We start from the raw sequence: 53,496 nt of genomic DNA, 5'->3' as shown, positions 1-53,496 counted from the left end.
CCCCCTGTCCCGTGGCCTTAGACAGGGCCCCCAACCCCCTCCCCACGGAGGTGGTGGATCACGAGGATGCTTCCTTATTCAGCGACGGGGATCGACTGCGCCTCGAGCGTCGAGACGGTCGACGACTGCGCCGACTCGAGCGCCTCGAGGAGCGTGCCCTGCCCGGTGACGGCCTTCTGGAAGCCGTCCGACACGTCGGCGTAGGTCTGCGTCATGGTCGGGCCCCACACGAAGTCGGGGTTGACCTCGGCGGCAGCTTCGGCGAAGACATCGTAGATCGCCTGGCCGCCGTAGAACTCGACGCCCTCCTGCAGCGAGGGCAGGTCGAGACCTGCGGTCGTCGCGGGGTAGATGTTCGCCGACTCGTTGAGCGCGGTGAGCGCCTCCTCCGACGTGTTCAGCCACAGGGCGAACTTCGCGGCCTCGTAGACGTGCTCGCTGCCCTTGAAGACGGCGACGGACGAGCCGCCCCAGTTACCGGCCGCGGTGTCGCCGGCTTCCCACTGCGGGGCGGGAGCGACCGACCACTTGCCTGCGGTGTCGGGTGCGCCGCTCGAGATCGAGTTCGCGCCCCAGACGGCAGAGGTCCAGCTCCAGACCTGGCCGGAGTTGTAGGCGTTATTCCACTCTTCGGTCCACGCCGGGTAGGTGGCGACGAGGTCCTCGTCGAGGAGCTCCTGCCAGTAGTCCGCCACCGTCGTCGACGCGTCGCCGGTCAGGTCGACCGACCAGGCTTCGCCGTCGTTGGTGAACCAGTCACCGTTCGCCTGCCAGACGAAGCCGGCGAACTGGTTGATGTCGGCGGTGGAGAAGTTGGTGATGTAGCCACCCAGAGCGCGGATCTGCCGAGCGGCAGCCTTGTACTCCTCCCACGTCGTGGGGACGGGGATGGCGTTCTGCGCGAACAGGTCGGAACGGTAGAACAGCGCCATGGGGCCGGAGTCCTGCGGAATGCCGTAGACGCCTTCGCCACCGAGGGTGACCTGGTTCCAGGTCCACGGGATGAAGTCGGCCTCGGCCGCCACGACGTCCTCGCAGTTCGAGAGGTCCTCGAGGCCGTCCTGCACGCGGAAGCTCGACAGCGCGTCGTACTCGATCTGACCGAGGTCGGGCGCGTTGCCGGCCTCGAGCTGGCTGAAGAAGTTCTGGTACGTGCCGGAGTTGCCGTTCGGGCCGGTCTGCACCTCGACCTGGATGTCGGGGTTCTGCTCGTTCCACATCGCGGCGGCATCTTCGATGCCGGGGATCCACGACGTGAACTCGAGGGTGACGTCGCCCTCGGACGGCGCGCACGCGGCTGCCTCGCCGCTGGTGTCGGTCGATCCGGTGGAGCATCCGGCCAGCGCGATCGCGCTGAGCAGTGCGACGCCCATGGCGACTGCTCTCTTGGTGTGCTGCATGTTCTTCCTCACTTGTTGGGTGGTGCAGGGGTGCGAAGGAGGCCGTCGGGCCGAAGCCGTCGGGCGGGGGTCTGTGGGACGAGCTGCTACTTGACGGAGCCGCTGCCGAGCCCGTTGCGCCAGAACCTCTGGAGCAGCAGGAACGTGACGATGAGCGGAATGATGCTCAGCAGCGACCCGACGAGCACGTAGGTGCGCAGCTCCGGGATCTGATTGAGCTGGGTGTTCCAGGCGTAGAGGCCGTAGGTCACCGGGAAGAACTCTTCGCTGCGCAGCATGATCAGCGGCAGGAAGAAGTTGTTCCAGATGGCGACGAACTGGAAGAGGAACACGGTGATGAGCGCCGGCGTCATGAGTCGCGCCGACACCGTGAAGAACGTGCGCACTTCACCGGCACCGTCGAGTCGGCTGGCCTCGATCAGTTCGTCGGGCACGCTCGCCGCGGCGTAGATGCGGCTCAGGTACACCCCGAACGGGCTCACGATGCTCGGCAGGAGCACCGCCCAATAGGTGTTCGTGAGGTTCACCTGGCTGAACAGCAGGAAGAGCGGCAACGCCAGCGCCGTGGCCGGCACGAGCACGCCACCGAGCACGACGTTGAAGAACAGCTCTCGACCCGGGAAGCGGTACTTCGCCAGCGCATACCCGGCCATGCTCGCCACGACCGTGGCCAGGAGGGCACCGAGCCCCGCGTACCCGAGGCTGTTCAGCAACCAGCGGAAGTAGATGCCGTCGCCGTACGCGGCGAGGGCGCCGATGTTCTCGAACAGGTTGAAGTCGGCGAACCACAGCGACGGGGTGGTCAGCAGCTGGCCGCGGTCTTTCGTAGAGGCGATGAACAGCCACCAGATCGGCAGCAGGAAGTAGAGCGTGAACACGCCCATGACGATCAGTGCCGCGGAGCGGGAGAACAGGCTCTCGCGCGGGCCCCGACGTTTGGGTGCGGTGACGTCGTCGGATGTCGCACCTGCGGTGCGGGTGAGCAGGCTCATCGGTCGGCCTTCCGCTGGGTGAGCTTCAAGAAGGCGAACGACAGGATGAACGTCGCCAGCGCCAGCACGACGGAGAATGCCGCCGCGAGGTTGATGTTGGGGATCGAGTTCGTCGCGTACACCGTCATGTTGGGGGTGAACGTGCTCGACACCGCCGAGCTGAAGGAACGGAAGACCTGCGGCTCCGCGAGGAGCTGCAGCGTGCCGATGATCGAGAAGATCGCCGTGAGGACGATCGCGGGGGCGACCATCGGGATCTTGATCGACCACGCGATCCGCACCTGTCCGGCGCCATCGAGGCGGGCGGCCTCGTAGACCTCCTGCGGGATGGCGAGGAGAGCGGAGTAGATGATCAGCATGTTGTAGCCGACGTAGACCCAGGTCACGACGTTCGCGATCGACCAGAGCACGAGCTCGGGCGAGAGGAACCCGATCGACTGGGTGACCCCGGTGAACGGCGACAGATTGGGCGAGAAGAGGAATCCCCACATGATCGCCGCGATCACGCCCGGCACCGCGTACGGCACGAAGAACGCGAGGCGGAAGAAGCGCTTGCCCTTCAGCGCCGGCGAGTCGAGCAGCAGAGCGAAGAGCAGCGCGAGACCGAGCATCACCGGAACCTGCACGGCACCGAACGTCAGAACGCGACCGACCGACTCCCAGAACGGGCCGTTCTGGAACACGAGCGCGTACTGGGCGAACCAGCCGAACACCTGGCGCGGCGCACCGTAGGTACCGTCGCGCTCGACGACGAGCAGCGACTGCCAGATCGCGTACACGATCGGCAGCAGGTAGAACAGGCCGAACAGCACGCCGAACGGCGCGAGGAACATGGCGATGGCACCCTTGTGGGCGACCCGTCGTCTGCGTTCCCTCGGGGGGCGGGTTCCCGCCCTGACAGCGACGCTCATACCAGCGCCTCCTCTCGGATGATGCGGACGCTTCCGCCCGGGATCTCGATCTCGCCGGACACCGCAGCATCCGTCACCAGGTCGTGTCCGGTCGCCTCGGCGACCGCCACATCGCCACCGTGGTTGATCACGAACAGATAGTCGGCGTTCTCACCGCGGCGGCGTACGGTTTCGACGTCCGACCCCGCCCGCACGCGCGCCGTGGCGGTGACTCCGGCCTCGGCGACCACACGCGCGAAGAGCGCACGGTAGTCCGCCGCCGAGGGCAGGGTAGCGACGTACCACGCCGCCCCTTCGCCCCACGTGTTGCGGGTGATGGCCGGGCCGCCCGCCGACGGGCCGTCGGCGAAAGAGTCGATGACCGCGGCGGTGGTGGCGCGGAACCGTTCCGACCACAGCGATGCGGTCGCTCCCGACGTGAGACGCAGCGGCTCCCCGGCCGCGACCGGTGCGAACTCCTCGACGGCGACCCCGAGCGCCTGCCGGAACGGACCGGTGTAGCCGCCCGTCCACACGCGGTCGTTCTCATCGACGATGCCCGAGTAGAACGTGACGACGGCCGTGCCGCCGGCGGCGATCCAGTCGGTGATGACGGATGCTTCGGCGGCCCGCACGAGGTGCAGACCCGGCGCGACGACCAGACGGTAGCCCGACAGGTCGGCGCCCGGCGCGACGACGTCGACCGAGACGCCCTGGGCGTACAGCGCCGCGTAGGCGGCGTGCATCTGCTCGAGATAGCCGAGTTCGTGACTGGGCCGCGATTCGGTCTGAGTCGCCCACCACGCCTCCCACGAGAAGACGATCGCGACCTCGGAGACGACGCGGGAGCCGGCCACCTCGGCGATGCGATCAACGATGCCGCCGAGCTCGACGACCTCGCGCCAGAGGGCGGAGTCGGTGCCGGCGTGCGGAAGCATCGCCGAGTGGAACTTCTCGCTCCCCTGCACCGAGGCGCGCCACTGGAAGAAGCAGACCGCGTCGGCGCCGCGAGCGACGTGGGTGAGCGAGTTGCGGATCATCTGACCGGGGGCCTTGGCGCGGTTCAGCGGCTGCCAGTTGACCGCGCCCGTCGAGTGCTCCATGAGCAGCCACGGCTCGCCGCCGGCCAGTCCACGCGTCAGATCGGCCGCGAACGACAGCTCGGTCCGGGGATCGGAGAGGCGGTTGTCGAGGTAGTGGTCGTTGGCGATGACGTCCATGTCAGCGGCCCACGACCAGTAGTCGAGGTTCTCGATGTGCGCGGTGACCATGAAGTTCGTCGTGACCGGCTTGTCGCTGATCGCACGGATGATCTCTGCCTCAGCCCGGAAATAGTCGAGCAGCGTGTCGGAGCTGAAGCGGTGGAAGTCGAGCTGCTGCCCGGGGTTGCGTGTCGAAAGGGTCGCGCGCGGCGGAAGGATCTCATCCCATTCGCGGTAGGTCTGGCTCCAGAACGCGGTGCCCCAGGCGGAGTTGAGCGCGTCGATCGTGCCGTAGCGGGCCTCGAGCCAGACACGGAAGGCCGCGGCGCTCGTGTCGCAGTAGCAGAGGGCGTTGTGGCAACCGAGTTCGTTCGAGACATGCCAGAGCTCGACGGCCGGGTGCGAGCCGTATCGGCGGGCCACGGCGTCGACGAGCGCGAGGGCAGCCTCGCGGAACACGGGAGAACTCGGGCACCAGGCCTGACGCCCGCCCGGGTAACGGAGCGTGCCGTCTTCGGTCATGGGCAGGATCTCGGGGTGCAGGCGCGTGAGCCACGGCGGGGTCGACGACGTACCGGTGCCGAGGTTGACGCCGATGCCCGCGGCGGCGAGAAGGTCGATCACCCGATCGAGGGCGGTGAAGTCGAACTCGCCCTGTCGCGGCTCGATGTGCGACCACCCGAACACGTTGATCGCGACGAGGTCGACACCGGCCTCGGTCATCAGCGCGACGTCTTCGGCCCAGACCGACGGATCCCACTGCTCGGGGTTGTAGTCGCAGCCGTAGGCGATCCCGTCGTGAACGAACGGGCGGCGGGCGGTGGTCATCGAGCTCCTCGGTTGTGTGAACGTGCACAGACCGAGGCGCTGTTCCTCTGCGCTGAGGTTCTGTGAACGTGAACAGAGTATGTCTCGCTCCCACGGCTGTCAACATGAGCCGCCTGGCATGTGCGCGTGCACATACGATGGGCCACATGGAGGCAACGAGGCGACGACGCGCCACGGTGAACGACGTCGCTGTCGAAGCCGGAGTCTCCCGTGGAACGGTGAGCCGCGTGCTCAACGGGCAGCGCTACGTCTCGGACGAAGCCCGCTCGGCGATCGACGCGGCGATCGCGAAAGTCGGTTTCACCCCGAACCGCGCGGCTCGCAGCCTCGTCGTCCAGCGCTCCCAGGCGGTGGGCTTGATCGTGCACGAGCCGCACTCGCTCTTCGTCGAGGACCCCAACATCGCCTCGATCCTCCTCGGCGCGAACTCCACGCTCTCCGACGCGGATTACCAGATGGCATGCCTCATCGCCGACAGCGCCCGCGACGTGGATCGCCTCACCCAATACCTCAGCGGGGGCCTCATCGACGGCGTGATCGTCGTCTCCGCGCGCGTGGGCGACCCCATCACGAAGGCCGTCCGCGATCTCGGCATCCCCGCCGCCTTCGTCGGGCACCCGCGCGACCTCGGCACCGCCGCGTACGCCGCGATCGACAACCGCAGCGCGGCACGGGAGATCACCACGCGCTTGGCCGCAACCGGGCGGCGGCGAATCGGCATGGTCGCGGCAGCCCTCGACCGCGACTCCGGAGCCGATCGATTGGCCGGATTCGTCGATGCCCTCGGCAGCGATTTCGACCCGTCGCTCGTGCAGAGCGTCCCGCTGTACTCCTACTCCGACGGACAAGCGGGCATGCGCCAACTGCTCGAACGCGCCCCCGACCTCGACGGGGTCTTCGCCTCGAGCGATGCCGTCGCCGCCGGCGCGATGGAGGTGCTGCAGTCCTCCGGTCGCAGCATCCCGGGCGATGTGGGAATCGTGGGCTTCGACGACAGCTCTTGGGCGCTCCGCTGCGACCCGCCGTTGTCGACCGTGCACCAGCCCGCGACCGAGCTCGGCAGCGCCGCGGCGAGGTCGGTGCTGCATCAGCTCAGGGGCGGCGACCCCGAGCCGATCCTGCTCGATTGCCCCGTGGTCTGGCGCGCGTCGGCCTGAGTGCGGAATGCGGGTGCCCCCTCCGCCGTTGCACTCCGCGATGACTACTCAGCCGCTCGCCCTCTCCGTTCTCGACCTCATTCCGGTTCGGGCCGGCCAGACGAGCGCGCACGCCGTCTCGGCCTCGCTCGATCTCGTGGCCCGCGCCGAGGCGCTCGGCTACCGCCGTTACTGGTTCGCCGAGCACCACAACATGCCCGCCGTCGCGTCCACGACGCCGCCGGTGCTCATCGCCGCCGCGGCCGGTCGCACGTCTCGCATCCGACTGGGCTCGGGCGGCGTCATGCTGCCGAACCACTCCCCGCTCGTGGTGGCCGAGCAGTTCGCTGCGCTCGAGGCCGTCGCGCCGGGTCGCATCGACCTCGGCATCGGGCGCGCACCGGGCTCCGACCCCGTCATCACGCAGCTGCTCTTCCGCTCGGGCACAACGAGCGATGTCGAGCGCTTCCCCGACCACATCCGCGACATCCTCTCGCTCACCTCCCCCGAGGGGGCGACCGTGCGCTTCAGCTCGGGCGGCGAGTACACCGTGCACGCCACCCCCGCCGCCGACGGGGCCCCCGAGGTGTGGCTGCTCGGATCGAGCGACTACTCGGCGCAACTCGCCGCCGCGCTCGGGTTGCCCTACGTGTTCGCGAACCATTTCTCGGGCCAGGGTCTCGAACGCGCGCTCGACCTCTACCGCACCGCGTTCCAGCCGAGCGCGACCCTCGCCGCGCCCCGCACCTTCCTCACGGTCAACGCGGTCGCCGCGGCCACCGTCGAAGAGGCCGAGGCCCGCGCGCTGCCGCAGCTGCGCATGATGGCGCGCCTGCGTTCGAACATGCCCCTCGTACCGCTCGAGAGCGTCGAGCAGTCGCTCGCCCACCCGTTCGACGGCATGGCCGACTCGCTCATGACGCAGACCCGGGCGACCTGGTTCGTCGGAACGGGTGATTCCGTCGCGTCGGAACTCACCACCTTCGCCGCCCGTCACGGGGTCGACGAGATCATGCTCTCGCCGATCGCCGGGGCCTACGACGCCGAACCCCTGGATTCGGCCGACGGCCGCGCCCAGACCCTCGACCTCATCGCCTCCGCCGTCTCGGTTCCCGTCGCGGCCTGACGTCGCGGCCTGACAGCATCGCCTGACAGCGCCGACTGACGCCGCGCAGCATCCGGACCCCAGAGGGGCGGATGCTATGCGCTCAGTTCGCCGCTGATGAGGTTGCGCAGCCAGTCCCGCGCTTCGACGAAGACATCGTCGGAATAGCGGTCGGGGTAGCGGATGATGGCGCGATCGGCCCGTGCGTAGGAACCCAGGAAGATCACTTTCGGGCTGAAACGGCGGAGGCCGAGCAGTGCGTCGGCCATGCGCTCGTCGTGCACGTGGCCGTCCGCGTCGATGACGAAGCGGTACCGGCCCAGAGCGTCGCCGATCGGGCGCGAGGCGAGAAGGCTGAGGTTGATACCGCGGGTCGCGAACTGCTCGAGCAGCTCGAGCAGTGCGCCCGGGTGATCCTCGGGCAGTTCGACGATCAGCGAAGTCTTGTCCGCGCCCGTGGGCGGGGCGGGGGCGACCGTGCGGCTGACCAGCACGAAGCGGGTCACGGCGTTCGGGTTGTCGCCGATGCTGTCGGCGAGGACCGCCAGGTCGTGGTGAGCGATGATTCCGGGCGCGGCGATCGCGGCGTCGGCGTCGCTGGTGCCGTCGAGCATGCCCAGGGCGCTGGCGATGTTGCTCGCCGCGGGGATGTGGGCGTGCGCGGGCAGGGCGTTCGTCAACCAACCCAGGCACTGCGCATACGCGACGGGGTGCGCGGCGACGACCGACACGTCGTCGAGCACGGTGCCGGGCCGCCCCACGAGGATGAAGTTCACGGGCACGAGATACTCGCCGACGATGCGGATGCCGGGCATCGTGGCCAGGGCGTCCTGCGCGGTGGAGACGCCGCCGTCGACCGAGTTCTCGATCGCGATCATCGCCGCATCCGACCGCCCCTCGACGACGTCGGCGAGCGCCTCGCCGACGTTGCGTACCGCCCGCCAATGCTGGTCGCGCGCCTCGGGTACCTGCGCGAGGGCCGCTTCCGTAAAGGTTCCCGCGGGGCCCAGATAGCTGTAGGTGCGGCGGGTGGGCGCGGTCTCGGGAATCACGGCGATCAGCCTAGCCCCGTCGGGGGTACCGAGCCCTCGGGGCGCGAGCAGCGGGATTGCTGCGGGGAGGTAGTGCGCCCGCGAGGACTCGGGCCGTCGAAGCGACGCGCCCCACGCTAGGGAATCGCGACTCCGCGCATCGGCACAGAACCACCGAAAGTGGTGGCCGGAGTGCCGGATGCGTGCGCCGACCCGGGTCGACAATGTGACGCGGCCTCTCCTACCCGAGGAGCACGGTCGCAGCTCACCCCGCGTCCGCATCCCCCGGGAGCGCACGACGGAAAGGTCTCGTCCGCATGACACGTTCCCCACGCCCGCGATCACGCACCGCCTCGAGGCTTCGCGCTCGGCGGCCGGACCTCACCCCGCGACCCCTGCACGCTCGTCCGACCGGCGCGACCATCGTGCGCGCCCGTTTCGCTGCCGTGCTCTGCGTCGCGCTCTGGCTGCTCTACATGACGACCGTCGTGATCACGCTGTCCCGCGGCGGGGCTCTGACCGACGCCTGGCACCTCATCGGCACCGTCCTGTTCCTCGTCTCGGTGACGATGCTCACGTTCTCGGCCTGCATGTACCTCCTGGCGCGGGCGGGGGCGCTACCCCGCTTCGCGAACCACCGTCGAGATCGTCGCGCCGACATCGACGGCTTCTTCGCCGAGAACCCGACGCGCGTGCTCGCGCTCATTCCCTCCTACGACGAAGACCCGGCCCTCGTACGCCTCGGTCTGTGGTCGGTCGCGCTCCAGGAGATCCCCCATCTGCGCGTGGTGCTGCTCCTCGATGACCCGCCCACCCCTCTCGACCCGGCCACACGAGAGCGGCTCGACCGCACCCGCCAGCTCGCCGCCGAGATCGCCGAGGCCCTCGCGCCCATCCGCGACCTGGCCCGGCACGCACTCGGCGAGCTGACGGACGCCACCGACGATGCCGTGGCGGCGGCGCGCGTCGCCGAGGTGCACGATCGTGCCACCGCCTGGCTGAGACGCATGGCAGAGGCAGAACCCACCACGACGCACATCGAGCAGTTCTTCGTCGATCAGGTGCTGCGCGCGCTCGCCGACGACCTGGCAGCCTCGGCCGCCGCTCTTCGCGAGGCGCAGCACGACCCCGATTTCGCCCTCGACCGGGCACGCGTCACCCAGCTCCTCCAGCGGGTGGTCTGGATCTTCTCGGCCGAGACCGACGTCTTCGAGCGCAAGCGCTTCTCGTCGCTCTCGCACGAGGCCACGAAGGCGATGAACCTCAACGCCTACCTGGGTCTGCTCGGCGGGCGCCACCGGCTGCGCATCGCCGGAGCCACCGACTCGACGCGTTCGGCGGAAGAACGCTACGAGATCGTCGACGTACCGGAGTGCGACTTCGTTCTGACTCTCGACGCCGACTCGATGCTGCTGCCCGAATACGCGCTGCGCCTGGTCTACCGGATGCACGCTCCCGGCGCCGAGCGCGTCGCGGTCATGCAGACCCCCTACTCCGCGTACCGCGGGGCGCAGAGCCGCCTCGAACGCCTCGCCGGCGCGACGACCGACCTCCAGCACATCGTGCACCAGGGGCTCACCGCGTTCTCCGCGACGTTCTGGGTGGGCGCCAACGCGATCATCCGGCGGACGAGTCTCGAAGACCTCCGCACCACCACCGTCGAAGACGGCATCGAGGTCACCCGGTTCATCCAGGGCGTGACGGTGATCGAAGACACCGAGTCGAGCATCGACATCGTCAGCCACGGCTGGACGCTCGTGAACTACCCCGAGCGACTGAGCTACAGCACGAGCCCCGCCGACTTCGGCACCCTCGTCATCCAGCGCCGCCGGTGGGCGAACGGCGGCCTGCTGATCCTGGCTCGCCTGCACGCGCTCGTGCGCCAGCGACAGGCGAGCGGACATCCGGTGAGCTTTGCCGAACGGATGCTGCGCGCGAACTATCTCGGCTCGATCGCCTGGGTCACCGTGGGGCTCCTCGTCCTCATGACGGTGTTCCCGCTCGACGGGGAGCTCGTCAGCGTCGTCCTGCTGCTGATCGCCCTGCCGTACTTCGTCGAGATGGCCCACGATCTGCGTTATCTCGGCTATCGGCGATCCGACGTCATCGGCATCTACGGCCTCAACCTCCTCCTCGTCGCGGTGAACCTGGCCGGCACGATCGGCTCGATCTCACAGGCGCTCTCGGGCAGTAAATCGGCGTTCGCGCGCACTCCCAAAGTGCCGACGCACACCCCGGCGGGGGCGCTCTACATCCTGACGCCGCTGGCGATCGGTGTCGGGGCCGCCGTCATCGGCGTGCGCGCCGCGTCGGAGGGAGCGTGGGTGGCCACCGCGTTCGCCGCGTTCACGTCCCTGTGCGTTCTCGGCGCCATGGTTCGGCTGATCGGTGTGCGTTTCGCGGTCTCCGATGCCTGGAACGGCTGGCTGGAGTGGATCTGGGTGGATGCTGCGGAGCCGACCCGTCCGGTGTCGATCGCGCCGGCGCTCCCGGCGTGGCGGAGCGTGCTCGACGATGCCCTCGAACCCGCGGCGGTGGCGCGATGAACGCAGCGCGGCCTCGGCGAGGAACCCGTTTCGCCGGGCGGAGGCTCTCTCCCGTCCGGGCGATCACGAGTGTCGCCGGAACGCTGGCCCTCCTGGCGGTCACCGCGGGCGCGGTGGCCTCGCCCTTCCTCTCGCCTGCCGTGACAGGAGTCTCGACGGACGGCCGCTGGTTCGCCGGCTATTACGACGTCACCCTCGAGGACGGCGAGAAGCTGGCGCGCAGCAACCTCGGCGTGACGCCGGGGGGCGTCGTCCTCTCGTTCGTCGTCGCCGCCGGTACCGACGACTGCACCCCCACGTGGGGCAAGGCCTACGGACTCGACGAAGCCGCGAGCCTGTTCGAACTCGACCGCCGGGTTGCGAGACTCACCGGCGAGGGCCGCCCCGTCGCCGTGTCGTTCGGCGGCGCGATCAACACCGAACTGGCCGTGGCCTGTTCGACCGTCGCCGATCTGACCGAGGTGTACCGCGATGTGATCGATCGTTACGGCGTCGACACGATCGACCTCGATATCGAGGGCAGGACACTCTCCGATACCGGGGCTGCCGCACGGCGCGCGACGGCCGTCGCCGCGCTGCAGCGGGAGCGCGCCGACGACGGCAAGCCCCTCGCGGTGTGGCTCACCCTGCCGGTGGCCCCCGATGGGCTCACCGCCGAGGGCATCGCGCTCGTCACCGGAATGCTCGACGCGGGAGTCTCGATCGCCGGCGTCAACGTGATGACGATGAACTACGGTCTCCAAGCGCCCGGGTCGCTCGCCGACGTGAACGCGGGAGCCCTGCAGGCCACCGCCGACCAGTTGACTGCCGCCTGGCGCCAGCGCGACGTCGCGCTCCCGCCAGGCGGCGTCTGGAGCATGATGGGCGCGACGCCCATGATCGGTCGCAACGACGTGGCCACCGAGGTCTTCTCGCTCGACGATGCCCGGGCGCTGAACGCGTTCGCTGCGGAGAAGGGAATGGCCCGGCTGTCGATGTGGTCCACGAACCGCGACCACACGTGCGGCACGAACTACGCCAACAGGGCGGCCGTCTCCAACGAGTGCAGCGGCGTCGAGCAGGCCGGCGTGAACTTCGCCGATCTTCTCGCCGACGGCTATACCGGCGACGACGATGTTCCTGCCCGGACCCTCATCGCCGATGATCCCGAGACCAGCCCGTATCCGATCTGGTCGTCGATGACCTATTACTCGGCGGGCGTGAAGATCGTCTGGAACGGCTCCGTCTACATGTCGAAGTGGTGGAACGAAGACGGCCCCAGACCCGACGACCCGTCGCTCGACCTGTCCGCATCCGCGTGGACCTATCTCGGCCCGGTTCTCGAGACCGACCTGCCCTTCACCCTGCCCCAGCTGCCCCCCGGCACGTATCCCGAGTGGGGCGTCGACACCCTCTACAACCAGGGCGATCGGGTCATGTTGGAGGGCACGGGGTACGAGGCGCGCTGGTGGTCGCGGGGCCAGAGCCCCGATCGCTCGGTGCTGGATCGGGACTACTCGCCGTGGAAGATGCTGGAGGCCCCGTGACGGGCGTCGGGCTCTGACTCGCCGAACGCCGACACCCGTCCGTCCACGAGCGCTTGCGCCTGATGGGCACGACCGGGTGGCAGCAGCCGACCGACGAATCTCTGCTCGGCGAGCGCGAGCTGCGACCCCATCCAGGTCGTCACCGCGGCGAGGTGCGACTCGTCGAACGACTCGTCGCCCGCATCGTCGAGCAACAACACGTCGACGCCCCGCAGCCGCGCTGCCATGGCGGCATCGACCGTCGCCGCACGGAGGAGTCGGCCACCTCGGTAGCCGTCACGAAGCCGACCCTCTATCGCCCGCGCGAGGGCCCGGCCGCCCTCGTCGAGAAGCTCGCCATCCGCAACCCGCTCCAGCAACGGGCGCGCGAAGCGATCCACCTCGACCGCGTGCGCGTCGAGTTCGCGCTGCGATGCCGCGCCCCACGCTCGGCGCCGCGCCGACTGCAGCGCTCGATCGGCTGCGGCGATCGTCGACCGCCGCAACCGCACCAGCACGATCGATACGGTCGCCCCGAGCCCGACCACGACCGCGGTGCGCACCGCGGCACTCATCAGTTGCACCGGTGCCCCTCCCCGCGCGAGGGCGTCGACCGCGAGCACGCCGATCAGGGCGACCGCCCCGGCCACCGCGATCCAAGGTCGCCCCCGCAGCGCTACGAAGACCAGCACGAACCCCGCCGCGGGCAAGAACCATCCCGTGCCGTACATGATCGGCGCGGGAGTGGCGAGGAGAGCAGCGGCGACGACCACTCCCAGCACCGTCGTGGTCGCTGCCGCACGCCGTACCGACAGCCGCTGCCCCGGGGCGCGTCGAACGATCTCGGCGGCTGACAAGATGCCGGCGAGTGCGGCCGCGGCAGTCACGGGCGACCCACCCCAGACAGCGGCGGCAGCGGCGACGAGCACCTGGGTCGCGACGAAGAGAACGGCGATGCCCCTCATTCCGACCATCAGGGCGCCGCGGGGCACGTCGCCCAGGTGCGAACCCACGTCGGGCGCCTGCCACGCGAGGTGCACGACCACCCCTTCGCCCCGCGCCGTCTCGAGGCTCGCCGTGCCTCCCTCGACGGCAGCCATGGTGCCGACGATGCTCACGTCGATTCCGAGCCGGTCCGCGGCGACGGACCCCGGGTCGAAGCCCACGCCGTCGTCACCGACCTCCACGCGCACGGCGTCGCCGTCGGCCGCGACCCTGATCCAGCGGCGGCATTCCCCCGCGTGCCGGAGGCTGTTGTCGAGCGCCTGCCGCGCAGCGTTCACGAGCGCGCGAGCCGCCTGGTCGTCGACGAAGACGGCGTCTCGGACGCCCGTCGCATCGAACGCCGCCCCGGCACCGCCCGCCGCCTCCCGGAGGCTCTCGAGCCAATCGGCGTCGCCCCCACCGTCGTCGACGATGCCCGTCGCCCGGCGTGCCTGCCGGCGCACGGCATCGGCGGTCAGCGGCAGGCCGTCGGCCGCGCCGCGGAGCGCTGCGAGAACCTCGTCGTGAATGAACGCGGCGGCCTTCGCCCGAGCCGCGAGCCTGCCGCGTTCCGTCGCCTCCCGCTCGACCGCGGCCTCTGCCCCGGCCACCGCCTCGTCGAGTTCGCGAGCCGCCCGCAGCACCGTGCCGCCCACGACGCACAGCGCCACCGCCGACAGGAGCGCCTGCGCGTCGTTGGCGAACCCGCCGAGCGTGTAGCCGCCGAGGAGCAGACGGTAAGACGCGAGCGTGACCGCCCACGAGGCGATGACGACCCAGCCGAGGCGTGCCCCGCCCGCGACGACCGCCGCGAGCGCGATACCGCCGATGCCGGTGAGCGCCCACGGCACGGTACCCGCGCTCGTGCCGCCCGAGAGCAGCCCGCTGGCCGGCGCGAAGGCGACCAGCGCCGCCGCGAAGACGACGACACCCGCTCCGGCACCGAACCGGAGCATCCGCGCCGTCATCCACGGAGCCGCGACACCGACAACGACGAGAAGGCCGTACGCCGCGACGGTCAACGCGGGATGCCATGGCGGCAGCGCCACTCGGCCGCTCGGGTCGGCGACCACGGTGCCGACGAGCGCCGAGAGGATCGTCGAGATCGCCACCGCGCCGATCAGCAGCCTCAGCGTTCTGAGTTCGGCCTGCCCCGCGGTCATGGGCCGTCAGCCGCGACGCGGGACCGGGACGAATCCGTCCTCGATTCCCCGACGGTACAGATCCACCTTGGTCGTCGCGGGGCGTCCGACGAGGCGGTATACCGAACGAATGCGGCGGAGGTGGTCGTTGACGGTGTTCTCGCTGACGAACAGCGCGGTCGCGACCTCGCGCGCTCCCATGCCCGACGCGTACAGCGACAGCACCTCGCGCTCCCGCCGGGTGAGCGGAGCAGATTCGAGGATCGGGTCGGAGTCGAGCGCCGAAGCCCACTCGGTGCTGGGAACGTGCTCGCCCGCCGCGGCCGCGGTGATCACCGCGATCAGATCCTGCCCGGGTGAAGACTTGCGAGCGACCCCGAGCGCATCGGTCCGGGAGGCCTCGCGGACGAGGAAGGGGTTCTCGCCCGAGGTGAGCACGAGAACGTGCGCACCCCAGGCGCGCAGCGCCGAGACGTTCTCGTGCGGCGTGCTGTCGTCGCGGAGGCTCAGGTCGAGCAGAACCAGGTTCGCGTCGAGCGCCGAACGCACCATCTCGGGCACCGACCGCTCGTGGCGAGCGAACTCCAGCCCGGGCGCCCGGTCGACGAGACTGCGAATCGCCAACCCCACCAATTCGTGGTCATCGACGATCGCGACGCGTGCCCCCTGCCCCATTCGTCCGAGTATGGCCTAACCCCGCCCCCGCGTGACGGAGCCGTCGACCACCGAAACCGGGACTTCCGTGTCAAACGTCTGCCGCAACCTCGCGTCAGCGGGCAGACTGTTGCAATGAGCAGTCGCGCAGGACATCTCGCCGAAGCATCCGATCTCATCGACATCGATGAACTGATCTCGGCCTACTACGACCGCAAGCCCGACGTGACGATCGCCGCGCAGCGGGTCGCCTTCGGCACCAGCGGCCACCGCGGCTCGTCGCTGTCGACGAGCTTCAACGAGAACCACATCCTCGCCACCACGCAGGCGATCGTCGATTACCGGGCCGCACAAGAGATCCACGGCCCGCTGTTCCTCGGCCGCGACACCCACGGGCTGTCGCTGCCCGCCGAGCGGAGCGCGATCGAGGTACTCGTCGCGAACGGCGTCGACGTGCGCATCGATGCGCGCGACTCCTGGGTTCCGACACCGGCGCTGAGCCTGGCGATCCTGAACCACAACCGCGGCAAAGACGCGTTCGACCCCTCGCGCGGCGACGGCATCGTCGTCACCCCGAGCCACAACCCGCCGCGCGACGGCGGCTTCAAGTACAACCCCCCGCACGGCGGCCCCGCCGACACCGACGCGACGAGCTGGATCGCCGACCGTGCGAACGAACTCATCGCCGCGGGCCTCGAGGGTGTGCAGCGCACCCGCTACGCCGACATCGACGGCGACGCGCTCGGCGAGTACGACTTCCGCGAGGCGTACGTGCGCGACCTCGAAGGAATCATCGACATCGACGCGATCAAGCGCGCCGGTGTCCGCATCGGCGCCGACCCGCTCGGCGGCGCGTCGGTCGAGTACTGGCAGCTGATCGCCGAGCACTACGGCCTCGACCTCACCGTGGTGAACCCCGACGTCGACCCGACCTGGCGCTTCATGACGCTCGACTGGGACGAGAAGATCCGCATGGATCCGTCGTCGCCGTCGGCCATGGCCTCGCTCGTCGCCCGTCGCGACGAATACGACATCCTGACGGGCAACGACGCCGACGCCGACCGCCACGGCATCGTCACCCCCGACGCGGGACTGATGAACCCCAACCACTACCTCGCCGTCGCGATCGACTACCTGTTCGCGCACCGACCCGGATGGCCGGCGGATGCTGCGGTGGGCAAGACCCTGGTCTCGTCGATGATCATCGACAAGGTCGCCGCCTCCCTCGGGCGCACGCTGCTCGAGGTGCCGGTCGGGTTCAAGTGGTTCGTTCCGGGCCTCCTCGACGGCTCCGTCGCCTTCGGTGGCGAGGAGTCGGCCGGCGCGTCGTTCCTGCGCACCGACGGCACCGTCTGGACGACCGACAAAGACGGCATCCTGCTCGCGCTGCTCGCCGCCGAGATCCTGGCCGTCACCGGCAAGACGCCCTCGCAGCGCTACGCGGAACTGACCGACACGTACGGCGTCTCGGCCTACCAGCGGGTCGACGCCCCGGCCACGCCCGCGCAGAAGGCCGCTCTGGCGAAGCTGTCGCCCGACGCGGTGACCGCGACCGAACTCGCCGGCGAGCCCATCACCGCGAAGCTCTCGCAGGCGCCGGGCAACGGCGCGCCGATCGGCGGCCTCAAGGTGCAGACCGAAGACGCCTGGTTCGCGGCCCGCCCCTCCGGCACCGAAGACGTCTACAAGCTCTACGCAGAGTCGCTCCGCGGCGAGGGGCACCTCCGCGAAGTGCAGGAACAGGCCCGCGCCGTCGTGTCCGAGGCTCTCTCCGGAGCGTGACCCCGCAGCATCCGCGCACGCAGCTTCCCCGACCCCTCAGCATCCGCTCGCGTCGCCTCGCCGAAACCACTGCGGCGTGCCCAGCCGGCGTCCCTCCGCCGAGCGGAGGGGATACCGCCGGGGGAGGACAGAAGTAGCGGGGTTGCACCCGCCGCCGGGCATATGCCCTCCGCCCAGCGAAGGGGCGGAGGACATATGCGCGGCGCGCCGAGACCCCCACGGGCATCCCGGCGCGAATCGCGTTTCTCGTGGGGTCAGATCGTGGCCGCGTCGATCACGAAGCGGTAGCGCACGTCGCTCGCCAGAACCCGCTCGTACGCCTCGTTGATCTGCGAGGCGTCGATGAGCTCGACCTCGGGCGCGATGTCGTGCTCGGCGCAGAAGTCGAGCATCTCCTGCGTCTCGCGGATGCCGCCGATGCTCGAACCCGCGAACGACCGGCGGTTCGAGAACAGCGTGAACACCTGGATCGGGAGCGGCTCCGGCGGGGCACCGACGTTGACCATCGTGCCGTCGAGCGCGAGCAGTCCGAGGTACTGCTTGAGGTCGAGCGGCGCGCTGACGGTATTGACGATGAGGTCGAGGCTGTTCTTGAGCTTCTCGAACGTCTCGGGGTCGCTGGTGGCGTAGTAGTGGTCGGCTCCCATCGCGAGACCGTCGTCTTTCTTGCGGAGGCTCTGCGACAGCACGGTCACCTCGGCGCCCATGGCGTGGGCGATCTTGACGGCCATGTGTCCGAGACCGCCGAGGCCGACGATGGCGACCTTCTTGCCGGGGCCGGCATTCCAGTGGTGCAGCGGCGAGTAGGTCGTGATGCCGGCGCACAGGAGCGGGGCCGCCTTCTCGTAGGGGATCGACTCGGGCACGCGCAGCACGAAGTCTTCGTCGACGACGACCTTCTCGGAGTAGCCGCCCTGGGTGATCGACCCATCGCGGTCGACGTTGCCGTAGGTGCCGACGTTGCCCTTGAGGCAGTACTGCTCTTCACCGGCCAGGCAGTTCTCGCACTCGCGGCAGGAGTTCACCATGCAGCCGACGCCGACACGGTCGCCCACGGCGTGGCGCGTGACATCCGACCCGACCTCGGCGACCGTGCCGACGATTTCGTGACCGACGGTCAGGGGGTACGCGACCTCACCCCACTCGCCGCGGATCGTGTGGATGTCGGAGTGGCAGATGCCGGCGTAGGCGATGTCGATGAGCACGTCGCGGGGCCCGACCTCGCGGCGTTCGATGGTCGTGGGCTCGATCGGGGCGGTGGCGGATGCTGCGGCGTAGGCGCGAACGGTGTTCATGGTCTCCTCCGGGTGTGGGTGTCCGAGCGTACCCGCCGCTCGAGAAAGGTCGGCGGTGCTTGCGCGAACGCCCGGAGTCGTCGCGCTCTCGTCGCGTCGGGGTCACCGAGACAGCGAGCGCGTGCTCTCGCGCATCACGAGGCGCGGTGGCAGCGACACCACGGGGTCGGGCTGTTCGCCCTCGATGAGCGCGATGAGTGTGGCGACGGCGCGCGCCGCGAGCTCGTCGAAGTCTTGGCGGACGGTGGTCAGCGGCGGGCGGAACTCCGCCGCGTCGACGATGTCGTCGAACCCGACCACCGCGACGTCTTCGGGCACGCGCCGCCCGGCATCGGCGAAAGCCCGCAGCACCCCCAACGCCATCTGATCGTTCGCCACGAAGACGGCCGTGGCCGCGAGGAGCCCGGCCGCGGCGCGGTGTCCGGAATGCGAGGTCCAGTCGCCGCGGACCAGCGGCGGCACGGTGAACTGGGCACCGGCGAGCGTCTCGCGCCAGCCCCGCTCGCGCTCCGCCGCGGCGAACGACCCGGCGGGGCCCGCGAGATGATGCACGGTGTCGTGTCCGAGGTCGAGCAGGTGCCGCGTCGCGGTCGCGGCCCCCGCGGCGTGGTCGGTCTGCACGATGGCGAAGCGGTCGTCGGCGGCCGAGTCGACGGCCACCAGACGCATTCCCGCGGGCACCGCCGCGTCTCGCGTGAGCGGGGTCGCCTCGTTGAGGACGATCGCCCCGTCGACGCCTTCGTCGCGAAAGCGCTCGAACGCGGTAACGACATCGCGCTCGCCGCGGGCCGTGGCGACCGTCAGCGCATAGTCGTCGGCGGCCGCGATCTCGGCGATCGCCTGCAGCATCCGCGAGTTGCCCACCGAGTCGAGTGTCGACACCACGAGTCCCATGGTGCGCGATCTACCTGTTCGGAGGGTCCGTGCCGCACGGTGCATGCGGTAGCCGAGCGCGGTCATGGCGGCTTCGACCCTGGCGCGTGTCGAAGGATCGACCCGAGGGCTCCCGTTGACGACCCGCGAGACCGTCTGCGCCGAGACGCCCGCGCGCTCGGCGACGTCTGCCATCGACACCCGCGACATGACGACCCCCGTTCGATGTTGACGATATCACGCGCGCCAGCTAGCGTGTTATCGTGAACATCACCGAGCTCCCCGGTACTCCCCTGGGCGCGGGCGTCGTCAAGCGACCGACCCGCCTCGCCGACGGCCGCGAACTGATCTACTTCGACGATCCCGACACGGCGCTCGAGAGCATGCGACTCGTCGACGAGCGCACCCTCGACCCCCGCCCGGCGACCGCGAGCATGCGCCAAGACGTGCTCACCGGCGACTGGATCTCGATCGCCTCCGCGCGGCAGAACCGCGCCTTCCTCCCCCCGGCGAACCTCGACCCGCTCGCCCCGCAGACGCCGACCAACCCGTCGGAGATTCCCTCGCGCTACGACGTCGCCGTGTTCGAGAACAAGTCGCCGTCGTTCGGTCCCGCGCTCGCGGCCGCGACGGGCGATGCCCCGGCCGGTGCGGATGCGCCGTCCGGCGACGACGACCTCGTCGAACTCGGCCTCGGCCGCAGCCGAACGTCGATCGGGCGGTGCGAGGTCGTCTGCTTCAGCCCCGAGCACGAGGGGTCGTTCGGCACGCTCGGCGTCACCCGGGCGCGGACGGTCATCGAGGCCTGGGCCGACCGCACCGCCGCGCTGTCTGCGCTCCCGGGCATCGAGCAGGTCTTCCCCTTCGAGAACCGCGGCGAGCAGATCGGCGTGACCCTCAAGCATCCGCACGGCCAGATCTACTCCTATCCCTACGTCACTCCCCGCACCCGTCGGCAGCTCGACGCCGTCGAGCGCGTGGGCACCGACCTCTTCGCGCAGATCCTCGAGTCGGAGCAGGCATCGGAGCGCGTGGTGCTGCGCGGCGAGCACTGGACGGCCTTCGTCCCGTTCGCGGCGCGCTGGCCCATCGAGGTGCACCTGCTCCCCCACCGTCACATCCCCGATCTCGCGGCGACCGACGACGCCGAGCGCGACGAGCTCGCCCCGCTCTACCTGCGGCTTCTGCGTGGCATCGACGCCCTCTACGACACTCCGACCCCCTACATCGCCGCCTGGCATCAGGCCCCGGTGCGGGTCGGCCGCGACGGCATCCGCCTCCACCTGCAGCTGACCTCGCCCCGCCGCGCCGCCGACAAGCTCAAGTTCCTCGCGGGCTCCGAGTCGGCGATGGGCGCGTGGATCGCCGACGTCACACCCGAATCCCAGGCCGAACGCATCCGTGCGGCCATCGCATCCGTTCCCGAGGTATCCGAATGACAGACTCCACCGCCGCCGCTCTGACGTTGCTCGGCACTCTGACCGATCGCGCCCCGGAGGGCACCTGGTCGGCGCCCGGCCGTGTCAACCTGATCGGCGAGCACACCGACTACAACGAGGGGTTCGTCCTGCCCTTCGCGATCGGCCACCGAACCGCCGCCGCCGTGGCGCTCCGCGACGATGACGTCGTCCGGGTCGGCAGCACGTTCTCCGACGACGTCGTCGAGGTCTCGCTCGCCGACCTCGACGGCGTCATCGCCGCGCGGTCACTCGACTGGGCGGCGTACCCCCTCGGCGTCGCCTGGGCGTTGCGCGCCGCGGCACCCGAAGGGGTCGCCCGCGGGGTCGACATCGCGATCTCGTCGGACGTGCCGATCGGTGCAGGACTCTCGTCGTCGGCAGCGATCGAAAGCGCCGTCGCCTCCGCTCTCAACGACGTCTGGGCGGCGGGCCTGGATCGTGTGGCCCTCGCCCGCGTCGGCCGCATCGCCGAGAACGACGCGGTCGGTGCGCCCACCGGCATCATGGATCAGATGGCGTCGATGCTCGGCCGGCCGGACGCCGCGACCTTCCTCGACTGCCGCACGCTCGAAACGGCGTCGATCGACCTCGGCTTCGCTGCCGCGGGGCTCGAGGTGCTCGTGATCGACACGCTGGTCTCGCACGCGCACGCCTCGGGCGGGTACCGCGAGCGCCGCGCATCGTGCGAGGCCGGCGCCGCCGCCCTCGGCGTCTCGTCCCTGCGCGACGTCTCGGTGACCGACCTCGACCGGGCACGGACCGTGCTCGACGACGAGACGTTCCGGCGCGTCCGTCACATCGTGACCGAGAACCAACGCGTGCTCGACACCGTCGCCGCGCTGCGCAGCGAAGGACCCCGCGCCATCGGCGACCTCCTCACGGCGTCGCACGCATCGATGCGCGACGACTTCGAGATCTCGGTCGCCGAACTCGACCTCGCCGTCGAGACGGCTCTCTCCGCCGGTGCTCTCGGGGCACGGATGACCGGCGGAGGCTTCGGTGGAGCCGCCATCGCTCTTATCCCGAAGGACCGGATCGCTGATGCTTCGACGGCCGTCGAGCGCGCGTTCGCCGCATCCGGATTCCGCGCACCGCACACCTTCACCGTCACGGCTTCGGCGGGGGCTCGGCGCGACGCCTGACCCCTTCTCGAGCGGGGGCCGTTACAGCGTGAGTCGGCCCGCGGTGATATCGGCGGCGACCGTACTCAGGCGGGCCTGGGTCGAACGGGCGTGCGCGCGAATGAGGGTGAACGCGGCCTCCATGTCGACGTCGTGGCTCTGAGCGATATAGCCCTTGGCCTGCTCGATGACGACGCGGCTGTCGAGGGCGCGCTGCAGCTGCCCCTGCGCGACGACCGACTCCTTCACGAGACGCTGCTGCAGGATGCTGATCGTCGCGATATCGGCGAGGGTCTTGGCCGCGGCCGCGTCGGTCTCGTTGAGTTCGCCGACGCGATCGCGGAACAGATTCAGCGACCCGATCACCGAGTCGCGCAGTCGCATCGGGATCGCGTGGATCGACGAGAAACCCGACCGCAGGGCATCGGCGGAGAAGTGGGGCCAGCGGTCGGTGATGTTGCCCAGATTCTCCACGGAGACGACACGACCCGTCTGAATCGCTTCGACACAGGGGCCTTCACCGGCGCGCAATTGCATCAGTCCGACGAACTCGCTGCGCTCGCTGGTCGAGGCGATCACCTCGAGCACTCCGGCCGGACTGACGAGCAGGATTCCGGCCGCTGTCGCATCGAAGATGCGCGCGCTTTCTTCGACGAGGAGCTGGAGGAGGTCGACGATGTCGAAATCGTCGACGAGCGAGTCGGCCAGCGTCGACACTGTCTTCAACAGCTGATCTTCTCGGGTGCTCATAGTTGAGTGTAAGACGCGAGACGTCTCATTTTTCGAAGGACAATCGTCGGGAGACGACCTCGGCGGCGATCTCGGTCACGGTTCGCCCCGAGGCGAACGCCCGGCCGCGCAACACGAGCAGCGCATCGTCGACGCCGATGGAGAGCTGGGCTGCGACCATGCCCGATGCCTGATGCATTTCGCGGCGCGAGTGGGGGCCGTCGGCGATGCCGTCGTCGACGTTGTCGACGTCGTCGAGGGCCCGGCGAAGAAGGTGACGCGACGTGATCTCGGCCAAGACCGTCGCATCGTCGACGGCCCGCTGCGTCAGCCGACGCGGCGAGTCCGAGTACAGACCGACCGACCCGACGTTCAGATCTCCGACGAAGAGCGGAAATGCGTAGAGACCGCCGAAGTCGAGCGCGCGGAACGCTTCTCGGGCGAGCGGCCAGTTCGCGCCGCCGCGGCGTTGCACGTCGGATTCGAGCACGGGGCGCCGCATCCGCAGCGCATCCCACGAAGGCCCCTCGCCCAGATCGATCTGAATCTCGTCGATCCGCGCGGCGAGGTCGGTGCTGGCGCAGACGGTTTCGCTGCCGAGGGGCCGCCCGAGGGTCGAGATCGATGCTCCGGTCACGCCGACGGCCTCGACGAACGGACCGCAGAGGTCACCGTTCCGACCAGCCGCGGTGAGCAGCGTGAGAGCCCGCGTGAAAGAAGAGCGATCGTCGCCCGGCACTGAAAAAACCATCAAATTCCGCCTGCCCTGTCGAATGACTAGGCGCTTGGTCTGGGTGCCGTAAGCGCGAGGCTATCAGTGAATGCTGCGTATCGACTCCGGCGGTCACGACGCGCGCCTCTGCGCGACGAGGGGGCAGTCGAACGGATCGCGCTCACCGAGTCCGACGCGGTTGATGTAGCGCACCACGATTCCGTACGAGGCGAGAAGGCCGGTCTCGGTGTACGGAATGCCGAGACGGCGGCAGTACGCCCGCACGATCGGGGCGGCATGGCGAAGGTGAGGTCGGGGCATCGAGGGGAAGAGGTGGTGCTCGATCTGGTAGTTGAGTCCGCCGAGAGCCGTATCGATGAACCGGCCGCCCCGGACATTGCGACTCATCAGCACCTGCCGTCGCAGGAAATCCAGCTTCAGCGTTGCCGGAACCACCGGCATGCCCTTGTGATTGGGGGCGAAAGACGCACCCATGTAAAGACCGAACAGGCCGAGTTGGACGGCGAGGAACACAGCGGCGATCCCGGGCGACAGCACCGCGAAGACGAGCGCGATGAACCCCCCGATCCGCACCACGAGGAAGAAGATCTCGAACCACCGCCGGTCGACGGGGTCGCGATGGAGCACGCGGGCGATACCTGTCACGTGGAGCGAGATGCCCTCGAGGAGGAGGATGGGAAAGAAGAAGGCGCCCTGGTGGCTGATCAGCCACCTCATCACGGGCAGACGGTGACGCGCCGCCTGCTCGGCGGTGACCGTGATGACGGGCAGCTCGATGTCGGGATCGGCGCCCATCTTGTTCGGGTTGGCGTGGTGACGCGTGTGTTTGTGACGCCACCACCCGTAGCTCATGCCGACGAAAAGATCGCCGATGATCAGGCTCGTCCAGTCGTTCCAGCGTCCTGAGACGAAAATCTGCCGGTGTGCGGCGTCGTGGCCGAGGAAGGCGATCTGAGTGAAGATCACCGCGAAGGCCGCGGCCATGAGGAGCTGCCACCAGCTGTCGCCGATCCGCACGAAGACGGCGATCGCCGCCGTCAGCACGACGGGCACGAGGAGCAGCTTCGTCCAGTAGTACCCGTATCGACGCCTCATGAGCCCGGCACCCTGGATGCGGGCCGCGAGCTCGGTGAAATCGCTCGTGCCGGAGGCCCTGACCCGCACGGCACGCCGTTCGACCGCGGGGGCGTTTCCGATAGTGCCCATGACTGCTCCAGTCGTGCGCGTTCGCGCGTGTAGACGGTGGAGTCGACCGGGGTCTGGGGCAACTTGTGCTGACCGTACGACGCCGCCCGCGCGCGGGCAACCCCGTGGCGAAGAGTTCATCGGCCCGACTCGTGGGCCGCGGCCGGGGCGATTGTGAGATGGGTCGCATGCCTGTAGCGTCGGTCGTAGTTGCCCCAGACCCTGGTCGACGCCTCGTCCATACGCGCGTCAATCCTGACCGGGAGGTCATCGTGGGGTACTTCATGTACGACAACATCACCAAGACCGAGATCGATGATCGTCTGCTCGCTCATCTGCAAATCGTCATCGGCACGAAACTGCGGCGCTCGGAGAGTTTCTTCTTCACCTGGAAAGAAGACGTCAGCCTGGGTTCGGGCCGGACGGCGGTCTGGGTCCACCCCGGCGCCGGGTTGCGGTTCAAGTTCCACGGCAGCCGGCAGCCGGCGATCAGTCGGCCGTGGCTCGAGGCCTTGACCCACACGGCCAACTCCCCCACAGGGCTTTACGCCGTTTCGGAGCCTGCCGACGAGCTGGCCGTCGCCCGCTCGGATCTCCGCATTCTGGCCTGAACCGCGGCGGTCAGGGCGCGAGAGCGCGTCGCACGAGACCACGGATGCGTGCCGCGACCGCCTCGCGATCGCCGGCATCGGTTCTCGCGAGTTCGGTCGCGAGCATGCCGGTCGCCAGGAGCACGTCTTCGACCTCGACGTGCTCTCCGACGTGGCCCGCAGCACGTTCTCGTTCGAGCAGGCGCACCACGACCCCCCGAAAGCGGTCACCCAGGTGTAAGACGTTCGGATCGTGACGGTTGGCCGTCGTCAACTCGATGAAGGCGCTGGACTCCAACGCCTGCGCGACGATTTGATCGAAGAGGCCTTCCAACGTGACGTCGGGGGGCTGGGCGAACCGCTCCAGGTCGGCGACGTTCTCTTCGAAGACCGCGGACGCGAGCGCGAGCCGATCGGGGAAATGGCGATAAAGGCTTCCCTGCCCTACGCCCGCCCGCCGCGCCACCGCGCTCAACGGTGCACCCAGCCCCTGCTCCTGGAAGATCGCGCGCGCGGCGTCGATCAACGCGCGGCGGTTCTCCGGACCCGCGGCGGGCCCGCGATTGGCCTTACCGGCTCTTCCCTGCGGCTGCGACACGGGGGTAGCCTATAACCGGACAGAACAGTCCGGTAGCTATCGAAGGAAGAATGAGATGTCTGACGCACAATCCCCCACCCCCGCTCCCGGCGCCACCCCGGCGTGGACGGAACGCCTCGACCACGGGCGCTTCGCTGGAAAGACCGTCATCGTGACGGGCGCGGGCTCCGGCATCGGCCGCGCCACCGCGTCGCGCATCGCCCGCGAGGGCGGTCGCGTCATCGCGGTGGACGTCTCGCAGGAGCGGCTCGACGAGTTCGTCGCCGCGCACTCCGGCGCCGACATCGAGGCACTCGTCGCCGACATCACCGACGACGAGGCGGTCGCGCGCATCATCGCCACCGCCGGCGACGTCATCGACGGGCTTGCGAACATCGCCGGGATCATGGACGACATGACCCCGGTGGCCGAGATGAGCGACGCCGTCTGGCAGCGGGTGTTCCGGGTCAACGTCGACGGCACGATGAAGCTGATGCGCGCCGCCATCCCCGTCATGCTGACCGCGGGCCGCGGGTCCATCGTCAACACCGCCTCGGAAGCCGCCCTCCGCGGTTCTGCGGCGGGCGCCGCCTACACGGCGTCGAAGCACGCGGTCGTCGGGCTCACGAAGAGCACGGCGTTCATGTACGGACCGGCCGGCCTGCGCGTCAACGCGGTCGCGCCCGGACCCGTCATCACGAACATCCAGGCGACCTTCGGCTCACCCCTGGGCGCCGAGCGTGTGCAGCGGGCGATGGCCCTGCTCCCGACCCCGGTCGAGGCGGACGCGCTCGCAGCATCCATCACCTTCTTGCTGAGCGACGACGGCGTGAACGTCAACGGCGCCATCCTGGCCAGCGACGGCGGCTGGTCTGCCGCCTGAGCGACCCCGTCGCGCGATGCGCATGCGACGCTAGATGACATGCGCATCGCACTGACGGGATCATCCGGAAAACTCGGCACGGTCGTAGCCCGCGAGCTACGCGACCACGGACACGAGGTGATCGGCCTCGACGTGGTCGGCACCCGTGGCCCCGGCTTCGTGCAGGTCGACCTCACCGACTACGGGCAGGTGATCGACGCGCTCGGCGGCGTGGGCGACCAGCACGACGGCGTCGACGCGGTCGTGCATCTCGGCGCGATCCCGGCACCCGGAGTCCGCTCGGACGTCGCCACCTTCCACAACAACATCGCGGCCACGTTCAACGTGTTCTGGGCGGCCGTCCGGCTCGGCATCACGCGGATCGTGTACGCGTCCAGCGAGACGGTGCTCGGCCTGCCCTTCGACGTACCGCCGCCCTACATCCCCGTCGACGAGGACTACCCGGCGCGACCGGAATCGGTCTACTCGCTCGTGAAGCACCTGGAAGAGCAGCTGGCGATCGAACTCGTGCGCTGGAACCCGGCACTGTCGATCACCGCTCTGCGGTTCTCCAACGTCATGGTTCCCGACGACTACGCCGCGTTCCCCTTCGACGATGACGCGAGGGCGCGCAAGTGGAACCTCTGGGGCTACATCGACGCGCGCGACGGCGCCCACGCGATCGAGCGCGCGCTCGATGTGGCACCCGCCGGTTTCGACCGTTTCATCATCGCGGCGGCCGACACGGTGATGACGCGTCCGAACGCGGAGCTCATCGCCGAGGTCTTCCCCGACGTGCCGCTGCGCGGCGAGTTCGGCGATCACGACACCCTGCTGTCGATCGACAAGGCTCGACGGCTGCTCGGCTACTCCCCGCAGCACTCCTGGCGCGACGAGCGCTGACACGGCGGGGTCCCGGACGCTTCGCGGCCGGGACCCTGCATCGTGGTCAGCTGAGCGCGGGAACGACCACGCGCTCGAACAGGTCGACGCCCGAGCGGTCGTACGCCGCCTCCGGGAAGTAGTGCAGCGCGTAACCGAGGCCGGCCTCGGCCCGCTCGGTCAGGCGCTCGATGATCTGCTCGGGGGTGCCGAAAGCGGGCGACTCGCGGTAGTCGCGCTCCATCTGCGCTGCCCGCTCTTCGCCGACGTGGGGAGTCAGGCGCGCGATGACCGCTTTCAGACGGTCGGATGCTTCTGCCTCGGTCTCGGCGACGATGGTGTTGAAGTTCGTCGACCGGGTGATCTCGTCGAAGTCGCGTCCGATGGCATCGGTGTGCCCGCGGAGCACCTCGGACTTGTGAGCGAACTCCTCGATCGAGCTGCCGAAGTTCGTGTACGAGGCGTACTTCGCCGCGATCTTGAGCGTGACCTTCTCGCCGCCGCCGGCGATCCACAGCGGGATGCCCCCCTCTTGAAGCGGGAGCGGACGCACGATCGCACCGTCGACCTGGTAATACTTGCCCTCGAGCGTCGCAGACCCCGTCGTCCACGCCTGGTGCATGATCTCGACGCCCTCGCGGAGCCGCCCGAGGCGTTCGGCGATCGGCGGGAAGCCGTAACCGTAGGCGCGCCACTCGTGCTCGTACCAGCCACCGCCGATACCCATCTCGGCGCGTCCACCCGAGATCAGGTCGACGGTCGCGGCGACCTTCGCGAGGTAGGCGGGGTTGCGGTAGCCCATGCACGTGCACATCTGGCCGAGCCGGATGCGATCCGTCGAGGCCGCGAAGGCCGACATGAGCGTCCAGGCCTCGTGCGTCGCCTCTTCGCTGGGCACGGGAGTGGTGTGGAAGTGGTCGTAGACCCACAGCGACTCCCACGGGCCTTCGTCGGCGTCTTGGGCGAGGGAGGCCATGACGCGCCAGTGGTCGGCCGGGGCGATGTCGACGAGGTCGAAGCGCCAGCCTTGGGGAATGAAGAGTCCGAATCGCATGGGCTCAGGCTACGGGGGCACCCGCGACTTCGACCACGGCCGCGCCCGGCATCCGCGCTCTCATGACCGCGATCGCCGCGGGGTTGTCGTCGACGAGAACGGCGTGGCGACCGAGGGCCGCGGCGACCGCGCCCGTGGTGCCGCTCCCGGCGAACAGATCGAGCACCCGATCACCGGGACGACTCGACGCCTGAACGATCCGCCGCAGCACCCCCTCGGGTTTCTGCGTGGGGTACCCCGTCTTCTCGCGCCCGGCCGTGGGGACGATCGTGTGCCACCAGACGTCGGTGGGGAGCTTTCCGCGGGCCGCCTTCTCGGCGGTGACCAACCCCGGCGCCATGTACGGCTCGCGGTCGACCGACTCCGAGTCGAAGAAGTACCGCTGCGGGTTCTTCACGTAGACGAGGATCGTGTCGTGCTTCGTCGGCCAACGCCGGCGCGATTTCGCCCCGTAGTCGTAGGCCCAGATGAGCTCGTTCAGAAATCTCTCGCGCCCGAACAAGGCGTCCATCAGCACCTTCGCGTAGTGCGCCTCGCGGTAGTCCAGGTGCAGGTACAGCGTGCCGTCATCGGCGAGCAGCCGCCACGCCTCGGCCAGTCGCGGCTCGAGGAAGCCCCAGTAATCGTCGAACCGGTCGTCGTAGGCCCGGAGGTCTCCGCGCAGCCGCTCGTACTCGCGCCCGTGGAACCCCCGCCAGACGACCGTCTCGGCGGCGCCCGCAACCGTACTCAGGCTGGATGCTGCGGCGACCCCGGCTTGGACGCGGATTTCCGCGGGTGCGGCGATGTCTTCGGCGCTTTCATCCTGAGTTAGTGCGGCCGCGGTGCGGGCGGTCTCGACCGAGCGCTCGCGCGTGCGGCCGGTGTTGAAGGGCGGGTCGAGGTAGACCAGCGTGAACGCGCCGTCGGGGAGCGTCGCCGCGGCGGCGAGATTGTCGCCCGCGACGATCTGCACCGATCCGGCGGCGGGGCCGGGCGTCACGGCACCCGGTGCAGCCACGCGTCGCTCGAGAACTTCGTCGCGACGAGAGCCTCTGCCTCGGCGTACTCCTCTTCGGTGATGCGTCCGGGTACGGCGCCGTAGAGGGTAGAGAACGTCGAGATGAAACGGTCGATGATCTCCGCTCGCGCCAGACCCGTCTGGCTGCGGAGCGGATCGACCCGCTTCGCCGCCGAGACGGTTCCCTTGTCGCTGAGCTTCTCTCGGCCGATCCGCAGCACCTCGGTCAGCGTCTGGCCGTCCATGTCGTAGCTCAGCGTCGCGTGGTGCAGCACGCCGCCGTTCGCGAGCCGCTTCTGCGCGGCTCCGCCGATCTTGCCGTGCGGGCCGGCGATGTCGTTCAGCGGCTGGTAGGTCGCGTCGATCCCGAGCGAGCGCAGTGCCTGCAGCACCCAGTCGTCGAGGAACGCGTAGGAGTCGGCGAACGTCATGCCCGCGACGAGGGACGCGGGCACGTAGAGCGAGTACGTGACGATAGAGTTCGCGGCCATCATCATGGCGCCGCCGCCCGAGATGCGCCGCACCACGTCGAACCCGTGGCGGGCCGCCCCCTCCGGGTCGACCTCGTTGCGGTACGACTGGAACGACCCGATGACCACGGCGCTCTCATCCCACTCCCACAGGCGCAGGGTCGGTCGGCGGCGACCGTCGCCCACCCGGGTCGTGAGCACCTCGTCGAGGGCGAGGTTCATGCGGGGCGACACCGGCTCCTCGTGCAGCACCTCCCACTCGAAGTCCTTCCACCCCGGCGCCGTGATGAGCGCGCGCCGCACGGCGGTGGCGACGGACTCGGGCGTGAACCCCAGCAGCTGCGCCCCCTCGGGGAGGGCGGCACGGATGGCCGCGGCGATCGTCGGAACGTCGGATTCGACGGCCAGGCCGTTGACGGCCGCGTCGATGTCGTCGAGCGCCATGTCGGGCTCGAGGAAGAAGTCGCCCGCGAGGTGGAACCCCGAGATCCGGCCGTTCACATTCTCGAGGTCGACCACGACGAGCTTTCCGCCGGGCACCTTGTATTCGCCGTGCATGAGGAAAGCCTACGGCGGTGGCGCGCTCTGCGGCGGGGCCGATCAGCGCCCGCCGAGGCGGGTGGTCAGCTGGTGCGCGTGGGCGAGCAGGGTGCGGCCGAGTTCGGCCTGCCGCTCGGCCCCGAAGCGGAACTCGACGCCGGTCAGGCTCAACGCCCACTGCGGGTCGCCCTGCCTCGTGAAGACCGCGGCCCCCATGCCCCAGCTGCCCTCGACGATCAGGCCGGGGTTGACGGCGAAACCGCGCTCCTGCGTTTCGCGCAGGCGCGTGCGCAGCCGTCGATCGCCGTGCGACGCACCCCATCGCTCCGCCAACTCCGGGTGCCGCTCGAAGTACGCGTCCACATCGTGAGGCGGGAGGAATGCCAGAATCGCGAGCCCCGCCGAGGCGACGCCGAGGGGAAACCGCACCCCCTCCGACAACACGAACGACCGGATCGGAAAGCTCCCCTCCTCGCGAACGAGGCAGACCGTCTCGTCACCTCGGCGGACCGACAAGAACGCACTCTCTTCGGTGCGCACGGCGAGGGAGCGCACGATGTCGCGCGCGGCAGCGGTGATGTCGAAGCGCGCGGCGGCGACGGTTCCCATCAAGTACAGCTCCGGTCCGGGCATCCACCGTCCCGTTTCGTCGTCGCGGTCGACGAGCCCCTCGTGGCGGAGGGCGGCGAGCAGGCGATGCACCGTCGGGCGGGTCAGGGCCGAGCGCTGCGCGAGGTCGGCGTGCGTGGCCCCCTCAGCCCCGGCAGACGTGACGAGTCGTAGGAGCAGCGCGGCGCGCGCCACCGCCTGGGCGCCTGCGACGGCTCCCCCCACCGAGACCTCCGCCTGCTTGCTGTCCACGATATGGACGGTAGCCGCCTGCATCTCCACATGGCAAGAGCGGATGCTGTCGCGACCGCGGTTTCGACGAAGGATGAACCGATGCCTCTCGAACGAAGGAGTCCCGAGTGATCGACAAGGCCCTCCCCTCGGCCGCCGACGCCGTCCGCGACATTCCCGACGGCGCGTCGCTCGCCGTCGGTGGCTTCGGGCTCTCCGGCAATCCCCTCGCCCTCATCGACGCCCTTCTCTCGCAGGGCACGACCGACCTCTCGGTCGTCTCGAACAACTGCGGGGTCGACGACTGGGGCCTCGGCATGCTGCTGCGAGCCCGCCGCATCCGCAAGATGACCTCGTCGTACGTCGGTGAGAACAAGGAGTTCGAGCGGCAGTTCCTCTCGGGCGAGCTCGAACTCGAGCTCACTCCCCAGGGCACGCTGGCGGAGAAACTCCGGGCGGGCGGGTCGGGCATCGCCGCGTTCTTCACGCAGACCGGTGTGGGTACGCAGGTGGCCGATGGCGGCCTGCCCCGCAGGTACGACGGCGCAGGCGGGGTGGCGGTGGCGTCGCCCGCGAAGGACGTCCGCACGTTCGACGTCGCGGGGCACCCCCGCGAGTTCGTCCTCGAAGAGGCGATCGCCACCGACTTCGCCCTCGTGCACGCTCTCCGAGGAGATCGCCACGGCAATCTCGTCTTCAACAAGGCTGCGCAGAACTTCAACCCGCTCGCTGCGATGGCCGGTCGGGTGTGCATCGCCGAGGTCGAGGAGCTCGTCGAGCCGGGCGAACTCGACCCCGACAGCATCCATCTTCCCGGTGTCTTCGTGCACCGGATCGTCGAGGTCGGCACCGCCCTCGAGAAGCGCATCGAGAAGCGCACCGTCTCACCGGCCGGAGGACACTGACATGGCACTCACCCGACAAGAGATGGCCGCCCGTGCGGCGCGCGAGCTCGCCGACGGCGCGTACGTGAACCTGGGGATCGGTCTGCCGACGCTCGTTCCGAATTACGTGCCCGACGACATCACCGTCGTGCTCCAGTCCGAGAACGGCATTCTGGGGGTCGGGCCGTACCCCACCGAAGACGCCGTCGACCCCGACCTCATCAACGCCGGCAAAGAGACCGTCACGACCTTGCCGGGCGCCTCGTTCTTCGACTCGGCCACGAGCTTCGCCATGATCCGGGGCGGCAAGATCGACGATGCCATCCTCGGTGCGATGCAGGTGTCGCGCGACGGCGACCTCGCGAACTGGATGATCCCCGAAAAGATGGTCAAGGGCCCGGGCGGTGCCATGGACCTCGTGCACGGCGCCGCGCGCGTGATCGTGCTCATGGAGCACGTGGCCCGAGACGGCACCCCCAAGATCGTCGACGCCTGCTCCCTGCCCCTGACGGGGAAGGGCGTGGTCGACCGAATCATCACCGACCTCGCGGTGATCGACGTGACACCCGACGGGCTCGTCCTGGTCGAGACCGCACCGGGCGTGACGATCGAAGAAGTCGTCGCCGCCACCCAACCCGAACTCCGCATTCCCGCGGCGCTTAGGGTGAACGCATGACCCCGGACGACGTCGTTCTCGTATCCGCCGCTCGCACCCCGCAGGGGCGACTGAAGGGGCAGCTCTCGTCGCTGGCGGCCACCGAGCTCGGCGCGATCGCGATCCGCGCCGCTCTCGAACGCGGCGGGGTCCCCGCCGATGCCGTCGACGCCGTGCTCGCCGGTCAGGTGCTGCAGGCCGGCGCGGGGCAGAACCCGGCACGCCAGGCGGCGCTGGGGGCCGGCATCGGGTGGAACGTGCACGCCGCGACGGTCAACAAGGTGTGCCTCTCGGGGCTCACCGCCGTGATCGACGCGAAGCGCATGATCGACGCCGGCGATGCGACCGTCGTCGTCGCGGCCGGCATGGAGTCGATGAGCCGTGCACCCCACCTGCTGATGGGTTCGCGCGAAGGCTGGGCCTACGGGTCGGTCGAAGCGCTCGACCACATGGCGCACGACGGCCTCACCGATGCGACCGATCACGAGAGCATGGGCGCTTCGACCGAGCGGGCGAACGAGCGGTTCGGGGTGACCCGTGAGGCTCAGGATGCTGTCGCGGCGCGCTCGCACCAGCGTGCGGCCGCGGCCCAGGAGGCCGGCGTGTTCGACGACGAGATCGTGCCCGTCGAGGTTCCGCAGCGCAAGGGCCCGCCGGTGGTCGTCTCCCTCGATGAGGGCATCCGGCCGGGGACGACGATCGAGACCCTCGCCGCCCTCCGACCGGCCTTCGCCGAGGGCGGGTCGCTCACTGCCGGCAACTCCTCCCCCATCTCGGACGGCGCCTCGGCGGTCGTCCTCACCACGCGCTCCCACGCCGCCGAGAAGGGATGGCCGGTGCTCGCTGTCGTCGGGGCGGCCGGTCAGGTCGCCGGTCCCGACAACTCCCTGCACGAGCAGCCCGCCCGAGCGATCGAGGCCGCCTGCGCGAAGCAGGGCATCACGGCGGGCGATCTCGACGTCGTCGAGATCAACGAAGCCTTCGGGGCCGTCGTCGCCCGCTCGCAGGCCGAGCTCGGCCTCTCCGACGACGTGGTGAACATCCACGGCGGAGGGATCGCGATCGGACACCCGATCGGCGCCTCAGGCAACCGCCTCGTCGTCCACGCGGTGCACGAACTGGTGCGGCGCGGATCGGGCACGGCGGTCGTGGCGCTCTGCGGCGGTGGCGGTCAGGGAGACGCCCTGATCCTCACGCGCTAACTGTCGCTCGGTCGCTGCCTCAGCCCGAGGCGAGTGTCTCCTTCGCGGTGGTGATCGCCGACATGGCCTTCGGCCAGCCGCTGTAGAACACGAGATGCGTGATGGTCTCGACGATCTCGTCTCGGGTGAGCCCGTTCTCGACGCCCAGCTTCAGATGGAAGGGAAGCTGCTCCACGTTGCCGCCCGCGACGAGAGCCGTGATGGTCACCAGACTGCGGTCTCGCGCCGACAGACCGTCTCTCTTCCAGACGTCTCCGAAGAGCACGCCGTCGGTGAGCTCGACGAGCTTCGGAGCGAATCCGCCGATGAGCCGCTGCGCCGACGAAGGCTGGGGGTCGCTCATACGTGGTTCTCCTGACGAGTGCCCCGGTAGTCGGCGTCGGTGATGTGCTCGAGCCACGTGGTGGTGGTTGCGGCGTCATCGGCGTTCTCGGTCATCGCGATGTGCTCCATGAAGGTGTCGTCGGCCGACGCGTGCCAGTGCTCCTGCCCCGGCGGGGTGTAGATCGTCTGACCGGCGCGGGCTTCGATGATCTGTCCGTCTCGGGTGCCGAATCGGCCGACGCCCTGCGTGATACGGAGGTACTGACCGCGCGCGTGGGAGTGCCAGGCCGTGCGGGCCCCGGGAGCGAAACGGACGGTGGCGACCGTCATGTGCTGGGTGTCTTCGTGCGGGACGGCGATCATGTCGAGCCACACGCCGCCGGCGAACTGCTCCGCCGGATTCTTCGTCGTAGGGGTCGTCGGTTCGATGTTCATCGGGTTCCTTTCGTCACGGGAGCGGTGCGGATCACAGGGCGATCATCACCTTCAGGGATTCCCGCTCGTCCATGGCGCGGTAGGCGTCGGGCACGGCGTCGAGACCGACGGTGCGGTCGAAGACCCTCCCCGGATCGACCGTGCCGTCGAGGATCGCGGGCATGAGCTGTTCGATGTAGCCGCGGACGGGTGCGGGGCCACCGGTGAGGGTGATGTTGCCACCGAAGAGGCTGCCGAACCCGACCGGGGCGTCTTCGTACTGGGGAACGCCGACCCGGCTGATGACACCGCCGGGACGGACGATCTGGAAGGCCTGCTCGTAAGCGGGCATGTGACCGACCGCCTCGAGCACCTTCCGTGCGCCATGTCCACCGGTGAGCTCGCGGACCCTCTCGATGCCCTCTTCCCCGCGTTCGGCGACGATGTCGGTCGCACCGAATTCGATCCCCAGGTCGGTGCGGTCCCTGTGGCGCCCCATGAGGATGATCTGTTCCGCGCCGAGCTGCTTCGCCGAGAGCACGGCCAAGAGTCCGACCGCACCGTCGCCGATGACGGCGACCGTGTCGCCCGCGGTGACACCGGCGCGGTGCGCGGCATGCCAGCCGGTGCCGTAGACATCGGACAGCGTCAGCAGCGACGGCAGCAGCGGGGAGTCCTCCGACATGCCGGGCACCTTGACGAGGGTGCCGTCGGCGAAGGGCACGCGGATGGCCTCGGCCTGGCCGCCTCCCACACCGGGCGCATCCCAGAACCCGCCGTGCAGGCACGACGTGAACAGGCCTTCACGGCAGAATTCGCACGTTCCGTCGGAGTAGGCGAAGGGGGCGATGACGAAATCGCCGGGAGCGAGAGTGCGCACGTCGCGGCCGACCTCCTCGACGACGCCGATGAACTCGTGCCCCATCGACACGCCCTCGGATGCGGCTTCCATGCCGTGGTACGGATGCAGGTCGGAACCGCACACGCAGGCGCGGACGACTCGGACCAGGGCATCGGTGCTGTCGTTCAGAACCGGATCCGGCGCATCGATGACGCGGACGTCGCCGGGGCCGAACATGTAGGTGGCGTTCATGATGATCTCCTCATAGTTGTCGAGCGATGTCAGGCGGTGCAGCCTGAAGGGGTGGTTCAGTCCGCCGCGCGGATGGTGACGACGACTTCGTCGGTCTCGGCGCGGTCAGAGGCGAGACGGGAACGCGTTCCGGCGCCCGTAGACGGTCAAGAAGAGGGCGGCGATGCCCGAGACGATCATCACGACGGCGAGGATCAGCCCGTCGAAGTGGTTCAGCAGAACGGCGCCCAGAATGCCGGCGGTGAAGATCGCCAGGTTGAAGGCCACGGGGAGGAACGAGTTGGCGACGTCCGAGTCGGGGCCGCCCGTGGTCGTGAGGGCGCCTTGGAGCTGAGCCGAGGCGCCGCCGAAGGTCATGCCCCACAGCACGGTCGCCACGATGATCGCCGGTGTCCAGGCATGGCCGACCAGCAGGATCACCGCGGCGGCGACGAAGACGACGACACTGCCGTGCAGTAGCGGCCGGGGGTAGCGGTCCAGCAGGGCACCCACGATGACGATGCCGACGACGGAGGCCACGCCGAAGATCAACAGCTCCACGTCTACGGTGAGGAGGCTTCCCGTCGCCCGCAGGTAAGGGGAGATGTAGGTGTAGATCGTGTTGTGCGCCAGCATCCAGGTGAAGATCACGGCCAGGATGACGGCGATACCGGGTATCCGGAGCACCCTCGCCAACGGAAGCCGCGAGGCGCCGGGCTGGCCCGCAGCGTGGGGGGCGATCAGGGCGATGATCGCACCGGCTGCGACGGCGACGGCGGTCAGTCCGACGAACGCCCAGCGCCAGTCGAACGTCATCCCCAGCCATGACCCCAGGGGAGTGCCGAGGGCGAAACCGACGGGTGCGCCGACCGACACGATCGCCAACGAGAGACCCGCGCGCGACGGCGGGCTGATCTTTCGGCCGTACGCGGCGAGCATGCCCCAGATGACGCCCGAGAACGCCCCCGCGATGAAACGGGAGACGAGCGAGACCACGACGTCACCCGAGACGGCGGTGATGGTGTTGGCCACGATGAGGCCGCTGACCGCTGCGAGCAGCAACGGCTTACGGCTCATTCCGCGGGTGAGGGTGATCGCGGGGATCGTGACGATGACCGTGCCGAGGGCGTAGGCGCTGATGAAGAGTCCGACGGTTCCTTCGTTCGTCCCGAGAGCGGTGGCGATCTCCGGCAGCAGGCCCGCCGGCATGGTCTCCATGGCGACCAGCACGAAACCGATCACGGCCAGGGCGACGAGAGTGGCGAGCGGGAGCCGATCGGGGACAGCGGTGATCGGCGGGGTCGGCGAGCGAGGGGTGGCGTGCAGCGCGCTGCGCGACGCGGGTTCCATGGAGATCGATCGCCTTCCTGACGGTGATGGTGGCTGCGCCCAGTCAACGCGCCGCCGAGCGGTCGAGGGAGTCCCTGCCGAGGGGTGTACCGACAGGGCACCCCACGGATGCGGCGAGGGACGTACTCTCATCGGCATGGACAATCACTCCGAGGTGCGCGAGTTCCTCATGTCCCGTCGCGCCAAGGTGACGCCCGAGCAGGCGGGGATCTCGGCCGGTGCGAACCGACGGGTCGAAGGGCTTCGTCGTACCGAGGTCGCAGCTCTCGCCGGGGTCAGCGTGGAGTACTACGCCAAGCTCGAGCGCGGCGCGATCGGCGGAGCCTCGTCATCGGTGCTCGACTCCATCGCCCGGGCGCTCCAACTCGACGACACCGAACGGACACACCTCTTCGACCTCGCTCGCGCCGCAGACGGCGTGCCGCTGTCGGGGCGGCCACGTCGGCGCTCCGCGAAGGTCGCCGCCACCCGACCCAGCCTGCAGTGGGTGCTGAGCACCATCACCACCGGCGTCGCCTTCGTGCGCGACTCGCACCAAGATCTCCTCGCCACCAACGAGCTCGGCCGCGCCTTCTACTCACCCCTCATCGGCGACGGCGGCCGCACGCCCAACCTCGCGCGATTCCAGTTCCTCGACCCGGCGTCCCGCGACTTCTACCCCGACTGGGATGCCTTCGCGCAGATGTGCGTCGCGATCATGCGCAGCGAAGCGGGGCGCGATCCGCACGACAAGGGCCTGCACGATCTGGTCGGTGAGCTCTCGACCCGCAGTGACACGTTCCGACGCCTGTGGGGGTCTCATGACGTCCGCACCCACGGCTCCGGCACCAAGCGTTTCCATCACCCGGTCGTCGGCGAGCTCACCCTCGCGTACGAAGAACTCACCATCACGGCCGATCCCGGCTGCATCCTGATGATCTACACCGCCGAACCCGGCTCGCCCAGCGCCGAGCGGCTCCGCCTGCTCGCCAGTTGGTCGGCATCGCGTCCGCTCTCGGTCGACCCCTCGCTCCCCGCCGGCACGGTCGCCCGGGACACGTGAATCGCGGGGCGGGCGGATGCTGAGGGCCACCAGTTCCATCGACCCAGAAGCGTCATCGCCGCCGGCAGCAGCAGGCCGCGGATGATGGTCACATCGAGGATGACGGCAACCAGCATCCCGATCCCGATCTCTTTCATCGCGACGAGCTCGCCGATCGCGAACCCGAGGAAGACGACGCTGATCGCCGCGGCGGCCGTGGTCACCACGGGGCCGGTCTGCGTGATTCCGTAGAGCACAGCCTCGGCGTTCGCGGTGCGCGGGTCGGCCCCGGCGTCGCGTTCGCGCCACCGCTCATGGATGCGCGCGAGGAGGAACACCTCGTAGTCCATGGTCAGCCCGAACGCGAGCAGCCCGATGAACAGCGGCGTGGTCACATCCAGGGTTCCGAGGGCCTCGAAGCCGAGCAGCGTGCTCCCCCATCCCCACTGGAAGATCGCGACGAGCACGCCCAGGGTCGCCGCCATCGTGAGCGTACTGAGAGCCAGGGCCTTCAGCGGCACGACGATCGAGCGCGTCAGGGCGAACAGCAGGGCGAAGCTGGCGATCGCCACGACCCCGACGGCGAGCGGAATGCGCTGGATCAGGTGCGCCTGCGTGTCGACCAGGGCCGCGGCGGGGCCGGTCACCTGCACGGCCAGGTCGGTGTCGACTGCGCGCGCCGCGTTCACGAGGCGTTGGGCGGTCGCACTCGTCGCGCTGTCGCCGACGGGGGTGAAGTCGACCGCGGTCACCTCGGCGGGCAGATCGGCGACGAGGTCGGCGTCTGCCACATCGTCGAGCGCCGCGATCTCATCGAGCAGGGCGACCACGGCGGGATCGCCGACGGGGCCGTCGACGACGACCGTCACCGGTTCGATCCCGAAGCCCGTGAAGCCGGTGGTCGCCGCCTCGTAGGCGCGACGCTCCTCGGCGGCCGGTGGCAGCGAGCGGATGTCGGAGCTGTCGAGCGCGAGCGAGGCCAGCGGAGCCGCGAGCGCCAGCAGCAGTGCCGTCGCCCCGATCACGACGCCCACCGGACGCCGCTGCGCGAACCCGGCGGAGCGCGCCAGCCATCCGCGACGGGCGATCGCTTTCTCACGAGACCACGGCCGCGCCCAGGTGCGCACGCCCCGCGCGGGCAGCCCGCGGTGCACGACGGCGAGCGCCGACGGCACGAGCGTGAGACCCGCCGCAGTGGCGAACACCACGACGATCGCCCCGCCCAGCGCCATCCCCGACAGGAGCGGTTCGCCCAGAAGGAAGATGCCGAACAGGGCGATGAAGACGGCGAGACCCGAGATGAGAACGGCGCGACCGGACGAGCGCACCGTGCGACTCATCAGCGCCTCGAGCCCCGCTTCGGGATCGGCCTGCCGCTCCTCACGGAAGCGCAGGATCATCAGCAGGCTGTAGTCGACCGTCAGGCCGAGCCCGAGGATCGTCACGATGTTGATGGCGAACTCGTTCACGGGAATCACCCGCACGACGAGGCTGAGCACGAGAAGGGTGGCGGCGATCGCCGCGAGGGCGACCACGATCGGCAGGACACCGACGCGGAAGCCGCCGAGCACGATCACCAGAACGATCAGCAGCACCACGATCGCGAGACCTTCGCCGATGGCGGCGTCGGTCAGGGCGCGGTCGACGAACGCTTGCTCGGCGAGCAGCTGCCCGCCCACGAGCACCTCGGGGGCGGCGATGCTGTGGAGCTTCTCCGATACCGAGGCGGCCACGGCGAGCGCCTCTTCTTCGCCGAGGTCGCCCGCGAGCTCCACGGCCACCAGCGACGATCGTCCGTCATCGCCGATCGCGCCCCCGGAGGTGTACGCATCCGACACGTCGACCACTCCGGGAAGAGCGCGGATCTCTGCCATGACGGCGGTGGCGCTGTCGCGGAGCGCGGGGGCGAAGAAGTCCTCGCCCGAGATGACGGCCGTGACGATCTCGCCCTCCGGATCGAGCTGGTCGAGGCGGGTCTGCGCGACGAGCGACTCGGCACCGGCGGGAGCATCGTCGACCGAGGTCATGCGGTCGAAGACGTCACCCGCGAAGACCATGCCGAGAACGACGAGCAGACCCCACGCGCCGAGAACGATGAAGCGCCGTCTCACAGTGAGTCGGCCGAGGGTGGCGAGCATAGGGGTCCTCCCCGCGGTACGGGAACAAAGAGGGACCCTCCGGTGACGAACGCGAGCGTCCGCCACCGGAGGGTGTGGGGTGTTGGTGCTTACTTGCTCAGCTGCAGCTCTTCGCGGCGTAGGCGGTGGTCGCCTCACCGGTCCTGCTGGCTCCGGTCGCCGAGACCGTTGCCGATCCCGCCGGAACGGCAGCCTGACGAGTGGTGAAGGTGTGGAACACGGTGGTGCCGGGCTTCACTGCCTTGATCACTTTCTCGCCGTACGACGACTTCAGCGTGACGTCCACAGGAACCGTATCGGAGTTCGTCGCACGAACCGTGAGCGAACCCTTTCCGGCGATGCAACGCACCTCGCTGGTCGCGCTCACCGCGAGCGGTGCCGGGGCGGTCAGATCCTTGACGCGGATGTTGCGGTACGAGACCGCCTCACCAGGGCCGTGGTTCTGCACTCCCACGAAGCCCGAAGTGAGATCGCGCGCAGCTTCTTTGTTCGTGAAGTCGTTCACGAGTGCGCCGTTGAGGTAGACCTTGATGTTCTGCCCCGACACGACGAGCTCGTACGAGTTCCACGAACCGACCGGCTTGAGCGCGGCGGCGACCGCCGCGTTGTCCGCTGCCTGGAACGTGTAGATCGATCCGGTGGTCCGGTCGACGGCGTCCGTCGCGTCGATCTGGATCTCGTACCCCTGGTTCACTCCGATCCACGGGTCGTTCCCCGGGTCGGGGAAGCCCACGAACACGCCGCCGTTGTGGTCGGCGACGAGCTTCCAGTCCAGCTTCAGGCTGTACTTCTTCAGCTCTTCGGCCTTGTACCAGAGGAGGCCGAGACCACCCTCGCCGCGGATGCTGCAGTCGTCCTGACGCCCGAACCCACCGGGGCCCGCCATCCGCCACTTGTCGAGGCTGGCGAGCGTGCCGTCGAACATCGCGCGGTAGCCCTCCTCGGCCTGCGCCGGAGCGCAGATGTCAGCCGCACCGATCGACAGCACGTCGACGTTGATGTTGCCCTTGTTGCCGGTCTCGTACTTGAGGTCGATGGTGTTCGCTCCGGCGACGAGGTTCAGGTTGCGCGTGTTGGTGGCCCACGTCTTCCAGTCACCCGTCGATGCGAAGTTCCAGTTGTCGACCTTCGTACCGTTCACGTACAGCCCGACGTCCTTCGTACCCGGAGCCGGGTTGGGCCCGTTCGAGTACCGCACGTTGACGGGGTAGGAGCCCGCAGCATCCGCGTTCACGGTGAACGAGAAGGCCGTTCCGGGGTTCCACATGCCGCCCGCGAAGCCTGCGCCCGAGTAGCCGCTGTGCTCCATGTCGACCTTGGCGCCACCGGTCAGCGTCGCGTCCTCGGCCTCGTACCAGCCGCGGTCGGCGGGCGAGACGAAGCCGGGAAGCGTGTTGAGCGTGTACCAGGCTTCGGTGCTCCACAGCTTGGCACCCGATGCCGCCTCGAAGGGCTGCGGCGAACGGACGTGCACGACGCGACCCTGCTTCAAGCCGTCGAGCTTGAGGGTCACGGTCTTGCGATCGGTCGACACCTGAGCACTCGAAACAGCGAGCGGCTCTTCGTCGATCTTCGGCCCGCCGTAGGTCGTGGTGGGCAGGTAGCGCCACTGCTCGGCCCGGTAGGACGTCGCGATATTCGCCACTGTCTCATCGGAGATGGGCTCGGTGTACTCGATCTGGAAGCCCCCCTCGACGACCTTCATCGACTTCATGTCGAAGGTGTCGGTGTTGGTGGGAACGAGCTTCTGCAGACCGTAGGTCAGCTTGCCCGCCTCACCCCAGTTGCCGCCTTCGCCCGTACCGCCGATGTACAGCGACTTGTCGGGGCCCTCGATGACACGGTTCACGCCGACCTCGAACCCGGCGGAGTGGCGGAAGACCGCACCCTGGAACTCTCCGTCGACCTTCTCGAGGAAGGCGCGCTGCAGGCCACCGTACGTGACGTCGCCGAACATCATCTGGCCGGCGAAGGGGCCGTCCTTCAGCATGATCGGCGTGCTCGGCGAGTTGCCGATCTCGTTCTGCGGGATCCACACGGCCGGCTGCGTGACGGGCTTCGAGTCGAAGAGGCCCGCCTTGCCCGCGGCGTCGGTGGTGTAGTGGTTGAAGAACCGGTCCTGCTTCACGTGGACGAGCTTGTTAGACGGAAGCCAGGCACCCTGGTTGTCCATCGCGAAGAGCTCGTTCTCGGGGCCGAACGCGATCCCGTTCGGGGTGCGCAGGCCGCCCGCGACGTAGGTCAGCTGACCCGTGGTGCGGTTGATCTTGACCGAGGTGCCGCGGTTGCTCGCGGGCTGCGGGTTCGTCGTCGCCCCGCCGTTGTCGATCGCCACAGAGAGGTTGATGTAGAAGTTCTCGTCGTCGTGGATCAGACCGAAGGCGAACTCGTGGAAGTTGTTCCCCGAGGGGTAGTCGGCCACCTTGCGCTTGGTCGTGAACTGACCGTCGCCGTCGGGGTCGCTGAGCTCGGTGAGCTGGTAACGCTCCGAGACGTAGATCTTGTCGTCGATGACGTCGATGCCCATCGGGTTCAGAAGACCGTCAGCGACCTTCTTCGCCGTCACGTCTTCCGGTCCGTCTGCCGTCTGAGCGCCCGAAAGCAGGTAGACCTCGCCCGACTTGGACGTGTCCCACCCGCCGGAGTTGACCGAACCCGTGGTGAGCACGGCCAGGCGACCGTCGCCCATGAAGCCGAGGCCCGAGACCTTCGGGGTGAAGCCCGCCGGACGCAGGTTCACGAGGGTGTAGTTGGGGTTGACCGCATCGAGACGCAGCCCGTCACCGGCAGAATCCGCGCTGCCTTCGCAGTACTTGGTTCCCGGGGCCGTGACGCGCACGACGCCCGCTTCGGTGCTGAGCACGCTGTTCGGGACGAGCACGAACGAAGAGGTTCCGGGAACCTTCCATTCCAGCTTCAGCTCCTGGCCGTTCGTGGCCTCGAACATCTCGACGAAGAGGGAGTGGACGCCGACGTCCAGGTCTTTCGTGGTGCCCTCGACCGCCGCCGAGCCGTGCAGGCCGTCGTTGTCGATGACCTGCGTCTCGTCGATCGTCAGGCGCGAGCCGTCGTCACTGGTCAGGCGGAAAGTGTAGGCACCGGGGGTGGACAGCGTCAGGTTCGCCGTCACGTGCGTGATGAAGTTGTCGCTGCCGCCGAACTCTTCGTCGGTCGTGAAGTTGATGTTCTGCATGAGCTTGTCGACGTTCGGGGTCTGACCGGACTTGAGCGTGCAGAGTTTCGTGAGCGGAGGCGTCGAGTACGTCCGCAGTGTCACCCCCTGGTCCTGCTTCGGCAGGTCCGCGGCGGTGGCGGGCACGATCGCGCTGGCTGCGACCAGCGCGGCGCCGATCACCCCCGCGACCAGTGTTCTCGCCACTCGGCGAGTGCTGCGCCGGCGACGGCCGGACAAGACAGCATTTTCGGGCATCTTTGCTCCTTTGGGTCAGTGTCGCCGCGACGACGACACTGCATCAGAGCAACACCGACGTCGACAGCAAACGTCGCCATCGTAGGCAGCTTTTACCGACTTGTCTACAAAACTTGCCCAATGAACGGTGTTCTGCGCCAGAACAGTCCGAAGGCCCAGTCATCGACGATGCGGATGCTTCGACCGAACCGCGAGAGAGGCCCTGAATTCGAGGGCGAAGCGTCCGAATCAACATTTGATGCCGAACACGCACCTTTTGCCTGAGAGGTGCCATGCATCTGCTTGACGAGTACCTGTCGACGCATTACTGTCACAACGAACCCGAAGAAACCGATACTCGTGACAGCGCGGCCACGAGACCTCTCAGTCTATCGACGCCCGCTCCCCCGACCGTCGGCGCCCACGACGTTCATCGAGCTGTGACGCGCAGCCCGATCCCCGAAGACGTCGCTGCCGAGACCTCGGCTGCACACCTGCGGTCCGTCGTTCGACGGCCAGAGAACGGAGCAACACCCATGATGAAGTCCACCCGCAGCGGGCTGGGGGCTCGCATCGGCGTCGCCGCCCTCGGCGTCGGCATCCTCACCGTCCTCGGCGCCGGTGTCGCCACGGCGGCCACCGAAGATTCCGTCGACGTCAGTGTCGAGATCGACCCGAGCGTCGCGCCCGGCGCACTGGCCCTCACGGTCGCCGGTGATTCCGCAGCACTGACCGAGACCGACCCCATCGGTACCGACCGCATCTTCACCGGCACGCTCCCGACCGTCACGGTCACCGACACCCGCCTCGCGGAGGACGTCGATCCCGCCGCATTCTGGTACGTCGTCGGGTCGATGACCGATTTCACCGGCGATGACGGCCAGGCCGACATCATCGCGGGCGACAGCTTCGGGTGGACCCCCGCGATCACCGCCGGAAACCCCGAAGACGGTAGCCAGCTCGTCGGCGAAGGCGACGAGGTCGCTCCCGGCGACGGTTTCGGACCCGACGACAAAGAGCTCCTCGCTCTCGCCGACAACTCGGCCGCCGCGGCTCCCGGCGCCTACTCGGCGAACGCCGAGTTGACCCTCCGCACCCCCGGCACGGTCGAGCCCGGCAGCTACGCCGCGACGCTCACCCTGTCGCTCTTCGAGGACTGAGACCGACCGGACACTGTTCACCGTGGGTTTCTTCGGATCATCGTCAGCGCGGGCCAGGTTCTGGCCGATCGCTCTCCTCGTGGGTGCCGCCGTCGGCGCACCCGCGGGGGCGGCCGTCGCGACGACGGCAGAAGAACCCACGGTGACCTGGTCGGTGGCCCCCGCCGACGAGAACGGCCCCGACGGTCGATCGTCGGTCGACCTCGCTCTCGACCCGGGCACGTCGACCACCGAGAGCCTCGCCGTCCGCAACTTCAGCGAGCAGGAGGTCACCTTCGCGCTGACCGCCGCCGACGGCTACTACACCTCCACCGGTCGCTTCAACATGCTCGCCGCGAGCGACGAGTCCATCGACGCGGGCACGTGGATCTCGGTCGAACCCGCCCTCACGCTCGCCGCCGGCGAGACGCGGGTCGTGCCGTACACGATCACCGTGCCGGCGAACGCGACGCCGGGCGACCACGCCGCGGGCATCGCCGCGTCCGTGCGCACGACCTCTGCCGACGCCGATGGAACGCAGGTCGGCGTCGACAGTCGCGTCGGGTTCCGCGTCTCCACCCGCGTGACCGGCGACCTCGCACCGGCTCTCGAGGTCTCCGACGTCCGAGCCGACTACCGGCCGTCGTGGAGCCTCTTCGCCCCGGGCAGGGTCACCATGTCGTATGTCGCGACGAACACCGGCAACACCACGCTGGCCGTCAGCGACACCCTCGGCGCAACCGCATCGGAGCAGGGCAACCTCCTCCCGGGCGAGAAACGCAATGTCTCCGTCGCCGAGATTCCCGCGTGGCCGCTCGGCCTGCTGTTCTTCGACCTCGCCGTCGACGGCTCCGTTCCCGGAGAAACGCTGACCGCGACGCCGTACACGCAATCGCTCGTCGTCTGGGCGATTCCGTGGCTGTACCTCCTCGCCGCTGTGGGCGTGTTCCTCATCCTCTTCGCGATCTTCACCGGTCGCCGACGCAACAAACGCCGCTTCGAACGACTCCTCCAGGAGGCTCGCGAAGAAGGGCGAAAAGACTCGACCGAAAAGGTGCCCACCGCATGACCACGTTCATCACGGTCCTCCCGTCGTCGCTCGCCGTCGGCGCTGTCGCGACACCTCCCGCCGGCGAAGACGCGGTCGGCGTGACGGTCGAGATCGCCCCCCTCTCGGTCACCTGCATCGCCTCATGCCCCGTCTCCGAGGAGCCGCCGGTGCTGCCGGTCACCGGCTCCGAGCCGCTGTCTCTCCTGTTGCCGATCGCGCTCTTCGCCGCGGGTGTCGCCGCGACGGTCTGGGCCCGCCGCAAGCCCGCTCACCCCTGACGCCGCGACGCCTCACGACCTCCCGAGCCCACCGGGCGCGGATGCTGCGCCTCAGGCCGAGACGTCTCCGCGAGCCTGACCCGAGCCGTCCGCAGAGGGGGCGGGCCGTTCCGGAACACCGTCGACGGCGTCGACAGGTGTCGCAGACGCACTTTCGACGGGCACCGCGGGAGACTCCGGCTCAGCCAGGAGCGCCTCTCGCACGATCCGACGGGGGTCGAAGCGGCGGGGGTCGAGTTGCCGCCAGTCGGTGTCACTGAATTCCGGGCCGAGCTCTTCGCGTACGCGACTCTCGGCCGAGCGCGCCATGACTTTCGCCCGGTCGACGAAACGGCGCAGGCCCGCGGCGTAGACCGGGAGCCGCGTGGGGCCGATGATCATCGCGGCGATGAACCCGATGAGCACGAGCTTCTCGAACGTCAGACCGAGGGTCACGCTTCCACCGCCGGGACCCCCGACGCGACGGGCAGCGCCTTCGCCTTTCGTCGATCGAGGATCAACGACAGACCGGCGGCCGCGAAGAAGAGCGTGCTGAGAACGCCCGCCAGCAGCAGCATCGAGACGACGTCGGCCGCGGGGGTCGCGAGAGCGGAGAAGAGCGTCGCGATCAGGATGGCGATGCGCCAGCCTCGGAGGATGCCCCGCCCGCTCACGATGCCCGCGAGATTCAGGGCCACCAAGAACACCGGCAGCACGTACGCGACACCGACGACGATGAGCAGCTTGAAGACGAAGTCGTAATAGAACGACGCCGTATAGAACTGCGCGCCCTGTTCCGGGACGAACTGCGCCATGAGTTCGACGATGTGCGGGACGATCGCGAGCCCCGAGGCGCATCCCGCGAAGAACAGGGGAATGGCCGCCGAGAGAAAACCGATGGTGTACCGGATCTCGCGTCTGCTCAGCCCGGGCATGATGAAGGCCCAGATCTGCCAGAGCCATATCGGCGCCGAGGCGAGGATGCCGATCGCGAACGCGATCCGCATGCGCAGATCGAAGCCGCTCGTGATGGTCTCGAAGTTGAGAACGGCGAAGTTGTCGCCGCGCGACTGCGCGACCGCACGGATGGGCTCGGTGATGAGGTGGATGACCGCGTCGGTGAAGAGGAAGGCGCCGACCATTCCGAGCACGACCGCGAGCGCGGCGATCATCAGCCGCTTGCGGAGTTCGACCAAGTGCCCGCCCAGCGACATCCGCCGGTCGTGTCGGTGCGCCTTCGTCTCACCGCCGGACTTGGCGGGAGCAGACACGGGTGGCTCAGCGCGTCGGCGCGGGACCGCGGACGTCGGCGACGTCGAGCGGAGTCGCCGCCACCGTGGGCGCGGGCGCCTCGGTGTCGGGCTGCAGCTCGTCGGCCTTCATGGCCTTCATCTCACCCTTGAAGACGCGCGCGGACTGCCCCATGCTCTTCGCCAGCGCCGGCAGTTTCGCCGCGCCGAACAGAAGAAGGATCACTGCGAGAACGATGAGCAGGTGCCATCCGGTCAGTCCGTGAAACATGAGCCCTCCTTTGGGCCGCCGGGCAACATCGCCCGAAAGTCGAGTCGGAGACGCGGTCGGGGGGTGCCGCGTCATCGATTGAGGGCGATGTTATTCGCGACGACGGACAATTACAAGACACGTGTTCATGAGAGTTTTCTCGCCGAGCAATCAGCACCTTTTGATTGACCGCTGGCCGAACATCGGTAAAGATGACCGCAGAGGGACTCGTTCCAGAGAAGGACCTGAGTCGCTCACACCCCCCGCAGGCTCGATGCTGTTCGCACTCGTCGCGATCAGCGACGTCCGGTCTGCCCGAACTCGATGAGGAGTGGAGGATTTGGCGCGCGGAGGAGAGCTCTGCGCGGGCAATTGGCCCGGGTCGCCACAATCAGCCGTTTCGACCGGCTGGTGACGACCCGGTGAAAACAACTCGAACTCGCAAAAACAGGAGCTGTTTCACGATGAATCTTATTTCCCGGCGCGAGGGCCGGCGCACGCGCGCCGTAGCCACTTTCGCTATCGGCGCCCTGGCGCTGACGGCATTGGGTGCGGGTGCTCTACCCGCGTCCGCCCACGACGGCGTCGATCACCCGCCGGGCACCGAAGAACCGACGAACCCACCCGTCGTCGCCCCCGATCCGGGCGACAGCGACGCGGCCCTCGACTGGGCCAACTACGAGAAGGTGCTGCTGACGAAGAACGTCGGCGAGCCCATCGACCTCGCCGTGATGCCCGACTCGAAAGTGCTGCACACGGCACGCAACGGCGACATCCGCCTGACCGACCCCGCGACGGGCGTGACGAAGACCGTCACCACGATCCCCGTCTACGCGAACTCCGAGGACGGGCTGCAGACGATCGCACTGGACCCCGAGTTCGAAGAGAACAACTGGGTCTACCTCGTCTACTCCCCGATCGACGCCGACGGCGACGGCGCGGTGGACACGCCCGTGGGCAACTCCCCCAACACCCTGCCCGCAGGCGCCGACGAGTCCTACTGGGACCAGTGGGTGGGCGTCAACCGCCTCTCGCGCTTCACCTGGAACGGCTCGGGCCTCGACCTGGCGAGCGAGCAGAAGATCCTCGACGTCGAGGTGCAGCGCGGTCAGTGCTGCCACGTCGGAGCCGACATCGACTTCGACGCCGACGGCAATCTCTACCTCTCCACCGGTGACAACACGCCCGCCAGCACGCCGGGCGCCAACGGCTTCGCCCCCAACAACGACGCACCGGGTCTGAACCCCGGGTTCGACTCGCGTCGTGGAGCGGGCAACACCAACGACCTTCGCGGCAAGATCCTGCGATTCCACGTCGAAGACGACGGCACGTACACGATTCCCGAGGGCAACCTCTTCGCACCGGGAACCGCGCTGACGCGCCCTGAGATCTTCATCATGGGTGTCCGCAACCCGTTCCGTCTCGAGGTCGACCCCGAGACGAACTCGCTCTCCTGGGCCGACTACGGTCCCGACGCCACCAAGGCCGTCGCGGACACCGCGGGCCGCGGCCCCATGGGTCTCGTCGAGTGGAACGTCGTCGGTCTCGACGACCCCCACAACGGTGGATGGCCCTACGTGACGGCGGACAACTTCGCCTACAACGACTGGGACTTCGCCACGGCTACCCCCGGCGCGTTCTTCGACCCCGAGAACCTGGTCAACGACTCGCGCTGGAACACCGGCCTGACGCAGCTGCCCCCGGCCCGCCCGGCAACGCTGTACTACGGCGACAGCCCCGGCGACCAGCCGCGCGACGAGCTCGTCAACTTCGGCGCCGGTAACGGCCAAGGCCCCATGGGCGGCCCGGTGTACCACTACGACGAGACGAACCCCTCGACGACCAAGCTCCCGGAGCACTGGGACGGCAAGGCGTTCATGGGCGAGTTCTCGCAGGACTACATCGCCGCGTTCACCGTCGACTGGGAGGACTTCTCGGTCGGCGAGATCGAGGACTTCTTCCCGAACACGGCAGCGACCGCCAACGGGCAGACCGGCCACGACAACCCGATGGACATGGAGATCGGTCCGGACGGCTCGATGTACGTGCTCGACTACGGTGACGGCTTCTTCCGTGCCAACCCCGACGCGGGCCTCTACCGCATCGATTACGTCGCGGGCAACAAGTCGCCGCAGGCACGCTTCACGGCGACGCCGACCTCGTCCTCGTCTGCCCCGCTCACGGTGCAGTTCGACGCGTCGACGTCGACCGACCCCGAAGCCGGAGCACTCACCTACGAGTGGGACTTCAACGGTGACGGCACGTTCGACGCCACCGGCGCGACCGCCTCGTACACCTACACCACGGTGGCCAACTACACGGCACGACTGCGCGTCTCCGACCCGCAGGGCAAGTTCAGCCTCACGTCGAAGACCATCTCCGTCGGCAACCAGGCACCGACCATCAACGTGGAGTACCCCGGCAACGGTGGATTCTTCGACTGGGGTCAGGCCGTTCCGTTCAAGGTGACGACGACGGATGCTGAAGACGGCACCGCCACGGACTGCACCAAGGTCACGTGGACCTACGGTCTCGGTCACGACGAGCACGCCCACCCCGAGGTTTCGGGTACCGGGTGCACCGGCTCGTTCCGCACCGACCCGAACTCGCCCGAGCACGGACCCGGCGCGCTGCTGTACGGCGCCGTCGTGATCACGTACGCCGACAAGGGTGCAAACGGACTGCCGGCCGCGACGGGTGAGGCGACGATTCGCCTGAACCCGAAGCTGCAGCAGGCCGAGCACGCCATCCAGCGTCAGGGCGTCGTCAACTACGCCGACACAGGCGCTTCGGGCGGCAACGCGATCCGGGGCCTCGGCGCCGGTGACTTCCTCAAGTACGATCCCGTGAACTTCTCGGGCATCACTGGGGCTGTCGTCCGCGCCAACGGCGGCGGAGAGGTCCAGCTGCGCTGGGGCGCTGCCGATGCGGCACCGTTCGCAACCGCGACCATTCCGGGCGGCTCCGGCTGGCAGGATGTCTCGGTCTCGTTCACCGCTCCGCAGGGTTCGGGCGCACTGTTCGTCACCTCGGCGAACGAGCTCGCCGTCGACTCCCTCACCATGGTGGGCGGCGGTATCGGCGACGTGACGGCACCGACGGTGGCGCACACGCTCGCACCGGCCGCACCCACCGGTGTGGGCGGCGTCTACAACGAGCCGGTGCGCTTCGCCGTTCAGGCCACCGACAACGGTGCGCTGGGCACGGTGCAGTACTCGCGGGACAACGGCGCGACCTGGATCAACCTGGCCGCGAACCAGCAGTACGGCGTGACGTTCTCGCAAGACGGCGTCTACGACATCCGCTACCGGGCAACCGACGCCGGCGGCAACGTGTCGCAGCTCGGCACGGTGAAGTTCACGATCGATCTCGACGCTCCGAACGAGCCGACGGTCGATTCGCGGACGCTCGTCACCCTCGGTTCACCGCGAGTGACGTACGGCGCCCCCGGCGACGTCGTCGTCGCGGTCACCGGTGCGGGCGGCGTGCCGACCGGCGAGGTCGTGCTCTCCGTGGGCACCACCGAGGTCGGTCGCGGAACACTGGATGCCGCAGGCAAGGCGACCATCACCCTCCCCGCAGACCTCCCGGTCGGCACGCACACCCTGCGTGCGACCTACGGGGCCGATGAGGTCTTCAAGACCTCGGCGGGAACGGGCCGGCTCACCGTGTCGCAGGCACGCTCGACGACCGAGGTCGTCGTCGCGCCGAACCCGGTGAAACCCGCCGTGGCGGCAACGGCGACCATCCACGTGGAGTCCTCGACGGGTATCGCCCCGACGGGTACGGCCACGGTCACGGTGCGTCGCAACAACGCGGTCGTCGCCACCCTCACCGGAACGCTCAACGCAGAAGGCGACGTCTCAGTGACGCTGCCCAAGCTCAGCACTGTCGGCGCCTACCAGGTGCAGGCGGCGTACGACGGCTCGACCGGCGTCGCCAAGAGCACGGCCACGGCCAGCCTGACCGTCAAGAAGTAACCCCAACTCGGTGGGGGTCGCACTCCGGTGCGGCCCCCACCGCTCCCTGGTCGCCCGGAACACCGGGCGACTCACCTCGAAGGAGAGTCATGAGTCACAACCACGAAAACGCGCACCCGACGGTGTCGGCTCAGCCGATGAGCCGTCGGACACTGCTGAAAGCGCTGGCGGCATCGTCCGTCGCCGTCGGAGCGGGCGCGATCGCCGCTCCGTCCGCCTCCGCAGCATCCGCCTTCGGCACGAAGGCCGCACTTCCCACCGTCAGCGGGGGCAAGCGCCTCGTCCCCGTCAACCGCATCGGCATCCAGCTCTACACGATCCGCGACAAGGTCAGCTCGCTGGGCTTCCGCGCCGTGTTCGAGGAACTCGCCAGCATCGGATACTCCGAGGTCGAGTTCGCCGGTTACACGCAGGGTCAGATCGGTGCCATCACGCCGGCCGAGATCCGGCAGCTGCTCGACGACAACGGCCTCCGGGCTGTGGGCGCGCACGTCAACCTCAACGCGGGCAACATCGACGCGCAGCTCGAGATCGCGCGCACGCTCGGAATGCCGCACCTCGGGCAGGGTGGGCCGATCGCCGGTGGATACGGCGGACCGCTCCCGAAGGCGCAGTGGACCGCGGCGATCGACGCGTGGAACGCGATGGGCGCCAAGGCCAAGGCTGCGGGCATCAAGCTCTACGCGCACAACCACTCGCAGGAGTGGAACTTCACGACCGACACCAACGAGCGCGTCTACGACCTGCTCTGGGACGGCTTCCAGTCCGACCTCGTGTTCTTCGAGATGGACGTCTACTGGGCGCACGTCGGCAAGTACCTGTACCCGGGCGTCGAGCCGATCGACTACATCAAGCGCGACCCGCGCCGCTTCCCGATCCTGCACCTCAAGGACGGCAAGACGAACGCGGCGAACGCCAACGGTTACGACATCGTCGAGTTCGGTGCCGGAAACATCGACTACACGGCATTCCTGTCGGTGCTCCGCGACCGCGGCCAGCGCTACGGGGTCTTCGAGCAGGACAACGCCTCCACCGTCCCGCTGACCCCGGGCGGCAACTCCCTCGCGAACGCTGACCGCAGCTACGACAAGATCGCCGCGCTGCGCGGCTGAGAAACCAAGGACATCACATGAGAAATCTGATCAAAGCGTCCACCGTCGCGATCCTCGTCATCGGGGGCAGCGTCGTCGCCGTCCCCGCGTACGCGGCCGACCTGACCTGCTCCGGCGACCTGGGCAGCCAGGCCATCACCGGCAACCTGATCGTCGACGGGGGCGTCGACTGCATCCTCGGCGGCGCCACCGTCGAGGGCGACATCATCGTGGGCGAAGACGGCTGGCTCGACGCCACCTCCGTCACCGTCACCGGTGATGTCATCGCCACCGACGCCTACGGGGTATCGCTGGACGGCACGAGTGTCGCCGGTGACATCAGCTCCTACTCCGAGGGCACTCGCGGCGGCTTCCTCTACGTCACCGACCTCGAGGTAGGCGGAGAAGTCGCCGCCGGCGGCATCGACGTCGAGGTCACCGACAGCAGCATCACGGGTTCGCTGACCACGCAGGCGGCGAGTTATGTCGATGTGGTGCGGACGTCTGTGGGTGGGGATGTCTCGATCGATGGCTCCGACTACGGTGTCTCGGTCGGGGGCGCGGTCGTGAAGGGCAGCGTCACCGTCAGCGGAAGCTCCCG

At 68.9% G+C, this 53,496-nt stretch carries 45 protein-coding genes and 1 pseudogene; 20 read left to right on the top strand and 26 right to left on the bottom strand.

Going from position 1 to position 53,496, the window contains the following annotated elements:
* Nucleotides 1–74: 74 nt before the first annotated feature.
* The 4 genes from ACFXQA_RS12910 to ACFXQA_RS12895 all read right to left on the bottom strand — a co-directional run bounded on the left by ACFXQA_RS12910 (nt 75) and on the right by ACFXQA_RS12895 (nt 5,312).
* Nucleotides 75–1,400, bottom strand: a complete 1,326-nt coding sequence (locus tag ACFXQA_RS12910) for an ABC transporter substrate-binding protein (protein ID WP_394520277.1) — start codon at nt 1,398–1,400, stop codon at nt 75–77.
* Nucleotides 1,401–1,486: 86 nt separating this feature from the next.
* Nucleotides 1,487–2,392, bottom strand: a complete 906-nt coding sequence (locus tag ACFXQA_RS12905) for a carbohydrate ABC transporter permease (RefSeq protein WP_394520276.1) — start codon at nt 2,390–2,392, stop codon at nt 1,487–1,489.
* Nucleotides 2,389–3,303, bottom strand: a complete 915-nt coding sequence (locus ACFXQA_RS12900) for a carbohydrate ABC transporter permease (protein WP_394520275.1) — start codon at nt 3,301–3,303, stop codon at nt 2,389–2,391. Before ACFXQA_RS12900 ends, ACFXQA_RS12905 begins: the two co-directional genes overlap by 4 nt.
* Nucleotides 3,300–5,312, bottom strand: a complete 2,013-nt coding sequence (locus ACFXQA_RS12895) for a beta-galactosidase (protein ID WP_394520274.1) — start codon at nt 5,310–5,312, stop codon at nt 3,300–3,302. The genes ACFXQA_RS12900 and ACFXQA_RS12895 overlap by 4 nt, the downstream gene beginning before the upstream one ends.
* Before the next feature lie 146 nt (nt 5,313–5,458).
* On the opposite strand from ACFXQA_RS12895, the gene ACFXQA_RS12890 reads away from it, so the two are divergent.
* Nucleotides 5,459–6,469, top strand: coding sequence for a LacI family DNA-binding transcriptional regulator (locus ACFXQA_RS12890; RefSeq protein ID WP_394520273.1), 1,011 nt, complete (start codon nt 5,459–5,461; stop codon nt 6,467–6,469).
* Between the two features lie 40 nt (nt 6,470–6,509).
* A complete protein-coding gene (locus ACFXQA_RS12885; RefSeq protein WP_394520272.1) occupies nt 6,510–7,574 on the top strand; it encodes an LLM class flavin-dependent oxidoreductase in 1,065 nt (354 codons plus the stop codon).
* A 74-nt stretch (nt 7,575–7,648) separates the two neighbouring features.
* On the opposite strand, the gene pheA is transcribed toward ACFXQA_RS12885, so the two are convergent.
* Nucleotides 7,649–8,611 carry a prephenate dehydratase gene (pheA, locus tag ACFXQA_RS12880; protein WP_394520280.1) on the bottom strand — a complete coding sequence of 321 codons (963 nt, stop codon included), beginning with the start codon at nt 8,609–8,611 and terminating at the stop codon, nt 7,649–7,651.
* Nucleotides 8,612–9,009: 398 nt separating this feature from the next.
* On the opposite strand from pheA, the gene ACFXQA_RS12875 reads away from it, so the two are divergent.
* Together ACFXQA_RS12875 and ACFXQA_RS12870 are read left to right on the top strand one after the other, a co-directional pair.
* A complete protein-coding gene (locus ACFXQA_RS12875) occupies nt 9,010–11,130 on the top strand; it encodes a glycosyltransferase family 2 protein (protein WP_394520271.1) in 2,121 nt (706 codons plus the stop codon).
* Nucleotides 11,127–12,656 carry a chitinase gene (locus ACFXQA_RS12870; RefSeq protein WP_394520270.1) on the top strand — a complete coding sequence of 510 codons (1,530 nt, stop codon included), beginning with the start codon at nt 11,127–11,129 and terminating at the stop codon, nt 12,654–12,656. The genes ACFXQA_RS12875 and ACFXQA_RS12870 overlap by 4 nt, the downstream gene beginning before the upstream one ends.
* On the opposite strand, the gene ACFXQA_RS12865 is transcribed toward ACFXQA_RS12870, so the two are convergent.
* Nucleotides 12,623–14,782, bottom strand: coding sequence for an ATP-binding protein (locus tag ACFXQA_RS12865; protein WP_394520269.1), 2,160 nt, complete (start codon nt 14,780–14,782; stop codon nt 12,623–12,625). The two genes, ACFXQA_RS12870 and ACFXQA_RS12865, sit on opposite strands and share 34 nt — an antisense overlap.
* 6 nt (nt 14,783–14,788) lie before the next feature.
* On the bottom strand, nt 14,789–15,436 hold the full coding sequence (locus tag ACFXQA_RS12860; protein ID WP_394520268.1) for a LuxR C-terminal-related transcriptional regulator: 648 nt from the start codon (nt 15,434–15,436) through the stop codon (nt 14,789–14,791).
* Nucleotides 15,437–15,550: 114 nt separating this feature from the next.
* Here ACFXQA_RS12860 and pgm point away from each other — a divergent pair, with 114 nt between their 5' ends.
* Nucleotides 15,551–17,197, top strand: a complete 1,647-nt coding sequence (pgm, locus tag ACFXQA_RS12855; protein ID WP_394520267.1) for a phosphoglucomutase (alpha-D-glucose-1,6-bisphosphate-dependent) — start codon at nt 15,551–15,553, stop codon at nt 17,195–17,197.
* A 254-nt stretch (nt 17,198–17,451) separates the two neighbouring features.
* On the opposite strand, the gene ACFXQA_RS12850 is transcribed toward pgm, so the two are convergent.
* Nucleotides 17,452–18,492, bottom strand: a complete 1,041-nt coding sequence (locus ACFXQA_RS12850; RefSeq protein WP_394520266.1) for an NAD(P)-dependent alcohol dehydrogenase — start codon at nt 18,490–18,492, stop codon at nt 17,452–17,454.
* Between the two features lie 102 nt (nt 18,493–18,594).
* Complete coding sequence (locus tag ACFXQA_RS12845) at nt 18,595–19,560, bottom strand: LacI family DNA-binding transcriptional regulator (RefSeq protein WP_394520265.1); 966 nt, start codon at nt 19,558–19,560, stop codon at nt 18,595–18,597.
* A gap of 74 nt (nt 19,561–19,634) precedes the next feature.
* Here ACFXQA_RS12845 and galT point away from each other — a divergent pair, with 74 nt between their 5' ends.
* The gene (gene galT / locus ACFXQA_RS12840) at nt 19,635–20,804 is read left to right on the top strand and encodes a galactose-1-phosphate uridylyltransferase (protein WP_394520279.1); all 1,170 of its coding nucleotides are present in this window, start codon (nt 19,635–19,637) and stop codon (nt 20,802–20,804) included.
* Nucleotides 20,801–21,967, top strand: coding sequence for a galactokinase (gene galK / locus ACFXQA_RS12835; RefSeq protein ID WP_394520264.1), 1,167 nt, complete (start codon nt 20,801–20,803; stop codon nt 21,965–21,967). The genes galT and galK overlap by 4 nt, the downstream gene beginning before the upstream one ends.
* Before the next feature lie 21 nt (nt 21,968–21,988).
* Here galK and ACFXQA_RS12830 read toward each other — a convergent pair whose 3' ends face one another.
* The 3 genes from ACFXQA_RS12830 to ACFXQA_RS12820 form a co-directional block, all read right to left on the bottom strand.
* On the bottom strand, nt 21,989–22,696 hold the full coding sequence (locus ACFXQA_RS12830; RefSeq protein WP_394520263.1) for an ANTAR domain-containing protein: 708 nt from the start codon (nt 22,694–22,696) through the stop codon (nt 21,989–21,991).
* 25 nt (nt 22,697–22,721) lie between these two features.
* A complete protein-coding gene (locus ACFXQA_RS12825; RefSeq protein WP_394520262.1) occupies nt 22,722–23,426 on the bottom strand; it encodes a GAF and ANTAR domain-containing protein in 705 nt (234 codons plus the stop codon).
* A 93-nt stretch (nt 23,427–23,519) separates the two neighbouring features.
* Nucleotides 23,520–24,614 (bottom strand): fatty acid desaturase family protein, encoded by a 1,095-nt coding sequence (locus ACFXQA_RS12820; protein WP_394520261.1) that lies wholly within the window; start codon nt 24,612–24,614, stop codon nt 23,520–23,522.
* Nucleotides 24,615–24,781: 167 nt separating this feature from the next.
* Here ACFXQA_RS12820 and ACFXQA_RS12815 point away from each other — a divergent pair, with 167 nt between their 5' ends.
* Entirely contained in the window at nt 24,782–25,204 is a 423-nt protein-coding gene (locus ACFXQA_RS12815) for a DUF7882 family protein (RefSeq protein WP_394520260.1), read from the top strand.
* A gap of 10 nt (nt 25,205–25,214) precedes the next feature.
* Here the strand turns inward: ACFXQA_RS12815 and ACFXQA_RS12810 are convergent, their stop codons facing one another.
* Nucleotides 25,215–25,781 carry a TetR family transcriptional regulator gene (locus tag ACFXQA_RS12810; RefSeq protein ID WP_394520259.1) on the bottom strand — a complete coding sequence of 189 codons (567 nt, stop codon included), beginning with the start codon at nt 25,779–25,781 and terminating at the stop codon, nt 25,215–25,217.
* Between the two features lie 55 nt (nt 25,782–25,836).
* Between ACFXQA_RS12810 and ACFXQA_RS12805 the strand changes: the two genes are divergently transcribed.
* Together ACFXQA_RS12805 and ACFXQA_RS12800 are read left to right on the top strand one after the other, a co-directional pair.
* Entirely contained in the window at nt 25,837–26,643 is an 807-nt protein-coding gene (locus ACFXQA_RS12805) for an SDR family NAD(P)-dependent oxidoreductase (RefSeq protein WP_394520258.1), read from the top strand.
* A gap of 39 nt (nt 26,644–26,682) precedes the next feature.
* Nucleotides 26,683–27,525 (top strand): NAD-dependent epimerase/dehydratase family protein, encoded by an 843-nt coding sequence (locus tag ACFXQA_RS12800; RefSeq protein WP_394520257.1) that lies wholly within the window; start codon nt 26,683–26,685, stop codon nt 27,523–27,525.
* 46 nt (nt 27,526–27,571) lie between these two features.
* Here the strand turns inward: ACFXQA_RS12800 and ACFXQA_RS12795 are convergent, their stop codons facing one another.
* From ACFXQA_RS12795 to ACFXQA_RS12780, 4 genes are read right to left on the bottom strand one after another with little or no spacing between them, the layout of a single operon-like run.
* Entirely contained in the window at nt 27,572–28,558 is a 987-nt protein-coding gene (locus ACFXQA_RS12795) for an LLM class F420-dependent oxidoreductase (RefSeq protein WP_394520256.1), read from the bottom strand.
* Nucleotides 28,559–28,562: 4 nt separating this feature from the next.
* Entirely contained in the window at nt 28,563–29,558 is a 996-nt protein-coding gene (locus tag ACFXQA_RS12790; protein WP_394520255.1) for a DNA-methyltransferase, read from the bottom strand.
* Nucleotides 29,537–30,586, bottom strand: a complete 1,050-nt coding sequence (gene lplAB, locus ACFXQA_RS12785) for a lipoate-protein ligase LplAB (RefSeq protein WP_394520254.1) — start codon at nt 30,584–30,586, stop codon at nt 29,537–29,539. The genes ACFXQA_RS12790 and lplAB overlap by 22 nt, the downstream gene beginning before the upstream one ends.
* A 42-nt stretch (nt 30,587–30,628) precedes the next feature.
* Nucleotides 30,629–31,453, bottom strand: coding sequence for an IclR family transcriptional regulator (locus tag ACFXQA_RS12780; protein ID WP_394520253.1), 825 nt, complete (start codon nt 31,451–31,453; stop codon nt 30,629–30,631).
* Between the two features lie 83 nt (nt 31,454–31,536).
* Between ACFXQA_RS12780 and ACFXQA_RS12775 the strand changes: the two genes are divergently transcribed.
* From ACFXQA_RS12775 to ACFXQA_RS12765, 3 genes are read left to right on the top strand one after another with little or no spacing between them, the layout of a single operon-like run.
* Nucleotides 31,537–32,313, top strand: a complete 777-nt coding sequence (locus ACFXQA_RS12775; RefSeq protein ID WP_394520251.1) for a CoA transferase subunit A — start codon at nt 31,537–31,539, stop codon at nt 32,311–32,313.
* A gap of 1 nt (nt 32,314) precedes the next feature.
* Complete coding sequence (locus ACFXQA_RS12770) at nt 32,315–32,968, top strand: CoA transferase subunit B (protein WP_394520250.1); 654 nt, start codon at nt 32,315–32,317, stop codon at nt 32,966–32,968.
* The gene (locus ACFXQA_RS12765; RefSeq protein ID WP_394520249.1) at nt 32,965–34,149 is read left to right on the top strand and encodes an acetyl-CoA C-acetyltransferase; all 1,185 of its coding nucleotides are present in this window, start codon (nt 32,965–32,967) and stop codon (nt 34,147–34,149) included. Before ACFXQA_RS12770 ends, ACFXQA_RS12765 begins: the two co-directional genes overlap by 4 nt.
* Nucleotides 34,150–34,168: 19 nt before the next feature.
* On the opposite strand, the gene ACFXQA_RS12760 is transcribed toward ACFXQA_RS12765, so the two are convergent.
* From ACFXQA_RS12760 to ACFXQA_RS12745, 4 genes are all read right to left on the bottom strand, one after another.
* Complete coding sequence (locus ACFXQA_RS12760) at nt 34,169–34,492, bottom strand: carboxymuconolactone decarboxylase family protein (RefSeq protein ID WP_394520248.1); 324 nt, start codon at nt 34,490–34,492, stop codon at nt 34,169–34,171.
* A complete protein-coding gene (locus ACFXQA_RS12755) occupies nt 34,489–34,908 on the bottom strand; it encodes a (R)-mandelonitrile lyase (protein ID WP_394520247.1) in 420 nt (139 codons plus the stop codon). Before ACFXQA_RS12755 ends, ACFXQA_RS12760 begins: the two co-directional genes overlap by 4 nt.
* Before the next feature lie 31 nt (nt 34,909–34,939).
* Complete coding sequence (locus ACFXQA_RS12750; RefSeq protein ID WP_394520246.1) at nt 34,940–35,980, bottom strand: alcohol dehydrogenase catalytic domain-containing protein; 1,041 nt, start codon at nt 35,978–35,980, stop codon at nt 34,940–34,942.
* A gap of 105 nt (nt 35,981–36,085) precedes the next feature.
* Nucleotides 36,086–37,309: an MFS transporter gene (locus ACFXQA_RS12745; protein WP_394520245.1), complete on the bottom strand. Its 1,224-nt coding sequence runs from the start codon at nt 37,307–37,309 to the stop codon at nt 36,086–36,088.
* A 136-nt stretch (nt 37,310–37,445) separates the two neighbouring features.
* Here ACFXQA_RS12745 and ACFXQA_RS12740 point away from each other — a divergent pair, with 136 nt between their 5' ends.
* Nucleotides 37,446–38,351 (top strand): helix-turn-helix transcriptional regulator, encoded by a 906-nt coding sequence (locus ACFXQA_RS12740; protein ID WP_394520244.1) that lies wholly within the window; start codon nt 37,446–37,448, stop codon nt 38,349–38,351.
* Between the two features lie 26 nt (nt 38,352–38,377).
* On the opposite strand, the pseudogene ACFXQA_RS12735 reads toward ACFXQA_RS12740, so the two are convergent.
* Nucleotides 38,378–40,357, bottom strand: a pseudogene (locus ACFXQA_RS12735) (MMPL family transporter); the annotation flags it as partial.
* A 208-nt stretch (nt 40,358–40,565) separates the two neighbouring features.
* The gene (locus ACFXQA_RS12730; RefSeq protein ID WP_394520243.1) at nt 40,566–43,898 is read right to left on the bottom strand and encodes a 3-keto-alpha-glucoside-1,2-lyase-like domain-containing protein; all 3,333 of its coding nucleotides are present in this window, start codon (nt 43,896–43,898) and stop codon (nt 40,566–40,568) included.
* A gap of 515 nt (nt 43,899–44,413) precedes the next feature.
* On the opposite strand from ACFXQA_RS12730, the gene ACFXQA_RS12725 reads away from it, so the two are divergent.
* From ACFXQA_RS12725 to ACFXQA_RS12715, 3 genes are read left to right on the top strand one after another with little or no spacing between them, the layout of a single operon-like run.
* Nucleotides 44,414–45,037: a hypothetical protein gene (locus ACFXQA_RS12725; RefSeq protein WP_394520242.1), complete on the top strand. Its 624-nt coding sequence runs from the start codon at nt 44,414–44,416 to the stop codon at nt 45,035–45,037.
* Nucleotides 45,038–45,059: 22 nt separating this feature from the next.
* A complete protein-coding gene (locus tag ACFXQA_RS12720; protein ID WP_394520241.1) occupies nt 45,060–46,085 on the top strand; it encodes a WxL protein peptidoglycan domain-containing protein in 1,026 nt (341 codons plus the stop codon).
* Nucleotides 46,082–46,345 (top strand): hypothetical protein, encoded by a 264-nt coding sequence (locus ACFXQA_RS12715; RefSeq protein ID WP_394520240.1) that lies wholly within the window; start codon nt 46,082–46,084, stop codon nt 46,343–46,345. Before ACFXQA_RS12720 ends, ACFXQA_RS12715 begins: the two co-directional genes overlap by 4 nt.
* 51 nt (nt 46,346–46,396) lie before the next feature.
* Here the strand turns inward: ACFXQA_RS12715 and ACFXQA_RS12710 are convergent, their stop codons facing one another.
* The 3 genes from ACFXQA_RS12710 to tatA all read right to left on the bottom strand — a co-directional run bounded on the left by ACFXQA_RS12710 (nt 46,397) and on the right by tatA (nt 47,845).
* Complete coding sequence (locus tag ACFXQA_RS12710; RefSeq protein ID WP_394520239.1) at nt 46,397–46,780, bottom strand: twin-arginine translocase TatA/TatE family subunit; 384 nt, start codon at nt 46,778–46,780, stop codon at nt 46,397–46,399.
* Nucleotides 46,777–47,538: a twin-arginine translocase subunit TatC gene (tatC, locus tag ACFXQA_RS12705; protein ID WP_394520278.1), complete on the bottom strand. Its 762-nt coding sequence runs from the start codon at nt 47,536–47,538 to the stop codon at nt 46,777–46,779. The genes ACFXQA_RS12710 and tatC overlap by 4 nt, the downstream gene beginning before the upstream one ends.
* A 64-nt stretch (nt 47,539–47,602) precedes the next feature.
* Nucleotides 47,603–47,845: a twin-arginine translocase TatA/TatE family subunit gene (gene tatA / locus ACFXQA_RS12700; RefSeq protein ID WP_394520238.1), complete on the bottom strand. Its 243-nt coding sequence runs from the start codon at nt 47,843–47,845 to the stop codon at nt 47,603–47,605.
* Nucleotides 47,846–48,288: 443 nt separating this feature from the next.
* On the opposite strand from tatA, the gene ACFXQA_RS12695 reads away from it, so the two are divergent.
* From ACFXQA_RS12695 to ACFXQA_RS12685, 3 genes are all read left to right on the top strand, one after another.
* On the top strand, nt 48,289–51,804 hold the full coding sequence (locus tag ACFXQA_RS12695) for a PQQ-dependent sugar dehydrogenase (RefSeq protein ID WP_394520237.1): 3,516 nt from the start codon (nt 48,289–48,291) through the stop codon (nt 51,802–51,804).
* A gap of 89 nt (nt 51,805–51,893) precedes the next feature.
* Nucleotides 51,894–52,916 carry a sugar phosphate isomerase/epimerase family protein gene (locus ACFXQA_RS12690; RefSeq protein WP_394520236.1) on the top strand — a complete coding sequence of 341 codons (1,023 nt, stop codon included), beginning with the start codon at nt 51,894–51,896 and terminating at the stop codon, nt 52,914–52,916.
* Between the two features lie 17 nt (nt 52,917–52,933).
* The coding region (locus ACFXQA_RS12685; protein ID WP_394520235.1) for a hypothetical protein at nt 52,934–53,496 on the top strand (563 nt) is incomplete at its 3' end.

It is taken from the genome of Microbacterium shimangi, assembly GCF_043556445.1.
GTDB lineage: Bacteria > Actinomycetota > Actinomycetes > Actinomycetales > Microbacteriaceae > Microbacterium.
Note: the sequence above shows the minus strand (reverse complement) of the source record. Positions and strands in the feature narration are given on the sequence as shown.

What these genes read in the sequence shown, in the direction of transcription:
- ACFXQA_RS12830 (WP_394520263.1), bottom strand. Translation starts at nt 22,696, where the DNA reads ATGAGCACCCGAGAAGATCAGCTGTTGAAGACAGTGTCGACGCTGGCC.
- ACFXQA_RS12910 (WP_394520277.1), bottom strand. Translation starts at nt 1,400, where the DNA reads ATGCAGCACACCAAGAGAGCAGTCGCCATGGGCGTCGCACTGCTCAGC.
- ACFXQA_RS12905 (WP_394520276.1), bottom strand. Translation starts at nt 2,392, where the DNA reads ATGAGCCTGCTCACCCGCACCGCAGGTGCGACATCCGACGACGTCACC.
- tatA (WP_394520238.1), bottom strand. Translation starts at nt 47,845, where the DNA reads ATGTTTCACGGACTGACCGGATGGCACCTGCTCATCGTTCTCGCAGTG.
- ACFXQA_RS12795 (WP_394520256.1), bottom strand. Translation starts at nt 28,558, where the DNA reads ATGCGATTCGGACTCTTCATTCCCCAAGGCTGGCGCTTCGACCTCGTC.
- ACFXQA_RS12870 (WP_394520270.1), top strand. Translation starts at nt 11,127, where the DNA reads ATGAACGCAGCGCGGCCTCGGCGAGGAACCCGTTTCGCCGGGCGGAGG.
- ACFXQA_RS12760 (WP_394520248.1), bottom strand. Translation starts at nt 34,492, where the DNA reads ATGAGCGACCCCCAGCCTTCGTCGGCGCAGCGGCTCATCGGCGGATTC.
- ACFXQA_RS12800 (WP_394520257.1), top strand. Translation starts at nt 26,683, where the DNA reads ATGCGCATCGCACTGACGGGATCATCCGGAAAACTCGGCACGGTCGTA.
- tatC (WP_394520278.1), bottom strand. Translation starts at nt 47,538, where the DNA reads ATGTCGCTGGGCGGGCACTTGGTCGAACTCCGCAAGCGGCTGATGATC.
- pgm (WP_394520267.1), top strand. Translation starts at nt 15,551, where the DNA reads ATGAGCAGTCGCGCAGGACATCTCGCCGAAGCATCCGATCTCATCGAC.
- lplAB (WP_394520254.1), bottom strand. Translation starts at nt 30,586, where the DNA reads ATGCACGGCGAATACAAGGTGCCCGGCGGAAAGCTCGTCGTGGTCGAC.
- ACFXQA_RS12890 (WP_394520273.1), top strand. Translation starts at nt 5,459, where the DNA reads ATGGAGGCAACGAGGCGACGACGCGCCACGGTGAACGACGTCGCTGTC.
- galK (WP_394520264.1), top strand. Translation starts at nt 20,801, where the DNA reads ATGACAGACTCCACCGCCGCCGCTCTGACGTTGCTCGGCACTCTGACC.
- ACFXQA_RS12820 (WP_394520261.1), bottom strand. Translation starts at nt 24,614, where the DNA reads ATGGGCACTATCGGAAACGCCCCCGCGGTCGAACGGCGTGCCGTGCGG.
- ACFXQA_RS12825 (WP_394520262.1), bottom strand. Translation starts at nt 23,426, where the DNA reads ATGGTTTTTTCAGTGCCGGGCGACGATCGCTCTTCTTTCACGCGGGCT.
- ACFXQA_RS12885 (WP_394520272.1), top strand. Translation starts at nt 6,510, where the DNA reads ATGACTACTCAGCCGCTCGCCCTCTCCGTTCTCGACCTCATTCCGGTT.
- ACFXQA_RS12770 (WP_394520250.1), top strand. Translation starts at nt 32,315, where the DNA reads ATGGCACTCACCCGACAAGAGATGGCCGCCCGTGCGGCGCGCGAGCTC.
- ACFXQA_RS12740 (WP_394520244.1), top strand. Translation starts at nt 37,446, where the DNA reads ATGGACAATCACTCCGAGGTGCGCGAGTTCCTCATGTCCCGTCGCGCC.
- ACFXQA_RS12725 (WP_394520242.1), top strand. Translation starts at nt 44,414, where the DNA reads ATGATGAAGTCCACCCGCAGCGGGCTGGGGGCTCGCATCGGCGTCGCC.
- ACFXQA_RS12895 (WP_394520274.1), bottom strand. Translation starts at nt 5,312, where the DNA reads ATGACCACCGCCCGCCGCCCGTTCGTTCACGACGGGATCGCCTACGGC.
- ACFXQA_RS12690 (WP_394520236.1), top strand. Translation starts at nt 51,894, where the DNA reads ATGAGTCACAACCACGAAAACGCGCACCCGACGGTGTCGGCTCAGCCG.
- ACFXQA_RS12900 (WP_394520275.1), bottom strand. Translation starts at nt 3,303, where the DNA reads ATGAGCGTCGCTGTCAGGGCGGGAACCCGCCCCCCGAGGGAACGCAGA.
- ACFXQA_RS12745 (WP_394520245.1), bottom strand. Translation starts at nt 37,309, where the DNA reads ATGGAACCCGCGTCGCGCAGCGCGCTGCACGCCACCCCTCGCTCGCCG.
- ACFXQA_RS12695 (WP_394520237.1), top strand. Translation starts at nt 48,289, where the DNA reads ATGAATCTTATTTCCCGGCGCGAGGGCCGGCGCACGCGCGCCGTAGCC.
- ACFXQA_RS12715 (WP_394520240.1), top strand. Translation starts at nt 46,082, where the DNA reads ATGACCACGTTCATCACGGTCCTCCCGTCGTCGCTCGCCGTCGGCGCT.
- ACFXQA_RS12815 (WP_394520260.1), top strand. Translation starts at nt 24,782, where the DNA reads ATGCCTGTAGCGTCGGTCGTAGTTGCCCCAGACCCTGGTCGACGCCTC.
- ACFXQA_RS12845 (WP_394520265.1), bottom strand. Translation starts at nt 19,560, where the DNA reads ATGGCAGACGTCGCCGAGCGCGCGGGCGTCTCGGCGCAGACGGTCTCG.
- ACFXQA_RS12765 (WP_394520249.1), top strand. Translation starts at nt 32,965, where the DNA reads ATGACCCCGGACGACGTCGTTCTCGTATCCGCCGCTCGCACCCCGCAG.
- ACFXQA_RS12865 (WP_394520269.1), bottom strand. Translation starts at nt 14,782, where the DNA reads ATGACCGCGGGGCAGGCCGAACTCAGAACGCTGAGGCTGCTGATCGGC.
- ACFXQA_RS12730 (WP_394520243.1), bottom strand. Translation starts at nt 43,898, where the DNA reads ATGCCCGAAAATGCTGTCTTGTCCGGCCGTCGCCGGCGCAGCACTCGC.
- ACFXQA_RS12755 (WP_394520247.1), bottom strand. Translation starts at nt 34,908, where the DNA reads ATGAACATCGAACCGACGACCCCTACGACGAAGAATCCGGCGGAGCAG.
- ACFXQA_RS12750 (WP_394520246.1), bottom strand. Translation starts at nt 35,980, where the DNA reads ATGAACGCCACCTACATGTTCGGCCCCGGCGACGTCCGCGTCATCGAT.
- ACFXQA_RS12850 (WP_394520266.1), bottom strand. Translation starts at nt 18,492, where the DNA reads ATGAACACCGTTCGCGCCTACGCCGCAGCATCCGCCACCGCCCCGATC.
- ACFXQA_RS12780 (WP_394520253.1), bottom strand. Translation starts at nt 31,453, where the DNA reads ATGCAGGCGGCTACCGTCCATATCGTGGACAGCAAGCAGGCGGAGGTC.
- ACFXQA_RS12805 (WP_394520258.1), top strand. Translation starts at nt 25,837, where the DNA reads ATGTCTGACGCACAATCCCCCACCCCCGCTCCCGGCGCCACCCCGGCG.
- ACFXQA_RS12860 (WP_394520268.1), bottom strand. Translation starts at nt 15,436, where the DNA reads ATGGGGCAGGGGGCACGCGTCGCGATCGTCGATGACCACGAATTGGTG.